36 protein-coding genes (2 of these 36 running past the window's edge) are annotated in these 57,671 nt (G+C 74.8%); 16 read left to right on the forward strand and 20 right to left on the reverse strand.

Annotated elements, in window-relative coordinates; all coding sequences use genetic code 11:
• Positions 1–440: the 3' portion of a heme oxygenase (biliverdin-producing) gene (locus ACF09K_RS29985; protein ID WP_392248451.1), read on the forward strand. It extends 208 nt beyond the left edge of the window; 440 of the gene's 648 nt are visible here — the last part of the coding sequence; its start codon lies off the left edge, out of view; its stop codon occupies positions 438–440.
• A gap of 68 nt (positions 441–508) precedes the next feature.
• Here ACF09K_RS29985 and ACF09K_RS29990 read toward each other — a convergent pair whose 3' ends face one another.
• Together ACF09K_RS29990 and ACF09K_RS29995 are read right to left on the reverse strand one after the other, a co-directional pair.
• Positions 509–742, reverse strand: coding sequence for a hypothetical protein (locus tag ACF09K_RS29990; RefSeq protein ID WP_392248452.1), 234 nt, complete (start codon positions 740–742; stop codon positions 509–511).
• Positions 743–889: 147 nt separating this feature from the next.
• Entirely contained in the window at positions 890–1,546 is a 657-nt protein-coding gene (locus ACF09K_RS29995) for a PhzF family phenazine biosynthesis protein (RefSeq protein WP_392248453.1), read from the reverse strand.
• 300 nt (positions 1,547–1,846) lie between these two features.
• On the opposite strand from ACF09K_RS29995, the gene efeO reads away from it, so the two are divergent.
• From efeO to ACF09K_RS30015, 4 genes are read left to right on the forward strand one after another with little or no spacing between them, the layout of a single operon-like run.
• Positions 1,847–2,989, forward strand: a complete 1,143-nt coding sequence (gene efeO / locus ACF09K_RS30000; protein ID WP_392248454.1) for an iron uptake system protein EfeO — start codon at positions 1,847–1,849, stop codon at positions 2,987–2,989.
• 25 nt (positions 2,990–3,014) lie between these two features.
• Positions 3,015–4,277 (forward strand): iron uptake transporter deferrochelatase/peroxidase subunit, encoded by a 1,263-nt coding sequence (gene efeB / locus ACF09K_RS30005; protein WP_392248512.1) that lies wholly within the window; start codon positions 3,015–3,017, stop codon positions 4,275–4,277.
• 3 nt (positions 4,278–4,280) lie between these two features.
• Complete coding sequence (gene efeU, locus ACF09K_RS30010; protein ID WP_392248455.1) at positions 4,281–5,165, forward strand: iron uptake transporter permease EfeU; 885 nt, start codon at positions 4,281–4,283, stop codon at positions 5,163–5,165.
• On the forward strand, positions 5,113–6,123 hold the full coding sequence (locus ACF09K_RS30015; protein WP_392248456.1) for a hypothetical protein: 1,011 nt from the start codon (positions 5,113–5,115) through the stop codon (positions 6,121–6,123). The genes efeU and ACF09K_RS30015 overlap by 53 nt, the downstream gene beginning before the upstream one ends.
• 19 nt (positions 6,124–6,142) lie before the next feature.
• Here ACF09K_RS30015 and ACF09K_RS30020 read toward each other — a convergent pair whose 3' ends face one another.
• The 3 genes from ACF09K_RS30020 to ACF09K_RS30030 form a co-directional block, all read right to left on the reverse strand.
• Positions 6,143–6,874 carry a bifunctional DNA primase/polymerase gene (locus tag ACF09K_RS30020; RefSeq protein ID WP_392248457.1) on the reverse strand — a complete coding sequence of 244 codons (732 nt, stop codon included), beginning with the start codon at positions 6,872–6,874 and terminating at the stop codon, positions 6,143–6,145.
• 247 nt (positions 6,875–7,121) lie between these two features.
• Positions 7,122–7,745, reverse strand: coding sequence for a TetR/AcrR family transcriptional regulator (locus ACF09K_RS30025; protein ID WP_392248458.1), 624 nt, complete (start codon positions 7,743–7,745; stop codon positions 7,122–7,124).
• Positions 7,746–7,840: 95 nt separating this feature from the next.
• Positions 7,841–8,836 (reverse strand): Gfo/Idh/MocA family protein, encoded by a 996-nt coding sequence (locus ACF09K_RS30030; protein ID WP_392248459.1) that lies wholly within the window; start codon positions 8,834–8,836, stop codon positions 7,841–7,843.
• A gap of 80 nt (positions 8,837–8,916) precedes the next feature.
• Between ACF09K_RS30030 and ACF09K_RS30035 the strand changes: the two genes are divergently transcribed.
• From ACF09K_RS30035 to ACF09K_RS30045, 3 genes are all read left to right on the forward strand, one after another.
• Positions 8,917–10,389: a multidrug effflux MFS transporter gene (locus ACF09K_RS30035; protein ID WP_392248460.1), complete on the forward strand. Its 1,473-nt coding sequence runs from the start codon at positions 8,917–8,919 to the stop codon at positions 10,387–10,389.
• Complete coding sequence (locus ACF09K_RS30040) at positions 10,386–11,510, forward strand: serine hydrolase domain-containing protein (RefSeq protein WP_392248513.1); 1,125 nt, start codon at positions 10,386–10,388, stop codon at positions 11,508–11,510. The genes ACF09K_RS30035 and ACF09K_RS30040 overlap by 4 nt, the downstream gene beginning before the upstream one ends.
• Positions 11,511–12,077: 567 nt before the next feature.
• Positions 12,078–13,055, forward strand: a complete 978-nt coding sequence (locus ACF09K_RS30045; RefSeq protein ID WP_392248461.1) for a small ribosomal subunit Rsm22 family protein — start codon at positions 12,078–12,080, stop codon at positions 13,053–13,055.
• A 13-nt stretch (positions 13,056–13,068) separates the two neighbouring features.
• Here ACF09K_RS30045 and ACF09K_RS30050 read toward each other — a convergent pair whose 3' ends face one another.
• Entirely contained in the window at positions 13,069–14,709 is a 1,641-nt protein-coding gene (locus tag ACF09K_RS30050; protein WP_392248462.1) for an alkaline phosphatase D family protein, read from the reverse strand.
• An 899-nt stretch (positions 14,710–15,608) separates the two neighbouring features.
• Here ACF09K_RS30050 and ACF09K_RS30055 point away from each other — a divergent pair.
• The 7 genes from ACF09K_RS30055 to ACF09K_RS30085 all read left to right on the forward strand — a co-directional run bounded on the left by ACF09K_RS30055 (position 15,609) and on the right by ACF09K_RS30085 (position 23,336).
• Positions 15,609–16,154, forward strand: coding sequence for a DoxX family protein (locus ACF09K_RS30055; protein WP_392248463.1), 546 nt, complete (start codon positions 15,609–15,611; stop codon positions 16,152–16,154).
• 55 nt (positions 16,155–16,209) lie between these two features.
• The gene (locus ACF09K_RS30060) at positions 16,210–16,644 is read left to right on the forward strand and encodes a MazG-like family protein (RefSeq protein ID WP_392248464.1); all 435 of its coding nucleotides are present in this window, start codon (positions 16,210–16,212) and stop codon (positions 16,642–16,644) included.
• Between the two features lie 175 nt (positions 16,645–16,819).
• Entirely contained in the window at positions 16,820–17,698 is an 879-nt protein-coding gene (locus tag ACF09K_RS30065; RefSeq protein WP_392248465.1) for a hypothetical protein, read from the forward strand.
• Positions 17,698–19,950 carry a bifunctional serine/threonine-protein kinase/ABC transporter substrate-binding protein gene (locus ACF09K_RS30070; protein WP_392248466.1) on the forward strand — a complete coding sequence of 751 codons (2,253 nt, stop codon included), beginning with the start codon at positions 17,698–17,700 and terminating at the stop codon, positions 19,948–19,950. The genes ACF09K_RS30065 and ACF09K_RS30070 overlap by 1 nt, the downstream gene beginning before the upstream one ends.
• A gap of 41 nt (positions 19,951–19,991) precedes the next feature.
• Positions 19,992–22,232: a bifunctional serine/threonine-protein kinase/ABC transporter substrate-binding protein gene (locus ACF09K_RS30075; RefSeq protein WP_392248467.1), complete on the forward strand. Its 2,241-nt coding sequence runs from the start codon at positions 19,992–19,994 to the stop codon at positions 22,230–22,232.
• A gap of 187 nt (positions 22,233–22,419) precedes the next feature.
• Positions 22,420–22,770, forward strand: coding sequence for a type II toxin-antitoxin system Phd/YefM family antitoxin (locus tag ACF09K_RS30080; protein ID WP_392248468.1), 351 nt, complete (start codon positions 22,420–22,422; stop codon positions 22,768–22,770).
• Positions 22,767–23,336, forward strand: a complete 570-nt coding sequence (locus ACF09K_RS30085) for a Fic/DOC family protein (protein WP_392248469.1) — start codon at positions 22,767–22,769, stop codon at positions 23,334–23,336. Before ACF09K_RS30080 ends, ACF09K_RS30085 begins: the two co-directional genes overlap by 4 nt.
• A 460-nt stretch (positions 23,337–23,796) precedes the next feature.
• Here ACF09K_RS30085 and ACF09K_RS30090 read toward each other — a convergent pair whose 3' ends face one another.
• The 6 genes from ACF09K_RS30090 to ACF09K_RS30115 all read right to left on the reverse strand — a co-directional run bounded on the left by ACF09K_RS30090 (position 23,797) and on the right by ACF09K_RS30115 (position 31,495).
• On the reverse strand, positions 23,797–25,041 hold the full coding sequence (locus tag ACF09K_RS30090) for a cytochrome P450 (RefSeq protein WP_392248470.1): 1,245 nt from the start codon (positions 25,039–25,041) through the stop codon (positions 23,797–23,799).
• A 36-nt stretch (positions 25,042–25,077) separates the two neighbouring features.
• Complete coding sequence (locus ACF09K_RS30095) at positions 25,078–26,556, reverse strand: class I adenylate-forming enzyme family protein (protein WP_392248471.1); 1,479 nt, start codon at positions 26,554–26,556, stop codon at positions 25,078–25,080.
• A 176-nt stretch (positions 26,557–26,732) separates the two neighbouring features.
• Positions 26,733–27,098, reverse strand: a complete 366-nt coding sequence (locus ACF09K_RS30100; protein ID WP_392248472.1) for a VOC family protein — start codon at positions 27,096–27,098, stop codon at positions 26,733–26,735.
• A gap of 323 nt (positions 27,099–27,421) precedes the next feature.
• Entirely contained in the window at positions 27,422–28,609 is a 1,188-nt protein-coding gene (locus tag ACF09K_RS30105; RefSeq protein WP_392248473.1) for an NAD(P)/FAD-dependent oxidoreductase, read from the reverse strand.
• 360 nt (positions 28,610–28,969) lie between these two features.
• Positions 28,970–29,575, reverse strand: coding sequence for a TetR/AcrR family transcriptional regulator (locus ACF09K_RS30110; RefSeq protein ID WP_392248474.1), 606 nt, complete (start codon positions 29,573–29,575; stop codon positions 28,970–28,972).
• 453 nt (positions 29,576–30,028) lie between these two features.
• A complete protein-coding gene (locus ACF09K_RS30115) occupies positions 30,029–31,495 on the reverse strand; it encodes a class I adenylate-forming enzyme family protein (protein ID WP_392248475.1) in 1,467 nt (488 codons plus the stop codon).
• 158 nt (positions 31,496–31,653) lie between these two features.
• On the opposite strand from ACF09K_RS30115, the gene ACF09K_RS30120 reads away from it, so the two are divergent.
• Complete coding sequence (locus ACF09K_RS30120) at positions 31,654–32,052, forward strand: DUF3224 domain-containing protein (protein WP_392248476.1); 399 nt, start codon at positions 31,654–31,656, stop codon at positions 32,050–32,052.
• Between the two features lie 50 nt (positions 32,053–32,102).
• On the opposite strand, the gene ACF09K_RS30125 is transcribed toward ACF09K_RS30120, so the two are convergent.
• The 8 genes in view from ACF09K_RS30125 to ACF09K_RS30160 are tightly spaced (at most 12 nt apart) and all read right to left on the reverse strand, a layout consistent with a single transcriptional unit that may run on beyond the window.
• Positions 32,103–32,822, reverse strand: a complete 720-nt coding sequence (locus tag ACF09K_RS30125; RefSeq protein WP_392248477.1) for a PIG-L deacetylase family protein — start codon at positions 32,820–32,822, stop codon at positions 32,103–32,105.
• Positions 32,819–33,595, reverse strand: coding sequence for a thioesterase II family protein (locus tag ACF09K_RS30130; protein WP_392248478.1), 777 nt, complete (start codon positions 33,593–33,595; stop codon positions 32,819–32,821). The genes ACF09K_RS30125 and ACF09K_RS30130 overlap by 4 nt, the downstream gene beginning before the upstream one ends.
• Position 33,596: 1 nt before the next feature.
• Positions 33,597–34,868 (reverse strand): beta-ketoacyl synthase N-terminal-like domain-containing protein, encoded by a 1,272-nt coding sequence (locus ACF09K_RS30135; protein ID WP_392248479.1) that lies wholly within the window; start codon positions 34,866–34,868, stop codon positions 33,597–33,599.
• Entirely contained in the window at positions 34,865–35,107 is a 243-nt protein-coding gene (locus ACF09K_RS30140; protein ID WP_392248480.1) for a phosphopantetheine-binding protein, read from the reverse strand. The genes ACF09K_RS30135 and ACF09K_RS30140 overlap by 4 nt, the downstream gene beginning before the upstream one ends.
• Before the next feature lie 12 nt (positions 35,108–35,119).
• Positions 35,120–36,358: a hydroxymethylglutaryl-CoA synthase family protein gene (locus ACF09K_RS30145; RefSeq protein WP_392248481.1), complete on the reverse strand. Its 1,239-nt coding sequence runs from the start codon at positions 36,356–36,358 to the stop codon at positions 35,120–35,122.
• Positions 36,355–36,618 (reverse strand): acyl carrier protein, encoded by a 264-nt coding sequence (locus ACF09K_RS30150; RefSeq protein WP_391976592.1) that lies wholly within the window; start codon positions 36,616–36,618, stop codon positions 36,355–36,357. The genes ACF09K_RS30145 and ACF09K_RS30150 overlap by 4 nt, the downstream gene beginning before the upstream one ends.
• Complete coding sequence (locus ACF09K_RS30155) at positions 36,602–37,591, reverse strand: LnmK family bifunctional acyltransferase/decarboxylase (RefSeq protein ID WP_392248482.1); 990 nt, start codon at positions 37,589–37,591, stop codon at positions 36,602–36,604. The genes ACF09K_RS30150 and ACF09K_RS30155 overlap by 17 nt, the downstream gene beginning before the upstream one ends.
• A protein-coding gene (locus tag ACF09K_RS30160) for an SDR family NAD(P)-dependent oxidoreductase (protein WP_392248483.1) crosses the window boundary here: on the reverse strand, positions 37,591–57,671 show its 3' portion. The gene runs 2,017 nt beyond the window's last position; the window shows 20,081 of its 22,098 coding nt (coding positions 2,018–22,098); its start codon lies off the right edge, out of view; its stop codon occupies positions 37,591–37,593. The genes ACF09K_RS30155 and ACF09K_RS30160 overlap by 1 nt, the downstream gene beginning before the upstream one ends.

The raw sequence follows: 57,671 nt of genomic DNA on the forward strand, positions 1-57,671 counted from the left end.
GGCCGGAGCTGTTCCGGCGGAGCGCGCTGGAGCGGGACCTGGCCCACCTGCGGGGCGCCGGATGGCGGGCGGGGCTGTCCGCGCTGCCGGCGACGCTGGCGTACGCGGAGCGGGTGCGCGCGTGCGCGCGGTCCTGGCCGGGCGGGTACGTCGCCCACCACTACACGCGCTACCTCGGCGACCTCTCCGGCGGGCAGATCATCCGCGACCGGGCCGAGAAGGCGTGGGGCTTCACGAGGAAGGGCGACGGCGTCCGCTTCTACGTCTTCGAGGAGGTCGGCAACCCGGCCGCCTTCAAGCGGGAGTACCGGGAGCTGCTGGACGCGGTGCGCGCGGACGACCTGGAGAAGCAGCGGATCGTGGCGGAGTGCAGGAAGGCGTTCGCCCTGAACACGGGCGTGTTCCGGGCGCTGGGCGAGGAGTTCCCGCTGTCGGCGTGAGCCGTCCGGTTCCGCGCACGGGACGGGCCCGCCCCCTCGGTCGCGAGGGGGCGGGCCCGGAACCCGTGTCAGTCGTCGCGGTCGTCGGAGTTGTCGTGGCCGACGGCGTACTCCGAGCACTGGGCGCCGCCCCAGAAGAGCTTGCTGGTCTCCGCCTCGATCCCGCCGAAGTACGGGCTGCAGACGGCGTGGTCGTCGCCGCCCTCGAAGTGCTTGCCCTCGTCGGCGGTGGCGGTCGCGGCGCCCGCGGCGCTCAGGGCGACACCCAGGACGACTGCGGCCAGGGCAGAACGAATGCGCATGGTGCTCCTCTCACGGTGACTGGACAGTCACCCTGAGTGGTCCCCGTTCACCGTCGCGCCACACGCGCAACCACCCGTACGGACGCGTACGACCGGGGGGCGTCCGCCGGTCCGGCGCCCCGGGCGGCGCTCCGGCCGGCCCTCCGGTCAGCGTTCCGGGCAGCGCTCCAGGAGGACCCGGCCGCCGATCTCCACCCAGCCGTGCGGCTGCGGCGCGGTCAGGATCTGCGATCCCGCCCCCTGCGTGATGTTCAGGGCCCGGCCGAGGAGGTCGGTGAGGAGCAGGGCCGCCGCGCCGGTCGCCTCGTCCTCGTCGATGCCGTCGTCGCGGCCCGGGAAGGCGCGGGCCCGCACGCGTCCCGCGGACTCGTCCTCCCAGGCCCAGGCGTAGACCCACTCGCCGGGCGGCGGCACGGGCAGGTCGTCGACCTCCGCGGCACCGGCGTACTGCCGGAGCGTGCGCGGCGGGACCCATTCGGCCCGGGCCTCGATCCAGCTGAACTCCCCGTCCAGGCGGGCGCCCACCGTCCCGGCGGGGGTGACGAGTTCGGGCACGTCGAGCAGCCAGGCCGTGCCCACGCAGGGGTGCCCGGCGAACGGCAGCCGCAGGGTCGGCGTGTAGATGTCGATGACGCCGCGCTCGGGGTCGTCCACGAACACGGTCTCGCTGAAGCCGAGTTTCGCCGCGAGGGCCTGCCGGTCCTCGCGGTCGGGCAGCACCGACCCCTCGCGGACGACGCCCAGTTCGTTGCCGTATCCGCCGTTCGGTGCGCAGAACACGCGGAGCACGTCGTAATCAGTCACCGGGGAATTGAAGCACCGCCCCGGCCACGGCGTCGGCCCCGGCCGGGTGGTGGACGCACCCGAGGGTCCGGCCGCCCGGGCGCGGCCTTCGAGCACGCTCCGGATTCCCCGTGGACGAACTTGACCAGCTCTTGGTGTGCATTTTGAGCCGCTGTGATCGGATCGTGCTCTTACAGCGTCCATGAGAGGTGAATCACGGTCCGGGCGGGTACGACGCAGGTAAGCCTTCGATAAGTTAGGTAAGCCTCACTGAAACCTGTGACCCTGTCACGTAATTTTTCAGCCACGCTGGGAGCCCTCATGCGCGCCGCCAGACTCTCCGTCGCCACAGCCGCCGCTGCCGTCGCGGCCCTGACCGCCGTCACGGGCTGCACCGAGAAGAGCGACGCCGCCGCCGGCGACCGGGTGATCCGCGTGACCGCGACCGACGACGCGTGCAAGACCTCCACCACGGAGATCTCCGCCGGACACGTCGAACTCGCCATCGAGAACAAGGGCTCCAAGATCACCGAGGTCTACCTGCTGTTCCCGGACGACCGGGTGGTGACCGAGCGCGAGAACATCGGCCCCGGCACCAAGCAGCGGGTCACCGCGGAGGTGAAGGCCGGCGACTACCTGATCGCCTGCAAGCCGGGCATGAAGGGCGACGGCATCCGCCAGAACCTCAAGGTCACCGGTGGCGGCAAGGCCGCCGCGCGCGACCCGCGCCTGGACAGTGCCGTCGCCGCCTACCGGGCCTACACCCAGCAGCAGGCCGACGAGACGCTGCCCAAGGTCCAGGTCTTCGTGAAGGCGGTCCAGGCGGGCGACCTGGAGGCCGCGAAGAAGGCGTACGCGCTCTCCCGCATCGGCTGGGAGCGCACGGAGCCGGTCGCGGAGTCCTTCGGCGACATCGACCCGAAGGTCGACGTCCGCGAGGACGGCCTGGAGGACGGGCAGGACTTCACCGGCTGGCACCGCCTGGAGAAGGCCCTGTGGCAGGACAAGAAGATCACCGCCGAGGAGAAGACCCTCGCCGGCCGGCTCGTCACCGACCTGACCGACTGGCAGAAGCGGGTCGGCACGGCCGAGATCACCCCGACCTCCATGGCCAACGGCGCCAAGGAACTCCTCGACGAGGTCGCCACCGGCAAGGTCACCGGCGAGGAGGAGCGCTACTCGCACACCGACCTGGTCGACTTCAAGGCCAACGTCGAGGGCGCCGAGAAGGCGTTCGAGCTGCTCGAGCCGGTCGCGAGGAAGAACGACGCGGCGCTGGTCGCCGAACTGGACAAGCAGTTCACGGCGCTGAACACGCTGCTCGACAAGTACCGCCCGAACACGTCGTCCTACGCGTTCACCTCGTACGACAAGGTCGGCGCCGCCGACCGCAAGGAGCTGTCCGACGCGGTGAACGCGCTCGCGGAGCCGCTCTCCCAGCTCGCCGCCGCAGTGGCCAAGTAGCCGGAGGCTCACCGAGATGACCGACATGACAGACATGACGGACACAGGCCGCACCTCGTCCGCACCCTCCCGGCGGACCCTGATCGGCTGGGGCGGAGCGGGCCTCGCGCTCGGCGCCGCCGCGGCCGGCGGCGCGGCCGCGATGACCCGCACCGGGAACGACGTGGACCCGGCCGGCGCCGCGGCGGGCGGCGCGGTCGCCTTCCACGGCACCCACCAGGCGGGCATCGCCACGCCCGTGCAGGACCGGCTGCACTTCGCCGCGTTCGACGTGACGACCACCGACCGGGCCGCGTTCGTCCAGCTGCTGAAGGACTGGACGCGGGCCGCCCGGCAGATGACCGAGGGCAGGGCGGTCGGGGAGGGCGCCTACGGCGGGCTCCCCGAGGCGCCGCCGGACGACACCGGTGAGGCGCTGGGCCTCAAGCCGTCCCGGCTGACGCTGACGATCGGCTTCGGACCGTCCCTGTTCGCCAAGTTCGGACTCGCCGGGCAGCGGCCCGAGGCGCTGGTGGACCTGCCGAAGTTCGCGGGGGACAACCTGGACGCGAACCGCAGCGGCGGCGACCTGTGCGTGCAGGCCTGCGCGGACGACCCGCAGGTCGCGGTGCACGCCGTCCGCAACCTGGCCCGCATCGCCATGGGCAAGGCCGTCATCCGCTGGTCGCAGCTCGGCTTCGGCAAGACCTCCTCCACGACGCCGGACGCGCAGACGCCGCGCAACCTGATGGGCTTCAAGGACGGCACCCGCAACATCGCGGGCACCGAGGAGGACCGCCTGGAGAAGTTCGTCTGGGTCGGTGAGAAGGACGGTCCCGCCTGGATGAGGGGCGGCTCCTACCTCGTCGCCCGCCGCATCCGCATGCACATCGAGACCTGGGACCGCACCTCGCTCCAGGAGCAGGAGGACGTCTTCGGCCGCGACAAGGGCGAGGGCGCCCCGGTCGGCAAGGCCAAGGAGCGCGACGAGCCGTTCCTGAAGGCCATGAAGCCCGACGCGCACGTGCGCCTCGCCCACCCCGACTCCAACCACGGGGCGACGCTGCTGCGCCGCGGCTACTCCTTCACCGACGGCACCGACGGCCTGGGCCGGCTGGACGCGGGTCTGTTCTTCCTCGCCTACCAGCGCGACGTGCGCAAGGGGTTCATCCCCGTCCAGCGCAACCTCGCCACGGACGCGCTCAACGAGTACATCCAGCACGTGGGTTCGGCCGTCTTCGCGATCCCGCCCGGCGTCCGGGACGCGGACGACTGGTGGGGCCGCACCCTGTTCGCCAAGGAGGCCTAGCCCGTGTTCTCGAACTACCTGATCGGACTGCGCGAGGGCCTGGAGGCCAGTCTCGTCGTCTGCATCCTCATCGCCTACCTGGTGAAGACCGGGCGGCGCGACGCCCTCAAGCCGGTCTGGACGGGCATCGCCGTCGCGGTGCTCCTCGCGCTGGGCTTCGGCTCCGCCCTCGAGTTCGGCTCCCAGGAGCTGACGTTCGAGGCGCAGGAGGCCCTGGGCGGCTCGCTGTCGATCCTGGCCGTCGTCCTGGTGACGTGGATGGTGTTCTGGATGCGGCGCACCGCGCGGCACCTGAAGTCGGAACTGCACGGCAAGCTGGACGCGGCCCTCGCCATGGGCACCGGCGCGCTGGTGGCGACCGCGTTCCTCGCGGTGGGCCGCGAGGGCCTGGAGACGGCCCTGTTCGTGTGGGCGTCCGTGCACGCCGCCGGCGACGGCACCCCGCGCCCGCTGATCGGCGTGGCGCTCGGCCTGGCCACGGCGGTCCTGCTGGGCTGGCTGTTCTACCGCGGTGCCCTGCGCATCAACCTGGCGAAGTTCTTCACCTGGACGGGTGGCATGCTGGTCGTCGTCGCGGCCGGTGTGCTGGCGTACGGCGTCCACGACCTCCAGGAGGCCGACTGGGTGCCGGGCCTGACGGACAAGGCCTTCGACATCAGCGGCACGATCCCGCCGGACAGCTGGTACGGCACGCTGCTGAAGGGCGTGTTCAACTTCCAGCCCGACCCGACGGTCCTCCAGGTCACGGTGTGGCTGCTGTACCTGGTCCCGACACTCGCGTTCTTCCTCGCCCCGGTAGGGTTCGCCTCCGGGAAGGGGAGGGTGAACGCACCTGATGAGCAGGGAACGCAGCCTGACGACCGGCCGTCCGCGGCGCCGCGGGCGTGACCGGGACGCACTGATCGCCGTCTCGCTCACCGCCGTGACCCTGGCGGCGAGCGGATGCGTCGTGGTGCACGGGGAGCGCACGGTGCTCCCCGCGGCCACGAAGGCGGAAGCCGCCGAGGCGGTCGAGCGGTTCACGACCGCCTACAACAAGGCCGACGCGGCGTACGACCCCTCCCTCGACGCCGAACACACCACCGGGGCGCTCGGCGCGATCGACGCGGCGCGGCTGAGGGCGGGGCGCGTCAACCACCCGGACGGCAACCCGCGGCACAAGCCGCTGACGCTGACCGACGTGCACTACACCATCCCCGAGAAGCCCGGCTGGCCCCGCTGGTTCGTCGCCGACGCGCAGGCCAACAAGGGCGGCGACGCGCGCTGGGTGCTGGTCTTCACCCGCGGCGGCAGGGCGGAGCCGTGGCAGGCGGCGTACCTCACGCTGGTGGCGCCGGACGCGCTGCCGGAGTTCCCCGAGAACGAGGACGGCTGGGCCGAGGCCGTGCCGGTGGACGGTGCCGGGCTGACCCGCTCGCCCGCCGGACTGAGCGGTGACTACGCGACGTACCTCAAGGACGGCGGGGACGCGTTCGCGGACGGCGCGTACACCAGTGAGCTGCGCTCCACGCGCGCGAAGAACTCCAGCAGGCCGGGTCTGGCCACGCAGTACATCGACGAGCCGCTGACGACCGGCGACTTCGCGCCGCTGGCGCTGCGCACGGCGGACGGCGGGGCGGTGGTGTTCTTCTCCACGCGCCACTTCGTGAAGCAGACCGCGGCGGCGGGGGCGTCGGTGCCGGCGCCCAACAAGGACGTCCGGGCGCTGACCACCGGGGAGATCAAGCAGTCGCTGACGATGGAGTTCGTGGCCAACGAGATGGCCGTGGTGCCGGGCGCCTCCGGCGGGGGGAAGGTGTCGGTGGTGAGCCGCGTCGAGGGGCTCACCGCGGCCAAGGGGGAGTGAGCGGCGGCGGGGCCCCGGCTCAGTGGCGGGTGGGCCAGTTCGCCGTCGCCCCGTCCTCGCCCACGAACCTGGCGCAGGCGTCCGTCAGGGCCTCCAGCAGGGTCAGCGGGTCCGGCAGCGGGTGTTCGGGGCCGCGGAGCCAGTGCACGGACTGGCCGTCGTCGCCGGGCAGGCGGGACGGGGGGACGAGGACGTAGGAGCCCCGGCAGTGCCAGCGCAGGCCGGGGTGTTCGTCCATCGTCTCGGGGTGGCAGTCCAGCTCGCAGGGCCACCACTCGTCCTCGTCCTCGGGGGTGCCGCGGGTGAGGGTGAAGAACAGCATGCGGCCGTCGTCGCTCTCGGCGACCGGGCCGACCTCGACGCCGGCGCCGAGCAGCCGCTCCAGGGCCTCGCGGCCGGCCTCCAGGGGGACGTCGAGGACGTCGTGGGTCGTGCCGGTCGCGGTGACGAAGTTGGCCTCGGGCTGGTGCCGGGCCCAGCGCTCGACCTGGGCGCGGTCGGTGGTGGACTGGGTGTGCCAGGCGAAGGAGACGGGGTGCCGGCCGGGCGTCGGGCAGCCGACGCGGTCGCAGGAGCAGCGGTAGCCGGAGACGGGGTGGGCGGCGGGCGCGAGGGGCAGTCCCGCCGCGGCGGCGGCGAGCAGCAGGTCCTCACGGCCGCCGTCGTCGGCGGTCTCCTTGGGGCGGCGTCCCCGCAGCCACTGGGAGATCCTGCCCTGCCTGCCGGTCCGGCCGCCGAACTCCGCGCTCATCTATCCCCTCGCCTCGCTGTGGTGCGGACAGCATGCCCTATGGTCCCACCATCCGGCGCATCGGGGGTCCGGACCCCCAAAAGGGGCAGGTGGGACGAGCGCTACCGAAGCGGCCCCGGGCACGGGCGGGACCGGCCGGGGCACGCACGAGGTCCGCCGGACGCCGGGCCGGGCACGCACGAGGCCGGCGGGGCGCCGGGGCGGGCACGCACGAGGCCGGCGGGGCGCCGGGCCGGGCACGGCGGGATCAGCGGGGTGCCAGGCCGTACAGCGCGTAGTCGACGAGGGTGTCGGTGTACTCGTAGGAGATCGGGCCCGTGTACTGGAGCCAGCGCTGGGCCAGCGGGGAGACGAAGAGCTCCAGGGCGATGCGCGGGTCGACCTCGGGGCGGACCTGGCCGGCGCGCTGGGCGGCGCGCAGCCGGTCGACGTACAGCCGGAGGTTGGGTTCCAGGAGCTGGGTCATGAACCGGCGGCCGACCTCCTCGTCGACCACGCCCTCGGCGGCCAGGGCCCGGGACGGCGCGTCGAAGCGGGGGTCCGTCAGCTGGTCGACGGTGGCCCGCAGCACGGCCTTCAGGTCCGCGGCGAGGTCGCCGGTGTCCGGGATGGCGTACGGCTCCCCGCCCGCCTCCCGGGCGGCCCGGGAGCTGAGGTCGAGGAAGGCCTCCAGCAGGACGTCGGCCTTGGAGTCCCACCAGCGGTAGATGGTCTGCTTGCCGACGCCGGCCCGGGCGGCGATGCCCTCGACGGTGGTCCTGCGGTAGCCGGCCTCCGCCACCAGGGCGAGCGCGGCGTCGTAGATCGCGCGCCGGGACCGCTCGCTGCGGCGGGCGGTGTCGGGGGCCGGTTTTCCGGGCTGGGTGACCATGGGACGACCGTACCAAGAGCATGAGACGGGCCGTCTCGCCCGCCGGTCCCACCGGCCGCGCCCGCGGGGAGGGGTGCCCCCGCGGGCGGGGGCCTCTACTCGCCCGGGTAGCGCACGCCGATCCGCTCGCGGACGGTGTCCAGCGTCCGCATCACGGCGAGGGTGCCGTCGAGCGGGACGAGCGGGGACTCGGTCTCCCCGGCCCGCAGCGCCCGCATCACCTCGCGCGCCTCGTGCCGCATGGTGGCACGGGGTCCGTCGGCCGGGTCGGCGGTGAACTCCTCCGGGTCGCGGCCGGTCCGGTGCAGGACGAAGCGGTCGGGGTGGAAGAAGCCCGCGGGGATGTCGATGCGGCCGCGCGAGCCGGTGACCGAGGCGGTGGTGCCGGTGCCGCCGGCCAGGGAGCAGTGCAGGGCGGCCAGCGCGCCGGAGTCCCAGGACAGGGCGGCCACCGTCTGGAGGTCGACGCCCTCGGCGGAGATCACGGCCCGGGCGGAGACGCCCGTGGGCTCGCCCAGCAGCAGGTGGGCGAAGGAGACCGGGTAGACGCCCAGGTCGAGCAGGGCGCCGCCGCCCTGGGCGGGGTCGCGCAGCCGGTGCGAGGGCGGGAAGGGCCCTTCGAGGCCGAAGTCGGCCTGCACGGTCCGCACCTCGCCGATCGCGCCGTCGTCGACGAGGTCCTTCAGGCGGCGGACCATGGGATTGCAGTACATCCACATGGCCTCCATCAGGAAGCGTCCGTTGTCGCGGGCCAGGTCGACGAGTTCGGCGGCCTCGCGCAGGTTCAGCGTGAACGCCTTCTCGCACAGCACGTTGCGGCCGGCCTCCAGGCAGAGCCCGGCGGCGGCGCGGTGCGCGGAGTGCGGGGTGGCCACGTAGACGACATCGATGTCCGCGTCCTTGGCCAGCCTCTCCCAGTCGCCGTACGCCCGGGGTATCCCGAAGCGTTCGGCGAACGCCCGCGCCGAGTCCTCGCTGCGGGACGCGACCGCCACCACCTCCGCGTCCGGCAGGTCGATCAGGTCCGCGGTGAACGCGGCGGCTATCCCGCCGGTCGCCAGAATCCCCCACCGCACCGTGTCCGTCGTCATTCGCCCACCCTCGTGCCGTCCGAGCAGTCCGTACGAGCTGAGAGCATAGGTGGCGCAGACGTCACAGAGGGAGGGGCCACATGCCCGAGGGTGGGGCGATACCGGGCGTGCCGGGCGTGCCGGACGTACCGGGGGCGGCCGGGGCCGGGCCGGGGGCGCCGCCGCGGGCGGGGCGCCGGGCGGGGCTGCTGGTCACCCTGGTGCTGGGCGGGCTGACCGCCACTCCCCCGCTGGCCATGGACATGTACCTGCCGTCGCTGCCGGAGGTCACCGACGCGCTGCGCGCGCCCGCCGCGACCGTGCAGCTCACGCTGACCGCGTGCCTGGCCGGGATGGCCCTGGGACAGCTGGTGGTCGGCCCGATGAGCGACCGCTGGGGCCGCCGCCGCCCGCTGCTGGCGGGGCTCGCCGTGTACGTCGTGGCGACGGCGCTGTGCGCGCTGGCGCCGACCGTGGAGCTGCTGGTCGCCTGCCGGCTGGCGCAGGGCCTGTCGGGCGCGGCCGGGATCGTGATCGCGCGGGCCATGGTGCGCGACCTGTACGACGGCGTGGCCATGGCCCGCTTCTTCTCCACCCTGATGCTGATCTCGGGCGTCGCCCCGGTGGTGGCGCCGCTGATCGGCGGGCAGATCCTGCGCGTGACGGACTGGCGCGGGGTGTTCGTGGTCCTGACCGCCGTGGGCCTCCTGCTGGCCGTCCTCGTCGCGGCGAGGCTGCCCGAGACGCTCCCGGCCGCCGAGCGCCACTCCGGCGGCGTCGGGGAGGCCCTGCGCTCGATGCGCGGGCTGCTCGCCGACCCGCCCTTCGCCGGCTACCTGCTGACCGGCGGCTTCGCGTTCGCCGCGCTGTTCGCGTACATCTCGGCGTCGCCGTTCGTGATCCAGGAGATCTACGGCGCGTCGCCGCAGACGTTCAGCCTGCTGTTCGGCGTGAACTCGGTCGGGCTGGTCGTCGTCGGGCAGGTCAACGGCCGGGTGCTGGTCGGACGGGTCCGGCTGGAGCGGGTGCTGGCCGCCGGTCTCGGGGTCGTCGTCCTGGCCGCGGCCGCGCTGCTGCTGATGGCGGCGGGCGTGTTCGGGGCGGTGGGGCTGGTGCCGGTGGCGGCCGCCCTGTTCGTCCTGATGTCCGCGATGGGCGTCGTCCTGCCCAACGCGCAGACCCTCGCGCTGCTGCGGGTCCGCCACTCCGCCGGGTCCGCCTCCGCGCTCCTCGGGACCACCTCCTTCGCGATCGGCGCGGTCGCCTCCCCGCTCGTCGGTGTCGCCGGCGAGGGGACGGCCGTCCCGATGGCGGTGGTCCAGCTGGCGGCCGCGGTGCTGGCGGTGGCCTGCTTCGTGGGAATGTGCCGCCCCCGGAGGGGCACGCGGGGCACGGAGGACACGCAAGGCACGCAAGGCACGCAGGGCACGGAGGGCACGGAGGGCACGCAGGGCACGGAGGGCACGCAGGGCACGCAGGACATGAGGGACCCGGGGGACCCGGGGGCGGCGGACGGAGGTCGCGGCACGGGGCTCTCCGTCCGTGCGAGGTCGGAAGTGGGAGAGGACAGCTGAGCGCACCGAGACTGCGGGTCGACACGCCGGAACGGGCCGGGCTCGACCCCGAGGAGCTGCGCCGTCTCGTGCGCGGGGTCCACGCGCTGACCACCGGGGAACGGCCCTGGGCGGCCGGCGCCGTCGTGGTCGCGGGGCGCGGGCCCGTCATCGCCGTGCAGGAGGCGGCGGGCTGGGCGGTCCGCTACGCCCGCTACGACCCCGGGTCCGACGCCGGTGTGGAACTGCCGCCCGCGTCCCGCGTCCCGATGGCCGTCGACACGCCCTTCGACCTCGCCTCCCTCACCAAGCTGTTCACGGCCGTGGCCGCGGTGCAGCAGATCGAGCGCGGCACGCTGGGCATCGACGCGCGCGTGGGGGCGTACCTGCCCGACTTCCGGGCGGCCGCCGCCCACGACATCACCGTGCGCCGGCTCCTCACCCACACCTCGGGGCTGCGGCCCGAGCTGCCCCTGTACGACTGCGCCGACGACGCCGGGCGGCTGGAGCTGCTGCGGGCGGAGGCGCCGGTGGGCGAGCCCGGCACGTACGTCTACTCGGACCTGAACATGCTGCTCCTCCAGCAGCTCCTCGAACGGCTCACCGGCCGCCCGCTCGACGTCCTGGTCCGCGACGGGATCACCCGTCCGCTGGGCATGGCGTCCACCCGCTTCGGGCCGTGCCCCGGCGCGGCCGCCACGGAGGACCAGCGGCGGCCGTGGGGGAAGGCCGACCGGGGGCCGCTGCGGGGCGAGGTGCACGACGAGAACGCGTGGGCGCTGGGCGGGGTGGCGGGTCACGCGGGGCTGTTCTCCACCGGGCGTGATCTGGCGGTGTTCTGCCGGGCGTTGCTGGCGGGGGGCGCGTACGGGCCCGCGCGGATCCTCGGGCCCGACTTCGTGGAGCTGCTGCTGACGCCGCCCGGCCTGGGCTTCGCGGTGGACCAGGCGTGGTTCATGGGGGAGCTGGCGGGGCGGGGCGCGGCGGGGCACACGGGGTTCACCGGGACGTCGCTGGTGCTCGACCCGGCGACGGACACGTTCCTGGTGCTGCTGGCCAACACGGTGCACCCGCGGCGCCGGGAGGCCGACAGCGCGCCCCGCGCCGCGGCGGCCACGTGCCTGCGGCGGGCGGTCCGGTGAGGCGGCTCCGGTCTTGTGCCCCCTGCCGTCGGCTCCGGGGGCCCCGCGCCCGGACTCCTCCGGCGGGGCCGGGACATCCGACCGGCGTTCTTGTCCCACCGAGCGGGGTGGTGGCTGGACACGGACCGGAGGTCCGGGGGCGGAGCCCCCAGGGGGCCCGGGTGGAGCCCTCCCGGGCGGGGTCCGGGGTGGAGCCTCTGGACGGAGCCCGGGGTGGGGCCCGGGGTGGCGCCCCGAGTGAGGCCCGAGGTCGGGTCCCGGGTGGAGCCCCAGGTGAGGTCCGGGATGGAGCCCCGGCTGGGATCAGGATGGGGTCCGGGGTGGAGCCCCGGGTCAGGTCCGGGGTGGAGCCTCTGGACGGAGCCCGGGGTGGCGCCCCGAGTGAGGCCCGAGGTCGGGTCCCGGGTGGAGCCCCAGGTGAGGTCCGGGACGGAGCCCCGGGCCAGGTCCGGGATGGAGCCCCGGCTGGGATCAGGATGGGGTCCGGGGTGGGGCCCCGGGCCAGGTCCGGGGTGGGCGTCCGGGCGGTGGGCGTCCGGACGGGCGGGCCGCGCTTAGAATTCGTGGGTGAACGACCCCGTATCTCCGGCGGACGCCCTCCGCGAGCTGCTCGACGGGCTTCCGGCCCGGCAGGCCGGCCAGGCCGTGGAGCGGCTCATCGCGAACTACCGCGGGGCGACCCCGACCGACGCCCCCATCCTCCGCGACCGCGCGGACGTCGCCGCGTACGCCGCGTACCGCATGCCGGCCACGTTCGAGGCGGTCCGCTCCGCGCTCGGGGCGTTCGCGGACGCCGTGCCGGACTGGACGCCCGGCGGCCACGTCGACGTGGGCGGCGGGACGGGCGCGGCGACCTGGGCGGTCGCCGCGACCTGGCCGGGCCGGCGTCCGGTGACGGTGCTGGACTGGGCGGAGCCCGCCCTGGCCGTCGGCCGCGAACTCGCGGCGTCGAACCCGGCCCTGGAGCAGGTGCGCTGGCAGCGGGCCCGGATCGGCTCGGGGCTGACCCTGGAGGCGACCGACCTGGTCACCGTCTCGTACGTGCTCAACGAACTGCCCGCCGCCGACCGGGCCGCCCTGATGGACGCCGCCGCGGCGGCCGCGCGGGCGGTGGTGATCGTCGAGCCGGGCACGCCGGACGGCTACGCGAGGATCATCGAGGCCCGGGACCGGCTGGTCGCGGCCGGCTTCCGGATCGCCGCGCCCTGCCCGCACAGCGCCGCCTGCCCGATCGTGCCCGGCGAGGACTGGTGCCACTTCTCGGCGCGGGTGAGCCGTTCGTCGCTGCACCGTCAGGTCAAGGGCGGCTCGCTGCCGTACGAGGACGAGAAGTTCGCCTACGTGGCGGCCGCGCGCCTCCCCGTCGCCCCGGCCCCGTCCCGCGTGGTGCGGCGGCCGCAGATCCGCAAGGGCCAGGTGCTCCTCGACCTGTGCGAGGCCGAGGAGCGGCTGACGCGGACGACGGTGACGAAGCGGCACGGCGACCTGTACCGGGCGGCGCGGGACGCCGACTGGGGCGACGCCTGGCCGCCGCCGGCCTCCTGACCCGCGTCCCGGCTCAGGCGGGCTTGAGCCCCTGGTCGCCGACCTCGGTGACGAAGGAGGCGGCGGTGGTGAGGGGGGCGCCGGGCCGGGTGACGTAGGGGACGGTCTTGAAGTCGGCGCGGGCGGCGTCGCGGCCGAGGGCGACGGTCACGTAGCCGCGCCGGCCGTCGTAGAACCGCAGGTGCGGGTTGGCGGTGGTGTAGGTGGTCCAGTTGGCGGGCCGCTCGGAGCCGTCCCGGCCGCTGGTGACCGACGTGGCGACGATCTCCGTGCCGAGGGTGCGGGAGCCCTGGTCGTCGAAGTCGTCCTTGATGTCGAAGGCGTACCCGACGTGCACGTCGCCGGTGAGGACCATGAGGTTGTCGACGCCGGCGGCCTTCGCGCCGTCCAGGACGCGGCGGCGGGAGGCGCGGTAGCCGTCCCAGGCGTCCATGGAGAGCTTGGCGACCGGGTTCAGGTCGAGCTTGCGCTGGGAGAAGGTGACCTGCTGGGGGACCACGTTCCAGCGGGCCCGGGAGGCCTGCCAGCCGTCGAGCAGCCACCGTTCCTGGGTGGCGCCGGTCATCGTGCGGGCGGGGTCGTCGACGGCGGGGCCGGGGAGTCGGGCGCCGTCGCCGTAGGCCTGGTCCGAGCGGTACTGGCGGGTGTCGAGGACGTCGAACTGCGCGAGGTCGCCCCAGTGCAGGCGGCGGTAGAGCCGCATGTCGGGGCCGTCGGGGCGCTGGGGACGGCGCAGCGGCTGGTTCTCCCAGTAGGCGCGGTAGGCGGAGGCGCGGCGCAGCAGGAACTCCTCCGGCGGGACGGTGTTCTCGGGGGTGTCGCCGGCGTAGTTGTTCTCGGTCTCGTGGTCGTCCCAGGTGACGACGAAGGGGTGGGCGGCGTGCGCGGCGATGAGGTCGGGGTCGGACTTGTAAAGGGCGTACCGCAGGCGGTAGTCCTCCAGGGTCACCGTCTCGTGGTCGAAGACGGCGGGGAGGGTCCGGTCGGTGTAATTGCGGTGGTTGCCCACCGAGTTGACGGCGTACTCGTAGAGGTAGTCCCCGAGGTGGAAGACGACGTCGACGTCGTCCTGGGCGAGGTGGCCGTAGGCGGTGTAGTAGCCGTCGGCGTACGCCTGGCAGGAGACGGCGGCGAGCTTCAGCTCCGACACCCGGGCGCGGGAGACGGGGGCGGTGCGGGTACGGCCGGCCGGGCTGGTCCAGTCGCCGACGCGGAAGCGGTAGTGGAAGACGCGGTCCGGGGCGAGGTGGGGGACCTCGACGTGGACGGTGTGGTGGAACTCGGGGTGGGCGGTGACGGTGCCGCGTCTGACGACGCGCCGGAAGTCCTCGTCGTGGGCCAGTTCCCAGCGGACGGGGACGCGCCGGGCGGGCAATCCGCCGTCGGGCTGGTAGGGGGCGGGGGCGAGGCGCGTCCACAGGAGTACGGAGTCGGGCAGGGGGTCGCCGGAGGCGACGCCGAGGGTGAAGGGGTCGTCGGTGATCCGGGCGGGTTCGAGTTCGGCGGCGGCCGCGGTGCCCGCGGTCGGCAGGTTCACGGCGAAGGCGAGCGCGGCGGCCGCGCCGGTCACGGTGAGGAAGCGGCGGCGGCCGAGCCGGCGGGCGGCCTCGCGGAACTCCGGGGCGTGCTGGGACGGGTGTGCTGCGGGTGTCATCCGGTCCTCCCCTGACGGTGTGTCCAGGAGGCATTGGACGGGCCGGGGACGACCGGGGAGCGACAGCGAACAGGCAGGTGCACGACAGTCACATGACGGGACACCGACTCCCGCTCCGCGCACCGCGGGACGGCGGATCCCGTGCGGCCGCCGGCGGCCGCGGCACCCGGAACATGGGTGAATCCTCAACCTGCACAAGGGGACTTGAGCGTTCCGCACCATAAGAGCCGGTCGGAGAAGTATGCTCGTCGCACTCTCCACAGGAGCTTCACACTTGGGGAGCCGGACTTCCGCCGACCACACCGAGGGGGGACGGCAGCCGTTCCGCGGCACCGGATGGGGGTGGACCTCGCGTGACACGCGAGGTGCGCACCGGACCGCGGAGCGGCTGCCACATCACGGCGGTCCGCGTCATGGCGGTACAGGTCTCGGCGGCCTGCATCGCGGCGGCCCGCGTCAGGCCGGCCCCCCGTCGCGACGGCCCGCCAGGACGAAGATCCGGTCTCGGAAGCCTTTTCCCCGCTTGGTTCGGCGAGCGCCTCGGCCACGCCCCCGCCGAACTCCCCGGCGGCCGGCGGCAGCGCGTGGCGATCGCCCGGCGGGCCCCGCGGCCGGCGACGATCGACGCGGGGAGGACCACGCCGACGGAACGGGCGGCGACCGCCCGGTGGAGGTCACCCGACGAGGGCCACCCGGTGAGGACCGCCGTACCCGACCGCCCCGCCCCGCCCCGCGCCGCCACCCGAACGGCCGTCGGGGCGGGGCGGTCGGGTGTGCGGGGTGCGACGGTGGACACGCGGAAGGGGTTGTTCCCGTCGCCCGTCCACCGCCTGTCCGCCTCCCCGTCCGCCCTTCTGCCCGTCCGCCCCCTTTGTCCGCTCGTCTCTCCGGGAGTCATCGTGACCTGCTACGACCGACGTGATCTGGGCCTGCTGCTGCTCCGGCTGGGAACCGGCGGGGTGCTGATGGCGCACGGTGCGCAGAAGCTGTTCGGCTGGTTCGGCGGCCACGGCCTGGAGGGGACCGGCCAGTTCATGGAGTCCGTCGGGTACGCCCCGGGCAAGGCGAGCGCCACGGCGGCGGGCCTGGCGGAGACCGGCGGCGGCGCGCTCCTCGCGCTGGGCCTGGCCACCCCGGCGGCGGGGGCCGCGGCGGCGGGCGCGATGGCCGGCGCCTCCGCGGTCCACATGCCCAACGGCTTCTTCGCGCAGAGCGGCGGCTACGAGTACGCGGCCTCCCTCGGCCTGACCGCCGCCGGCCTCGCCGTCACGGGTCCCGGCCGCCTCTCCCTGGACCACGCCCTCGGCCACACGGTCAACCGGGGCTGGATGGTCCCGGCGGCCCTGGGCGTGACGGCGGCGGCCACCGCGGTCGTCGTGGGCCTGCGCACCAGGCGGCTGCGGCAGCGCGAGGAGGGCGAGCAGGAGACCCTGTTCGAGGAGTGAGCACCCGGGTCGGCGCCGTCGTTCGGGAGGAGACCGCGCCGGGCAGGCTGCCCGTATGAACGACAGCCCCCCGGACGTCCCGCAGACCCTGGACGTCCCGCAGATCCCGGACGTCCCGCAGACGCGGCAGCCTCCGTGCGACCCGGCCCGGACCGGCCTCTGGGACACCGTCGACGCCCTGTGGTCCTGGCTCGAGGCCGCTGAGCCGGTCACCGGCCGGGAGGCCGTGCTGCTGCGCGTGCTGAAACTGTCGGAGGAGGTCGGCGAGGTCGCGGAGGCGGTGATCGGCGCGACCGGCCAGAACCCGCGCAAGGGCGTCAGCCACACGTGGGAGGACGTACGGGACGAACTGTGCGACGTGGCCCTCACGGCGCTGGTGGCGCTGCGGACGCTGACCCCGGAGGTGGAGGCGGTGTTCACGGAGCACCTGGCACGGGTGGCGGACCGCTCGTCGGGAGGTGCCGGCGAGGGCGGGACGGACACGCGCTGACTCCACGCCCCGCCGTTCCCGGCCGCTCTCCGCCGTTCCCGGCCGTTCCCCACCGCTCCCGGCCGTTCCCCTCTGTTCCCGATCGCTCCCCGCTGTTGTCAGAACCGCCCGCCCCGGCCGTACGTCCCTCTGTACGATCACCGCACGCGAGGCGGGGGCCGGCGGAGGGGGCGGGATGGACAGCAACTGCGTGGGGCGCAGGGCGGATCGGCCGTGGCGGGTCGGGGCGGCGGTGGCCGGGGCGGCCCTCGTGCTCGGCGGCTGCGGTTCCGGGGCCGACGACGGGGCGGCCGAGCCGAGCCCTCCGGCGTCCTCGGCGGCCTCGGCGTCCTCACGGTCCGCGGCCGCTTCCGGCGCCGCCTCGGCCGTCGCGTCCCCGTCCTCCTCGGGCACGGGCGGTGGCACGACGGCGCTGACGCCGTTCGAGGCGGACCCCGCGCGGGTGCCCCGGACGGGACCGCAGGCCGAGGCGCTGGCGGAGACGGTCGCGCTGGAGCCGCAGGCGTGGGGCGCGGGTTTCCGGTCCCAGCGGCCGGCGGCGAGCGCCCCGGGCACCGTCGCCGTGCTCGACGAACGGTGCCGGTGGGAGCGGCGGGCGCTCCCCGGGAGCGTCCTGGCCTCGCTGTCCCGCTACAGCAGGCTTCCCGGCACCGCGGGCAAGGGCGAGATCAGGGTGACCGCGGCGGTCACCGTGCACGCCACGGCCCGCGACGCCGACGAGCAGCTGGCCGTCACGCTGGAGGAGCCGTTGCGCTGCCGGGAGCAGGAGGTCCGGGCCGGGGAGCGGATCTCCGGACTCATGTCGACCGCCACTCCGTACGGCCAGGGGAAGAACACCTACGCCGACGACCAGGTGGTGGAGATCGGTTCGTACGTCACCGGGGGCGGGGAGCAGTCGTACTTCTGGTACGTCACCCGGCTCGGCACGGTGACCCTGGCGGTGTCGGTGAAGGGCGCCGCGGGCTACTCGAACGCCGAGCTGAACCAGTACGCGTCGAACGCCACCGCCACGATGCTCGACCGCGTGGAGTTCGCACTCGGGGGGAAGAGCTGATGGAGCCGCTGCGTTCGTCCGATCCCGCGCGCGTCGCGGACCACCGCCTGCTCGGGCGGCTCGGCGCCGGGGGCATGGGCGTGGTCTACCTGGCGCGCACGCCCGGCGGCGCGCTGGTGGCGCTGAAGGTCCTGCTCGCGGAGTACGCCGAGGAGCCGGGCTTCAAGGAGCGGTTCCGCCGCGAGGTCGAGGTGGCCCGGCGGGTCGGCAGTCCCTGGGTGGTGCCGCTGGTGGACGCCGACCCGGACGCCGGGGCGCCGTGGCTGGCGACGGCCTTCGTGCCCGGCCCGTCGCTGGGCGAGGCGGTGGCCGCGTACGGTCCCCTGCCGGAGCGCGGGCTGCGGCTGCTCGGCGCCCGGCTGGCCGAGGCGCTGGGCGAGGTGCACCGGGCCGGGCTGGTCCACCGGGATCTGAAGCCGGGCAACGTGCTGATCGCCCATGACGGGCCGCGGCTCATCGACTTCGGGATCGCCCGGGCCCCGGAGGACCGGACGCTGACGGCGACCGGGCTGGTGGTCGGCACGCCGGGCTACCTGTCGCCCGAGCAGGCCGGGGGCGGCGGGGACGGCATCGGCCCGGCGAGCGACGTGTTCTCCCTGGGGTGCGTCCTGGCGTTCGCGGCGACCGGCCGGGCCCCGTTCGGCAGCGGGACGGTCGACGCCCTCCTGTACCGGGCCGTGCACGATCCGGCGGACCTCGACGGGGTGCCCGCGGGTCTGCTCGGGGTGCTGGGCCGCTGCCTGGAGAAGGATCCGGACCGGCGGCCGGACGCCGGGGACCTGGTGCGGGAACTGGCGGCCGACGAGGCGGCCCGGGGCGGGGAGGCGGCCCGGGACGGGGAGGCGGCCGACTGGCTGCCCGAGCCGGTCGCCCGGCTGATCGCCGAGCGTTCGGCCGCCGCGCTCGCGCTGCCGGACATCGAGCACACGCTGGCGCCGGCCGACGCTCCGGCCGCCCCGGGGCCGGCGGAGCCCGACCCGCGCGGGACGTCCGGCTCGCCGGCGGCGCAGGACGCCCGTCCGGCCGGCGACCCGGCCGGCCGGCGTCGTTTCCTGCTGCTCGCCGGTGGGGCCGCGGTGCTGGCGGCGGGCGGGGGCGGGGCCTGGTGGGCGGTCGCCCGGGACGGCCGTCCCGGAGGCGGGAACCCCGGCGCCGCGTCCTCGCGCCGCCCGGTGCACACCGTCGTGCTGCACGGTGACCTCAGCGGGCCGCAGCGGGAGACGGGCAGGGCGCAGGAGCGCGGACTGCGGCTGGCCGCCGCGGAGTTCGACGCGCACGGCGACGCCCCGTTCACCGTGAAGGTCAGGGCCGTCGACGACGGGGGTGATCCGGCGGCCTCGGCCCGGCTCGCCGCGGAGCTCGCGGACGATCCGGCGGTCCTCGCCGTGGTCGGCCCCACCACCGACGCCACGGCGCAGGCGGCGCTCGCGAAGTACGACGCCGCACTGCTGCCGGTCGTCGCCGTGTCCCCCGGCAGTGCCGGCCTCGCCGTCCAGGGGTACCGCTCGTTCCTGCTGGGCCGGCTGCCCGACTCGGTGCTCGCCGTGTACGCGAGCAACTACCTCCTCGGGAGGGCCGGTTCGCGCAAGGTCGGCCTCGTCGTCGACCGTCCGGCCGGCAACTACGGCACGGACCTGGCCACTTCCCTCAGCACCCAGCTCGGCGACGCGCGGCGGCCGCCGGTCCCGGAGGTGGTCAGCGCGATGCGCCGCGACTTCGGCAGCGCGGTGGACGGGGTGCTCTCCGCCGGCGCCGACTCCGTGTTCTTCGCCGGCCTGCCCGACCGGGGGGCGGCGATCGCCGCGACGCTGCGGGACCGCGGCTTCCGGGGCGCGCGGGTGTCCGGCCCGGCGCTGCTCGACGGACGGTTCCCGGCGCGGGCCCAGGAGGCGGCCGAGGGCTGGGTGATGGTGGCTCCGGTCGTCGACGCGACCCGCAGGCCCGGGGCGGAGAAGTTCGCCGCGGCCTATCGCGAGCGCTTCGAGGAGGCGCCGCCCCGGTACGCGGCGGAGGCCTACGACGTGACCGGGATGCTGCTGAAGGCCCTGTCCGGACTGCCGGCGAAGAAGCGCACCCGGGCGGACCTGCTCGCGGCCGTGCGGGCGGGGACGTACGAGGGCGTCACGAGATCGTTCGCCTTCCAGCAGACCGGCCTGACCAGCATGCTGGCGTTCGACGGCAACGGCGGCCACCTCTGGCGGGTCGCACAGGGCGACTTCGTGTACGACGGCCCCGCGCCGCCCACCGTCTGAGGGAACCCGCCCGAGGAAACCCGTCCGAGGGGACCTGCCTGATGGAGCCGCTGCGGACCACCGACCCGTCCCGGATCGGCCGCTACCGCCTGCTGCGGCGGCTGGGCGCCGGCGGCATGGGCGTGGTCTTCCTGGCCCGCGCGCCGGGCGGGGCGATCGCCGCGGTGAAGACGGTCCGTTCCTCGTACGCCGACGGGACGGGCTTCCGGGACCGTTTCCACCGGGAGGTCGAGGCCGCCCGGCAGGTGCGCAGCCGCTGGGTGGTCCCGTTGCTGGACGCGGACGCCGACGCGGAGACACCGTGGCTGGCGACGTCGTACGTACCGGGGCCCTCGCTCGCCGAGACGGTGGACGCCTTCGGGCCGCTGCCGCCCGCCTCCGTGCGGGTGCTGGGCGTGCGGCTCGCCGAGGCGCTCGAGGCGGTGCACGCGGCGGGTCTCGTGCACCGCGACGTGAAGCCGGGCAACGTCCTGCTGGCGCCGGACGGGCCCCGGCTCATCGACTTCGGGATCGCCCGCGCGCCGGAGGACACCGCGCTCACCTCCAGCGGCGTGATCGTCGGCTCGCCCGGTTTCCTGTCGCCGGAGCAGGCGCGGGCGCGGGGCGGCGAGATCGGCCCGCCCAGCGACGTGTTCTCGCTGGGGTGCGTGCTGGCGTTCGCCGCGACCGGGGTGCGGCCGTTCGGCGACGGCGCGGCGGCCGGCATGCTGCTGCGCACGGTCTACGACGAACCGGATCCGGCGGCGGTCCCGGACGCCCTGGCACCCGTGCTGAGAGCCTGCCTGCGCAAGGATCCGGCCGACCGCCCCGGCCTGGCGCGACTGCGCGAGGCGCTCGGGGAGGGCGGGGAGGGCGGGGAGGGAACGGGAGCCGGTGCCGCCGGGCGGTCGGACTGGCTGCCCGCGCCGGTCACCCGGCTGATCAACGACCGTTCCGCCGCCGTGCTCGCCCTCGGCGCGATCGAGCCGACGCACGTGCCCGCCGCGGCGCCGGCCGACGGGGTGTCACCGCAGGCCGTGACGCTGACGGCCGTCGCGGCCCCCCGGCCCGCCGCCCGCGCCGCCCTCGGCCGCCGCCGCCTCCTGCTCCTCGGCTCGGCCGCGGGCGTGCTGGCGGCGGGCGGTGGCGGGGCCTGGTGGTGGAGTGCCCGGCCGGCATCGGGGAGGGCCGCGGGATCCGGGACCGGCCGGCCGCGCCCCGAGCTGGTCGTGGCGTTCCACGGCGATCTGACCGGCGCCCGCAAGGACACCGGGAACACCCAGCTCAAGGGGGCCCGGCTGGCCGTCGAGCGGATCAACGCCGGGAGCGACCACCCCTTCCGGCTGGAGCTGCGGCCGTACGACGACGGCGGCGACCCGAAGCGGGCCGGTGAGCTGGCCGGCCGGCTGGCGAAGGACGCCGGCGTCCTCGCCGTGCTGGGCCCCACCACCGACGCCTGCTTCCTCGCGTCCGAGGCCACGTACACCGGGGTGGCGATGCCCGTCGTGTCGGTGTCGGTGGGCGCCGACACGCGGCGCGCGGCGACCGACACGAACGTGTTCCACTCCCACGCGGCGCTGAGCGTCACGAGCGATCTCCTCGCCGCCCCCTGCGTCCGCTACCTCGGCGACCACGCCGACGCCCGCAGGGTGTTCCTCGTGGACGACCGGGCGCAGGGCGACTTCGCCTGGACCGTCTGCGACCGGACCGCGCGGGCGCTGCGGCGGGACGGCCGGGACGCGACGGTGACCTCTGTCGCCGCCGGAAGGATCGACCACGCCGCTCTCGCCGCCGCGGTGATGTCCGCCCGCGCGGACGCGGTCGTCTTCACCGGCGACGCCGACCGGGCCGCCGGACTCGCGTCGGCACTGGGCTCCGCCCGGTTCACCGGCACCCGGATGGCGACGGAACGCGCCCTGGCCCCGCGGTTCCTCACCGCGGCCGGCGCCGCCGCGGACGGCTGGGTCTTCGCCGCGTCCTTCACCGACCCCACGGCCCGCCCGGCCGCCCGCGCCTTCACGAAGGCCTACCGCGCCCGGTACGGCACCGATCCCGGCTGGTACGCGGCGGAGGCCCACGACGCCGTCATGTTCCTGGCGCGGGCCTGCGCCAAGGACGGCTCGGCACTGACGGAACGGGGCGCGATCGCCCGCCGGATGCCCGAGACCACCTACGAGGGCATCACCAGGACCGTCCGGTACGAGCAGGGCTACGGCTACAACCACGACGCGATGTTCCTGTTCCGGGCGGCGGACGGGGCGTTCCGGTACCTGGGGCAGTACCAGGAGGCGGCGGTCTCCTGAGGGGCGCCGCTCCCCCGCCCGGCGGGGCGGCCGGTGGCCGTCGCCCCGCGTTCACCCCGCGTCGGCGACGACCGCCCTGCGGGACGGGAGTGGGGAATACCTCCAGGGCCGCCCGAGGCGGGACACTCACCGGAATCCGTACTAGAATCTGTACAGGATCAAGCCTCTGTACGAGTACGGTGACAGCATGAAGATTCCCGAGGTCGTGACCGTCAGCGACGCGCGCGCGAGACTGTCGCGGATCCTGACCGACCTGTCGGAGTCCGGCGCGGATGCCGACCCGGTCCTGATCGGTGCCCACCGCAAGCCCCAGGGCGTCCTCCTGTCCGTCGAGGCCTTCGAGGCGTTGAGCGGCCGAGCGGCACGACGGGCGGCCGTCGCCTCGGCCACCGGCTCCATCGAGGCCGAAGGGCTCCACGCCTCCCCTGCCTCCGACCGCGACACCGAGGCGTACGTGAAGGGCGACCTCGACGTGGACGCCCTGGTCGCCCGCGCGATCGCCCGCCACCGGCAGACTTCGGAGCGGCAGGCAGGGTGAACGATCCGTACGCCATGCCCAACGGCGTGCTGCGCAACAAGCTCGGCATCACCGACCATCAGCTGCTCGCGGCAGCGGAGGCGGACATCACCCGGGCCCGCCTCGTCCTGCTCGCCGAACGCCCCCTGCCCGGCGCGTACGACCTCGGCCATCTCCAAGCGTTCCATGCCGCGATCTTCGGTGACATCTATCCGTGGGCCGGCGAGTTACGCACCGTGAACATCGCCAAGCGCACGCCGTTCTGCCCGGCGAGAAACCTGGTGTCCTACGCCGGAGAGGTCTTCGGCCGTCTCGCCTCCTCCGGTCGTCTGCGGGATCTCCCCCGTCAGGAGTTCGTCATCCGACTGGCCGAGCTGTACGGCGACCTGAACGTCCTCCACCCGTTCCGCGAGGGCAACGGCCGTGCCCAACGGGCGCTCCTCGCCCAGCTCAGCGCCGACGCGGGATACGCCCTGAACTGGTCGGGCATGGACCCTCAACGCAACGAGGACGCCTCGGTGAAGAGTTTCCTCGGTGACAACGATCTGTTGGAGCAGTTGCTCGACGAGCTGGTCACCACAAGCTGACACCCGTCGCTCCGGTCCACCGATACCGATCTCCGGCCCCGTCCTCCCCGGCTGTTCTCGCGGCCGCTCACGTAGCCGCGCGGTCCCGGAAGCGGTCCGGAACGGGGTGCGGCCAAGCGCCAGGTCCGAGGAAGACACTGCCGCGCGCCGACGAGTCGCCGGGCCGGACGGTCGCCGTTCACCCGTACCTGGACCGCGAGGACGACCCGACCGAGCCGCACGTCACCTTCCTCACCGAGAGACCGGCCGCCGCGCAGGCGGCCGGTCCGCGGACGCCCGCCGCAGAGACTGCCGAGTTCGTCCTGGTCGGCGACGACATCCACCCGCACGTGCCGGGCGGCCACGGGCGGAGCGAGCCGAACGACGCGTTCGTCGGGCGCCGACCGGGCATCGCCGTCACCACCCGCGACGGGAAGTCCGCCGACGCCCCGCACGTGAGGGTGCCCCGACGGGCGCGGGGTCAGCCCAGCAGGTTGACCGGGACGCTGTCGAAGCCCCGGTTGCCGAGGCCCGGGTGGCGCACCGCCGGGGCGGCGGGTTCCAGCTTCGGGAAGCGGGCCAGCAGCCGGCCGAACACCACCTCGGCCTGCAGGCGGGACAGGTGCGCGCCCAGGCAGTGGTGGATGCCGGCCGCGAAGGAGAGGTGGCCGTTCTCCTTGCGGGCGACGTCGAAGGCGTCCGGGTCGTCGAAACGCTCCGGGTCGTGGTTGGCGGCGCCGAGCATCATCATCACGCCCTGGCCGGGCTCGAGTTCGGTGCCGGCGAAGCTGTGCGGCTCCAGCACGGTGAACACGTCGAACTGGGACGGCGAGTCGTAGCGCAGCATCTCCTCGACCGCCGAGGGCAGCAGTCCGGGGTCCTCGGTGAGGCGCCGCCGCTGCTCGGGGAAGCGGACCAGCGCGTCCAGGCCGTTGCCGATCAGGTTGGCGGTGGGCGTGTTGCCCGCGCCGAACAGCAGCAGCGCGGTGGCGATCATCTCGGTCTCGTCGAGCGCGTCGGCCGAGGTGCTCGCGAGCCGGCTGAGCAGGTCGTCCTGCGGGCGCTGCCGCTTCTCGGCGATCAGGCCGCCGAGGTAGGAGGCGAGGTGTGCCTGGGCGGCGACGCCGCGGTTGATCTCGGCGGGGCCGGAGGCCGGTTCCATCAGCAGGCCCAGCTCGTGGATGACCGGCACCAGTTCGGCCCGGTCGGCCTCCGGGATGCCGAGCAGGTCGCCGATGGTGCTGACCGGCAGCGGCATCGCCAGTTCGGTCATCAGGTCGGCGCCGGGCCGCGCCGCCAGCCCGTCGAGCAGGCCGTCGACGCGCCGGGTGACGCCGTCGCGCAGCGCCTCGACGTGCCGGCCGGTGAAGGCGGAGCTGACGATCCGCCGCAGCCGGGTGTGGTCCGGCGGGTTGGTGAGGATCATGCTGCGCTGCATCAGCTCCATGACGCCGCGCAGGTCGTCCTTGGAGACGTCCTTGAGCTGGAGCTTCAGCCACTCGTCGCCCTTGCCGAGCGAGCGGTTGCGCAGCGCCGCGTTGCAGTCGGCGTGTCGGCTGAGCACCAGGGTGCCGTCGCCGGTGAGCAGCGCGGGCGCCGTGTCGCGGAGCCGGTGGTAGAGGGGGTAGGGGTCCTCCACCGGCTGCATCATGATCGTGTAGAAGAGCTGTTCGGCGTCGGCGTCGGCGCGGGCGACGACGGGCTCCGCGGGGGGCCTGGCGGGCATGGGTTCTCCCTTCACTGTCCGGAGGGTGGCGGATGGTCAGCCACCGGTGAGCCGTGCGCGCAGCTGGTGCTTGAGCACCTTCCCCATCACGCCGCGGGGCAGGGCGTCGACGAGCTGGAAGCGGGTCGGGATCTGGTGCGGCTCGAGCCGCTCGGCGAGCGCCGCCCGGACGGCGGGCAGGTCGTCGTCGTCGGTGAGCACCAGGACGGCGGCCAGTTCGACCCGGTCGGTGCCGGCCGCCGGCACGCCCAGCACGGCGGCCTGTTCGACGCCGGGGCACTCGTACAGCGCCGCCTCGGTGTGGATGGTGGAGACCAGCTTGCCGTCGACGGTGACGGCGTCGGCCGCCCGGTCGAACAGGTGGAGCTCGCCCTCGGCGTCCAGGTAGCCGAGGTCGCGGGTGCGGGTCCAGTCGTCGGTGAGCTGCTCGTCGCGCTCGGCGCCCTCCAGGAAGAGGCGCTTGGGCGCGCCGCAGCGCAGCCAGATCTCGCCGATCTCACCGGTGGCGACGGGGTTGCCGTCGGCGTCGGCGACGAGCAGTTCGGAGCCCTCGCCGGGGCGGCCGACGCAGAACGGCCGGGACACGTCGAAAGTGGCGGCGATCACCGCGGGCACCGCCTCGCGGGCCGCGTACACCGAGGTGACCTTGGCGTTGGGCATCATGCGCATCAGCGCGGAGGCGGTGGCCGGCGGAAGCGGGGCGGAGGCGGTGGCCAGTGTCTCGACGCAGGACAGGTCGTGGGTCTCGTGGATCCTCCCGGCGACCATCTGGATGCCGATCCACGGGGTGAACATCACCGAGACGATCTGGTACTGCTCGATGAGTTCGCCCATGCGGTCGACGTCGTCGACCGGGCAGAGCACCAGGGTCGCCGGGTTGGTCAGCGCGATGGCCATGGTGGTGGCGCTGGAGGTGGTGCCGAGCGGGATCGGGGCGAGCAGCGGCTTCGGCTTGCCGAGCTGCTTGAAGCCCTCGGGGCCCCGTCCGAAGGTCAGGTTGCCGTGCGGGGTGGCGATCGCCTTGGCCGTTCCGGTGGTGCCGGAGGTGTAGAGGATGTCGGCCAGGTCGTCGGGCCTCAGCTCGACCTTGACGGGGGTGGAGTCGCCGCTGTCGACCTCGTCGACGGTGGCGGCCCAGCCCTCGAAGCCCTCGGGCACCACGACGTCACGGCCGCGGACCAGGCCGGTGACCTGGCACTGGGCGATCCGGCGGTTGAACTCGGCGGCGGAGATGTCCCTGTGCATGTGCACCGCGGTGGCACCGGCGTTGACGATGCCGAGGTAGGCGATCGCGTAGTCGATCCAGTCGAGGCCGCCGAACAGCAGGGCGATCCGCTCGCCGCGGCCGGTGCCCCGGTCGAGCAGGCCGCGCGCGACGGCGTTGGCCCTCTTGTACCACTCGCCGTAGCTGAGTGTCCGTTCCCCGTTGATGTTCACGACGATCTGGTCGGGATGGATCTCGGCGCGCAGCCGGAGCAGGTCGGGAACGACCAGCGCGGGTGTGGCGACGGACATGTGCGTACCCCCAAGGCCCTGGGATTGTCGGCGGGCCGACGCTACCCAGCGGGCCCGGCCGCCCGACGTACAGGATTGAGCAGTCGGGGGAATCGGCGGATCCGGCGGTGCGGTGGTCCGGGGGAAGCCGGAACGGGCCCGCCGCGGTTGCGGCGGGCCCGTTCCGGCGGGGCGGGTCAGCCCTGGCTGATGCAGAACGGGTGGCCGGCCGGGTCCAGGAAGACGCGCCAGCGCTCGGCGCCGGGCTGGGTCTCCGCCTTGGACGCGCCGAGCTCCAGCACCCACTTCTCGGCGGCGTCCAGGTCCTCGGCGGAGAAGTCGAGGTGGAACTGCTGCGGGACGCTCTGGCCGGGCCACTGCGGAGCCTGGTAGTCGGCGACCTTCTGGAAGCCCATGGCCGGGCCGCCGTTGCCGTCGAGGCCCGCGAAGTCGTCGGACCTGTACGAGACCTTCAGACCGCTGAGCTCCGAGTAGAACTCGGCCAGCTCGGTGGGGTTGGGGCAGTCGAGGGTGACACCGTAGTACTTGGTAAGCACGGGCACGCCGAAACTCCTTCGGTGCGGGTACATGGATTCGGAGGTGGCCGGAAAGCAGCGCACGACATCCGTCGGCTCGGGGCGAGGACCGGCAAGCCGATGGTGACTGTATTTCAGAACTGCCGTGGCCGCACGCGAAAAGGCAATGTGCGAGGCCACGCATTCCCGAGCCGAAGGCTACTCGGTGCGGTGACTCGGGACTTGGAGTTCCGCACATTCGACTCGGCCGAGATGTTCGGGACTTGGCCCGCCGAAAACCACGCGCGCGTTCCCGGCATCCGACTCGGGCAAGGCGGACGGCGAGCGGTCCGGGGCCGTTCGAAACGCCCCTAGCCCTGGAGCAGGGCCAGCAGTTCGGGGGTGTACAGCTCGGAGACCGGGCGGACCCCGGCCACCGTGTCGAAGTACCGCTGGGTGAGGTCCTCGCTGGTGCTGACCGCCCGCAGCAGCGCCAGGCGCTTCTCGCGGGCGTCGGCCTGGGCGACCAGCAGAGTGCCCTGGTACGGGGGCGTCAACTGCTGGACCACTTCGGTGCCGTAGGCCTCCAGGGCGGCGGTCAGCCGGGCCTCGTCGTGCAGGCCCTCGGCGACCGCGTCGACCAGCAGCTCGGCCTGCAGGAAGGCGTCGCCGATGCCGCGCGCGGTGATCGAGTCCTTGTGGTGGGCGGCGTCGCCGACCAGCGCCCAGCCGGGGCCCGACATCTCCCGGAAGTAGTTGCGCTGGTCGCCGGTGCCGCGCAGCCGTTCGGTCTGCTCGGCCCGCTCCATCTGCGCGAACAGGGACGGGGCGTTGACCTTGACGCCCTCCCGGTAGGCGGCGAAGGCGTCGGTGCGGACCTCCTCGAAGCGGTCCTGCGGGAAGTACGCGGAGATCAGCACCGCGTCGTTGGTGGGGACGGCGGAGACCCAGCCGCTTTCGCCCTCGTACAGCTCGAAGTCGGTCTTCGGGCCGTCCCAGAAGGTGTAGTAGGCGCAGGTCAGCCGCGGGTGTTCGACGGTGGTGCGGGCGCCGGCCAGCTCGGCGACGGTGGAGCGCATGCCGTCCGCGCCGACCACCAGCCGGGCGCGTTCGACGGTGGGCCGGCCACCGGGGGTGGTGCAGCGCACGCCGACCACCCGGCCGTCCTCGACCAGCAGCTCGTTGACGCCGCAGCGGTCGCGGAACTCGACGCCGGCGGCCACCGCGCCCTCGGCCAGGATCTCGTCCAGCAAGTGGCGGCGGGGGGCGTAGGAGGCGTGCACCGTGCCGTCGGGTCCGGCGCAGCCGGCCAGGCGGACGTCGTCGATCTCGTAGACGGTCCGGTCCAGCGGTGGGCAGCCGGTGGCCTTGACGGCGTCCAGCAGGCCCCAGCGCTCCAGGCGGGACACGCCGGGCTGCTGGATGTACAGCGTGGAGAGGGTGTCGGTGCGCACCGCCGCCCGGTCGAGCAGCAGGACCCGGTAGCCCTGCCGGGCGAAGAGCATGGCCGTCGGCCCGCCCGCGCATCGCGCGCCCACCACGATCACGTCCCACTCCACGACGAGCCACCTCCCGCAGCGGTCCGGGCCCGCGCCGTCTGCGCTGCGCCCACTGCGGGCCCGACCGTACGCGGCCCGGGAGTTCGGGGCCGCCCACTTTTGAGCGTGCCCCGCGGCGACCGGCGGCTAGGGCATGTCTGACAATTCGCGTCGGATCAGCGCGCGGCGTCTGGTGCTGGGGGCACCTCCCACACCGTTCGGGCAGTGGGGGAGCATCGCAAGGCGGAGGATCGCCCGTGTACTGGATGTACTCGGACGGTCCGACAACGCGGCGGTGGGGGTCCCTCCCGCGCGAGCGAAGCCGAGCGTGGGGGAGCCGTGCCAGGCGTCGCGCGCCCGACGGGAATGGTCAGACACACCCTAGGGGCGGATCAGCGGCAGGATCAGGTCGTCGACCACGGAGACCACCAGTTCGTCGGGGACCGGCGAGGGGTCGCCCAGGAAGCGCTGGACCAGCATGGCCGGGCCGATGCCGATGATCAGCGGGCTGATCGAGCCCCGGCGGACCTCGCCGCGTTCGGCGGCCCGTTCCAGGATCCGCCGGAACACGTCCTGGCGGGGGGCGACCACCCGGTCGTTGACGATGCCCATGAACGGCCGGTCCCGGTCCATCTCGGCGAGCAGGCTCTGCACGGCGCGGCCGACCGGGGAGTTGAGCACCATGGCCTTCTCGCGCATGTGCTCGATCAGGTCCTCGCGGACGTCGGCCCCCTCGGGGAGTTCGTCGGGTGACGGCAGCCGGTCGTCGAGGGCGTCGACCACCAGCGCGGCCTTGTTGGACCAGCGCCGGTAGATCGCGGCCTTGCCGGTGTGCGCGGTGGCGGCGACCGATTCCATGGTCAGGCCCGCGTAGCCGACGTGGGCCAGCTGTTCGATCACGGCGTCGAAGATGGCCTGCTCAAGGGCCTTTCCCCGGCGCCGGATCGGCGTACCGGCGGCCGTGAGTGACCGGGCGTCAGCTGTCATGGCATCCCCCATCCGAGCGACAAGTGAACTGTTGCGTTCCCAATTTGTTGCACGGTAGGGTCTCACTATAGGAAACTGCGCAGTACCTTATCGAAGATCGAAAGTGCGATGCCCGAGCTGAACGCCTCCCTCCTGACGGCCTCGGCGCCACGGTGCGGCCGCCGCGGCGGCACGGCTCCCGCCGTGATCGGCGTCGCGCGTCTCATGGTGGTGCCCGCCGCGACCGTCGCGCGCGTCGCCCTGCCGCGGGTCCGGAGCGCCGCCGGGATCTCCAGCGGGAACCCGTCCCGGGTGGTCGACACCCGCCCGCATCGCGGGTGTGCCGATCCGCGTCCCCGCGACGCCGGCCGCGCCCGGGGCGGACCCCGAGGGGTCCGGCCCCGCGGGCCCGGCCGGGGGCGCCCCTCCGTCCCGGTGAGCGGAACCGGAGCGGGACCCGGGGTGTCCGGCCCGCTACCGGTCGGCGAGTTCCTGGCGCAGGATCCGCTTGAGCACCTTGCCGGTGATGCCGCGCGGCAGCGACTCCCGGACCTCGACCAGGACGGGCAGCTGGTGCGGTTCGAGCAGTCCGGCGAGGAAGGCGGGCAGTTCGCCGGCGGCGGCCGGGTCCTCCAGTACCACCACCGCGGCCGGGCCCGAGCCCGCGGCGACCACCGCGGCCTCGCGGACCGCCGGGTGCTCGTACAGCGCCGCCTCGACGGCCACCGAGGAGACCCGCGCCCCCGCGCCGTTGTCGAGCACGTCGCTGCCGCGGTCGAACAGGTGCAGCCGGCCCTCCTCGTCGAGGTGGCCGAGGTCGCCGGTGCGGATCCAGCCGTCGATCCGCACCTCGGCGTCACGCCGGGCGTCCAGGTAGCGGCGGCCGGGCGCGGCGGAGCGCAACTGGATCTCGCCGACCTCGCCGGGCGGGAGTTCGGCGCCCAGGGCGTCGGCGATCCGGACCTCGCTGCCGCGGGCGGCCCGGCCGAGGGTGTGGGGGCGGGCCGGGTCGAAGGTGTTGACGACGACCGCGGGGACGGCCTCGGACTGCGAGTAGGCGGTGTTCAGCTCGGCGGCGGGGAACAGCTTCAGCAGTCTGCGGCTGAGCGCGGGGGCGAGCGGGGCGGAGGCGATCGCCACCCGCTCGACACAGCTGAGGTCGTGGCGTTCGCCGAGCCGGGCGGCCAGCATCCGCATCGCGATCCACGGGGTGATCATCACCGAGCCGATCCGGTGCCGGCTGATCAGTTCGGCCATCCGCTCCACGTCGTCGACGGCGGCCAGCACCAGCGCGGACGGCGAGGTGACCGCGATGATGGCCACCGTGGTGGCGCTGGAGGTGGTGCCCAGCGGCATCGGGGCGAGCAGCGGGGTCGGGTTCTCGAACTGCAGCAGGCCCTCCGGGCCGCGCCCGAAGGTGAGGTTGCCGTGCGGGTTGGTGAAGGCCTTGGCGGGCCCGGTGGTGCCCGAGGTGTAGAGCACGTCGGCGATGTCCTCGGGGGCGAGCGGCACGTCGACCGGCGTCTCGTCGCCGCTGTCCAGTCGGGCGACCTCGGCACTCCAGCCGGTGAAGCTCGCGGGCGGGCTCAGCGTGCTGCCGTGGATCACCCCGGCGACCCGGCACTCCGCGAGCCGGCGTTCGATCTCCGGTTCGCCGAGCCGGTCGCCGAGGTGGACGGCGGTGGCGCCGACGCCGAGCACGGCGAGGTAGGCGACCGCGTAGTCGGTCCAGTCCATGCCGCCGTACAGCAGGCCGATCCGGCGGCCCTTGGTGACGCCGGCGGCGAGCAGGCCGTGGGCGGTGCGGTCGACCCGGCGCTGCCAGTCGCCGTAGTTCAGCGCGTCGGTTCCGTCGATGTTGAGGGCGATACGGTCCGGATACCGTTCGGCCCGCCGGCGCAGCAGATCGGTGACTCGGACCACGGTGCTCGCTCGTTCCACGTCGGCTCCTCGACCGCAGGGCTGGAAATCCCACGCTACGAAGCCGCTGTCCCCTTATCTGCTCAGAATTGCGCGACTGCCGGAGTGCCTTGCGGTATACCGTCGAGAGGTTGGTGAACCCGTACGCGTTTTTTCGGACCGACCGGAGAGAGCTGATCATGACTCGGATTGCCAATTCCGCGTGGGAGACATCCTCCTGGGAAGAATCCAACTATTTCGAGCCCGCGGACGGTCCGCCGCTTATCCGCGCCGATGTGAAGCGCGTCTTCCACGGTGATGTGGAGGGCACCGGAGAAGCGGTCCTGCTGTGCTGCCGGCCGGACGAGAAATCGGCCGGATACGTCTCCACCGAGCACATCGTCGCCACCCTGGCGGGACTCTCCGGCACCTTCGTGGTCCAGCACGGCGCGTCGATGGGCGCCGACGAGCCGCAGAGCATCGGCTTCGTGGTCCCGAACTCCGGCACCGGCGGCCTGACCGGCCTCAGCGGCACCTGCGCCTTCGGCCACGACGAGGAGGGCAAGGCGTACTTCCGCCTGGAGTACCGGCTGCCGTGAGACGACGCCGTCCCCGCACCGGCGACGGCCGGTGCGGGGACGTTCCGCGTTCAGCGCGCGATGATCTCCAGGGCCACCGCGGGGCGGCCGCCGAAGCGCTCGCCGACCAGCTCGGCGAAGGCCGTCATCGGCTCGCGGACGCTGGTGACGGGCGGGGTGAGACCGCCGAGGTAGGCGCGGTGCGCCTCCAGCGAGGCGATGCCCGTCTCCAGGTGGTCGGTGACGTCGACGGCGTGGGTGGGCTGCGGGGAGTTGGCCATCGCCACGTACGTGACACCGCCCCAGGGCTCCAGGCCGAGGTCCTCGAAGATCCACCGGTTGCCGGCGTCGCCGACGGCGTCCAGCAGGGCGTGCGCGGTGTGCCGGTGATCAGGGGTGTTCCACTTGCCGGTCGAGGTGGTCTCCCGGCCGTTGAAGCCGAGCACGAAATCGGGCCGGTGGCGGCGGATCGCGGCGGCGATGTCCCGGCGCAGGCCGAGCCCGTACGCGATCTCGCCGTCACGGTGGTCCAGGAACTCGACCTCGGAGACGCCGACGATCTTGGCGCTCGCCCGCTGCTCGGCCTCGCGGACCACCGCCGACTCGGCCGGGGCGAGGCCGTCGATGCCGGCCTCACCCCTCGTCACCAGCAGGTAGGAGACGCTCTTCCCGGCGGCCGTCCAGGCGGCGACGGCGCTGGAGGTGCCGAACTCGATGTCGTCCGGGTGGGCGACCACCGCGAGGGCGCGGTTCCAGTCGTCGGGCAGGCTCTGCAGGTCCTCGACGGTCATCGGGACACTCCTTCGGTCGGCAGCTGAGGGTTCGTCGATCGACGGTTCGTCGACGCGGACGGCCGGAGGCCGAGGTCCGCCCGGATCTCGTCCAGCAGGCCGGCCGCGTGATCCTTGAGGTAGAAGTGGTCGCCGTCGAACGCGCGGAACCGGAACGCTCCCGCGGTGACCTGCGCCCATGCCTTCAGTTCGGCCGTGTCGGCCTCCGGGTCGTCGCGCCCGGCGAACGCCGAGATCGGGCAGTCCAGCCGGGGCCCGGGCAGTGGCGTGTAGGTGTCGTTCAGCTCGAAGTCGGCACGCAGGGTCGGCAGGAACAGCCGTACCAGGTCGGGCTGTTCCAGCACGTCGGACGGGGTGCCGTTGAGCCGGGACACCTCGGCGAGGAAGGCCGCGTCGTCGAGCCGGGCGTAGGAGGCGCGGCGGGCGGGCAGGTGCGGGGCGCGGCGGGCCGAGACGAACAGCCGCACCGGGGCGGGCAGGCCGAGCGCCACGAACCGCCGGGCCAGCTCGTAGCAGACGGCGGCACCCATGCTGTGCCCGAACAGGGCGTAGGGGCGGTCGAGTCGGGGGGCGAGCAGTTCGGCCAGCGGGCCGATCGCCTGTTCCATCGTCACGTACGGCAGCTCGCGGATCCGGCTCTCCCGGCCGGGCAGCACCACCGGGCGGACCTCGACGCCGGGGGCGAGCGCGGCGCGCCAGGGGTGGAAGAACGCGCCGCCGCCGCCGGCGTGCGGCAGGCAGAACAGCCGGAGCTCCGCCTCGGTCCCGCTCACGTCATACCCCCTCGGTGGCGAAGACCACGGCGGAGTGGAAGCCGCCGAAGCCGAAGCTGTTGGACAGCGCGAATTCGGCGGCCAGCGGTACGGCGGCGGTGCCGGTGAACCGCAGCCGGGGCTCCACCGGGTCGGTGAGCCACGGGTTGGGGTGCGCGAAGCCGCCGCCCAGCTGGGCGAGCGTGGCGACCGCCTCGACCACCCCGGCCGCGCTCAGGCAGTGCCCGGTCAGGGCCTTGGTGGCGTTCACCAGCGCGGGGGCGTCCGGGCCGAGCACCCGCAGCAGGGCTGCGGCCTCGGTGCGGTCGCCGAGCGGCGAGGCGGTGCCGTGCGTGTTGACGTAGCCGAGCCGCCCGGGGGCGACTCCGGCCCGCTCCAGGGCGGTGCGCATCACCGCGGCCTCCACCTGCTCGCTCGGGTCGGCGAGGCTGGTACCGCTCAGCCGCAGCGCGTGCCCGGCCAGCCGGGCCAGCACCCGCGCGCCCCGGCGGCGGGCGCCCGCGGCGGTCTCCAGCACCACGGCGGCGCCGCCGACACCGTCGGTGAAGCCGCGGTGCGCCCGGTCGAACGGGCGGCAGGGCGGTTCACGGTCGGTGTCGGCGCCGGTGGCGGCGGGCGTCATCGCGCCCAGCGCGCGGTAGGCCTGGCGTTCCACCGGGGCGAGTTCGGTGGGCGCGCCGAGCACCAGGCAGGCGTCCGCCGCTCCCGCGTCGAGCAGCCGGGCGGCGGTGATCAGCGCGACGTTGCCGCTGGCGGACGCGCCGCCCACGGTGCAGCCCTCGCCCCGGATGCCGAGGACCTCGCTGACCACGCCGACCTGATCGGTGTCCTGCATGTGCAGCGCGTACCGGCCGGGGACGGCGGCGGGACGGTCCCGGTGGCGGTCGGCGGCGCGGTGCGCACCCGCGCCGTTGAGGTTGTTGCCGGCCACGACCAGGCCCAGCCGCTCGGGCGGCGGGGCGTCCTCGGCGAGCCCGGCGTGCGCCCAGGCCTCGGCGGCGGTCAGCACGGAGACCTGCACGCCGAGCGGCGACCTGGCCGCCGTCCGGGCCGCCTTGGCCGGCACCCATGCGCCGCGGGCCCGGCGCTCCGCCAGCAGGGCCGGGTAGTCGAGGGGCGGCAGCGGCGCGCCGGGCGAGTCGGCGTCCCGGTCGGCGGCGGGCAGCAGGGCGCTGCGGCCGGCCCGCAGCGCGTCGGTGAAGGCCGCCAGGCCCGCGCCGGCCGCGCAGTGCACGCCGAGGCCGGTGACCACGACGCCGCCGCCGGGGGTCACGCGGAGTGCCGGGCGAGCAGGGCGACCAGCGAGCGGATGTCCCGGGTCTGCTGGAACTCCATCACGGGCACGCTGATGCCCATGTCCTCCATGGTGAGGGTCACCACCTCGGCCCGGTCGACGCTGTTGCAGCCCAGCTCGGCGAGGCTGTCGTCGGGGGTGACGGTGGAGGTGTCCAGGTCGTACACCACGACGCCCAGATTCCGCCGGACCGCCTCGAAGATGTCGCTGTCGTCCATCTCGCTGTTCTCCTAGACCCACTCGTAGGTGCGGTGGTAGCCCTCGGTGCCGCGGTACGCCAGCACCGGCTCCCGGCCGGGGCGGGCGTCGAGGAAGCGCCGGTAGCGCTCGACCTCGATCTTGCGGTTCTCGACCGGGACCAGGCAGCGGCTGTTCTCGGCGAGCAGCTCGGTGTACTCGGCGAAGCCCAGTTCGACCCGGGCGTCCAGCCGGCCCGCGATGTCCAGCTCGGCGAGCGCGGCGCGGGAGCCCTCGTCGATGAGGCCGCTGAAGAACTCGGAGGCGCAGCCCGAGCCGTACGAGAACAGGCCGACCCGGGCGGTGCCCCGGTACGGGGCGTTGTCGATGAGGCTGGCCAGGGCCAGGTAGACGGAGCCGGAGCAGAGGTTGCCGACCTGGCTGGGGTAGACCAGCGAGGGCGACACCCGGGCGGCGAAGTCCGCCTCGACGGCGTCGGGGGTGGCCCGGGCCTGTTCCCGCATGAGTTTGCGGTGTGCGGCCCTGACCAGCCCGGCGAACGGGGTGTGCAGGGCGAGTTGGTCGAAGGTGGTCCGCAGGTCGACCTCGGCGACCTTGCCGCAGTAGTCGGCGAAGCTGCGGGACAGGCAGTCCAGGTAGGCGAACAGCGAGCCGTCGACGTCGGCGATGTCGTGGTCCGGCATCGGCCGCGCGGAGTCCATGGTCTCGTAGGCGTGCGCGCCGAACGCGCCGAGGTCGAGGGCGAGGACCCGGGGATCGTCGCCGAGCAGCATGGCGGAGGCGCCGGTGCCGGTGGCGGGTTCGGCGTAGCCGGCCCGGGCGTCCACCATGGACACGTCGGTGGCGATCACCAGCGCCTTGGCGCCCGGGGAGACGCCGGAGGCCAGGTAGCCGGCGGCGATCTGCAGGGCGCCGGTGGCGGCGTAGCAGGCCTGCTTGACCTCCATCACCCGGCACGTGCGGCTCAGGCCCAGGAACTCGTGGACGTACGAGGCGATCGACTTGCTGTAGTCGACGCCGGACTCGCTGGAGGTGAGGATCAGCTCGATCCGCTCCTTGTCCTGCGGGGCGAGCCTGTCGACGATCGGGGCGGCCGCGTTGACGGCGTTGGTGATCGGGTCCTCGCAGGGCAGGGCGATCGAGCGGGCCCGCATCATCAGGTGGCCGATCCGCTCCCGGTCCAGGCCGCGGCCCTCGAACAGCTCGGCGGTGGACAGTCGGGCGAAGCCGGCGTGGACGTTCAGCGCCTCGATGCCGATCCGGACGGTCATCGCTGCTTCACCTCCACCAGGAAGTCGATCAGGGCGTCGATGTCGGGCACGGTGCTGAAGCCGGCCATCGGCTCGCGCACCCCGAGCGCGTCGATCAGCGCCATGATGATCTCCACCCGGTCCACCGAGTCCGCGCCGAGGTCCTTGAGGTGCTTGTCGCCGGTGATCTGCTCGGCGGGCACCTGGGGCAGGATGGCGGCGACGGTCTCGTGCACCAGGCGGGCCACTGCGGCGCGGTCGGTGTCACTGCGCTGCGGCATTCGAGCCCTCCAGTCGTACGTGCAGGGTGCAGACCGCCAGGCGGCGGCCGCTCGCGGCGTCCTCGACCACCGCGTTCCAGCGTTCCTCGGCCGGGTCGTCGCGGCGCCGCCAGGAGCGCAGCCGGATCCGCAGCACCGAGTCGGCGTCGGCGTTGCCGAGGTAGCAGAGCTGGTGGTCCAGCACCGTTCGGTCGAGGAATCTACGGTCGGCGCGTCCCTGGTTCCGCCACATTTTGAGCAGGGCGCCGTCGATGATGGAGAAGTACGAGGCGAAGTACAGGAGTCCGACGCCGTTGATGTCACGGGTGATGTCGATCGGGTACTCGACCTCGTCCGCGGCCACCACCTCCTCCCACTCCGGGTCCCGCGGGTCGTGGAAGGTCTGCCGGGCCCGGGCCGCCCCGTACGCGGCCCGCGGCGAGTGGGCGGCGGGCAGCTGCGGCAGGTGGGCGTGCCGGAAGTCGGCCGGCGCGGAGCTGATCAGCCCCTCGTTGCTGTCGGCGTGACTACGGGTGACCCAGCGGTTGAAGTTCTGCACGTACAGGCAGTCGGGCTGCCGGGCCGCGAAGAACTCGTCCGGGTCCAGGCCCTGTTCGGGCTTCAGCTCGGCGCCCGGCGGCACCCGGCGGATCCGGTGCAGGGTCAGCACCGACTCGCTGCCGAAGCCGAACACCCGCGAGGTGGTCTCGATCCGGTCGCCGAAGGTCAGCGCGCCCGGGTGGAGCTGCCCGCCGGAGCGGACCCTGAAGTAGTAGAAGGAGAGGTAGGTGGGCCGGCCCCGGTCGTCGACCGCGTCGAACGCGTCGGTGCCGCAGACCTCGCTGACGGTCTCCCAGGTCCAGTCGCCCACCTGGCCGACGAACAGCGAGTTGTGCCCGCACATCCCGGGCTTGACGGTGACCAGCCGGCCGACCGAGCCGTCGGGGGCGCGCCACACCTCCGGCCGCAGCAGCGGGTTCTCGGTCCTGGGCATCACTGCGGCCCTCCATCGTGGTCGGTGTCGTGCCGGGTGTCGTGCCGGGTGTCGTGCTCGGCGAGGAACGCGGTGAGAACGGAGTTGAAGACGTCCGGCCGGGTGAGCGCCGGGAAGTGGCCGGCCCCGTCGATCTCCGCGTACCGGGAGTCGGGGATCGCGCCGTGCAGCAGGTGCGCCGTCTTCTGCGGGATCACCGAGTCGTAGCGGCCCTGGACGACCAGGGTCGGCACCGCGATCCGGGGCAGCCGGGACAGCAGGTCCGGTTCGGTGGCGAACACGTCCAGGTAGCGCAGACCGGTCTGCGGGTCCATGCTCTCGGAACGCAGCAGCACCGTCTCCAGCTGTCGGCGCCGCTGCTCGTCGGGGGCCTGCGCGCCGCCGGCGGCGATCTTGTCGAAGTCCTCCTGCAGCACCACGTCCAGGCGGTTGACCTCACCGACCCGGTTGGCGCACTTGTAGGAGCTGCAGATCAGGGTCAGCGAGGCCACCTCGTCCGGGTGCTCCAGCGCGTAGGTCTGCGCGGTCAGACCGCCGAACGAGGCGCCGGCGAGGTGCACCGGCCCGGTCGCGCCGAGTTCGCGCAGTGCCGCCCGGTGCACCTCGGCGAGGCCGTGCAGGGTCAGGTCGGCGGAGGCGTCGGTGCGGCCGACGCCCGGGGCGTGCAGCACCACCACCCGGTAGCGGTCGGAGAGTCCGGCGAACTGGTGGCGGAACACGCCCGCCCCGATGTTGAACGGGTGGATGAACAGCAGCGTCGGCCCGGTGCCCGCCAGGAAGGCCTCCACCTCGCCGCCCTGCGGGACACGGACGATCCGGTGCTCCACCGGCGCGCCGAAGTCGGTCAGCACGCCCAGGTTGTCGTCCTTCGCGCGGACGCCCTCGCGCAGCGCCGTCCTGATGTCCTCCGGCACCACCGCCGCGGGGTGGAACACCGCCTGCGCGGGGGCCGCGGCCGGGTCGACCGGGATCAGCTCGACCGGCTCCGGTCCTGACCGGTACAGCCGGGCCAGCCGCTTGCCGATCTCCCGGATGTCCGAGGTCCCGGTGCCGACCGGGACCGCCAGCCGGATCAGCGGCGCCGCGCCGGCGCCGGTGGCCAGGTGCGGGCCGCCGCGGACGCCGGTGTGCTCGAAGATCCAGTCCAGGCAGGACGGCACCGGGTGCTCGAAGTCCGCGAACTGCTTCATCGCGGCGGTGTCCAGCAGCACGCAGTGCCCGGCCGCCGGACCGATCACGGGCAGGCCCGCCCGCGACAGCAGGTTCCACAGCATCTTCACCGCGGCCCGGCGCCGGCCCACCTGCTCGGCGACGCCGCCGGAGTCCGCGAGGGCCGCCGCGATCTGCCGCCGGCCCGCCAGGTTGACCTGGTGGCCGCGGGTCGACACCTGCTCCCGCAGCCGCTCGACCAGGCCCGGGCGGGAGGTGGCGACCAGACCGCCGAAGTCGATGCCGAAGTCCTTCGACAGGCCCATCGTCACCGCGTCCGCGACGGCCAGCAGGTCCGCGGTCACCTTCCAGATGCCCCGGCCCTGCTGGCCCTCCTCGTGCTCCACCACGAACGCCGCGTTCTCCAGCGCCCGGGTGGCGTCGAGCACCAGCGGGATCCCGGCGGCCACCGCGATCCGGCGCACCTCGCGCAGGTTCGCCAGCGAGACCGGGTAGCCGCCCTGGGCGTTGTCGCTGAGTTCCAGGCAGATCATGGACACCCCGTCCGGGCGCTCCGCCAGGATCCGCCGCAGGGCCGCCGGGTCGACGTCCCGGAACGGTCCGGTCCTGGTGACGGGCCGGCAGCCGGGCAGCTCGACCGGCTCGAAGCCGTTGTCGGCGAGGCTCATCAGCAGGGTCGGGAACAGCCCGTTGTGCACGACCGCCTGCCGGATCCCCGGCCACGAGCGGCACAGCAACGCCTCCGCGGTCCGCCCCGACGGGGTCGGCACCACGCACGCGAAGTCCAGCCACGGCACCCGGGGCAGGCCCTCCGCCCCGAGCTCCACGCCCGCCGCGGCCTCGGTCAGCCGGGCCGTCCGCTCGGTCACCGCCGGGGTGGCGAGCTCGGCCCACGAGTCGGTGATCAGGTCGAACCGCACCGCGGAGGTGGGCAGGGCGATCGGGTTGCGGCCGTATCCCGGGTCGCTGCCGGCCGGCTGCGGGGCGGCGGCCCGGGCGGGCACCCCCCGCTCCGGAGCGGGAGCCGCGGCCGGCCCGGGCGCGGCGGGCCGGACCGGGGCCTTCGGCTCGGGCTCAGGCTCGGGCTTCGACTCGGACTCGGGCTCGGGCTCGGGCTTCGACTCGGGCTCGGAGACGGTGTCGGAGTGGGAGCCGGACGTGGCCGGGGCGTCGTCGAGGGCCTCCGGCGCGGTGGTGTCCAGGTCCGGGTCGGCGATCATCAGGATCACGTCGGCGACCGCGCTGCGCCGCTCGTCGTCCGGCTGGCACAGGTAGATCGTCGAGTTGGCCGGGCGGAACTTGTTCTTGAACCGGAAGTTGCCCTCGTCGAAGATGCCGACCGACCGCAGCTCGGCCAGGCCGTCCTCCACCTCGGGCGAGGAGTTCGGGGACTCGCCCGCCCTGACGCCGAAGCTCGCGCCGAAGCTGAAGATCTCGACGCCCTCGGCCGCCAGCCTCTCGATGATCCGGACGATCGCGAACTCCAGGCCGCCGAGCGGCGCCTCCTTCGGGTAGAACTCCAGGTCCAGCAGCCAGCCGGACTCCGACGGGATCTTCGTCACGATGATCGCGCTGGCCAGCACGCCGTCCACCCGGGTGAGGAACATCCGGTGCCGCTCGGCGAGCTGCCCCCGGCCGATCTCCTCGCTGACCACCGCCACGTACGGGTTGACCATCTGCTTGGTCTCGCCCCAGCGGCTCATCATCGCCACGATCTCCTGGTCGACCGCGGGGTCGCTGCCCACCCGGTACTCCTCGGTGGCGCACTCCCCCGCCGCGGCGAACCGGTTCACCATGTAGCGCAGCCGGCGCATCCGGCTGCCCTCCGTGGTGAAGGTGCTCAGGTCGTCCAGCCGCTGCACCGCGCCGAACGGTGTGGCGCTGAACGGCCGGCCGGCCACCGACTCGATGTGCTCCACCGACAGGAAGTTGGGCTGCAGGCCGTGCCGGTCCGCGTAGGCGACGTACTGCTCGATCAGCTTCGGGAAGTACTCGCGCGAGCCGACGTAGCTCCACGCGAAGAGCACCCCGCCCTTCCGGGAGAAGTTGAAGTACCCCTCCCGTTCGGCCCCCAGGAACATCAGCGGCGCGATGTCACGGCCCGCCAGGCCGCCCTCCTTCGCCCACCGCGCGTCGACCTCCGCGACCACCGCCGCCAGCTCCGGAAGCCGCGGCAACCGCCGCTTGCGCAGCACCGTCCAGCCGCCGGACGGCTGCTCCGGCGGCACCGCGGCCTCCGTCGGGGCGGCGGCCTGCTCCGGCCCGGCCACCGCCGCCGACAGCGCCTCGCGCAGGCCGTCGGCCGTCGCCGGGCCGTACTCGGCGAGCAGGTGCCCGGTCAGGGCGGGCACCGTCGGGTGGTCGAACATGAGGGTCTTGCGCTGGGCGCCGAAACGCTTTTCCAGCGCGCTCACGGTGCGCAGCATGTCGAAGGACGTCAGGCCGTCGTCGGCGAACGTGACGCCCGGGGTCAGGGTGCGGTTCGAGATCGTCGAGATCAGGTCGGCGAGCAGCTCCTGCGGGTCCGGCGCGGACTCGGCGGGCGGCGCGACGACGGGGACGTGGAGGGGTTCAGGGACGGGCTCGGGCGCGGGTGCGGGCGCCGCTGCGGACGCGGGTGCGGGCGTGGGCGCGGGCGCCGCTGCGGACGCGGGTGCGGGCGTGGGCGCGGGCGCCGCTGCGGACGCGGGTGCGGGCGTGGGCGCGGGCGCCGCTGCGGGTGCGGGCGTGGGCGCGGCTGCCGGTGCTGCTGCGGGTAGGGGCGCGGGCGCCGGCACCGGTTGCCGTTCGGGTGCGGGCTGCTCCTCCATGGCGGCCACCACGGCGGCGGTCAGCTGCTCGACGTTGTCGTGGTCGTAGAGCTCGGACGCCTTGAGGTCCAGGCCGTAGCGCTCGTTGAGGCCGCGGACCAGTTCCATCCGGAAGATCGAGTCGAGGCCGAGGTCGACGAACGAACTGGTCGTCAGGATCGTCGCCGGGTCCAGGCCCAGGATCTCCGCCAGCCGCGAGTGGACCAGGCCGGCGACCTCCTCCCGGACCGCCGCCGACACCTGGACGGCCACAGGGTCCTGGGCCGGGGTGGGGGCGGCGGGAGCCGGGGCGGCGGCAGGGGTCGGGGCGGTGACGGAGGCCTTGTCCGGGGCGGGAGCCGCTGTCGAGGCCGCGGTCAGCTTGATCAGGCCGCCCTCGGTGCGGGCCGGGGTGACGCCGGGTGCCGGGAGCGGCAGGGCGGTGCGGGCCGGAACCTCGACGGTCGCCGGGGCCACCCGGGTCGCAGCGGTCACCGGGGCCACCGGAGTTCCGGCGGTCGCCGGGGACGCCGGGGGTTCGACGGTCGCCGGGGCCGCCGGAGCAGGGGTGGCGGTGCGGGGGGTGAACCAGTGGCGTACGGGGTCGAGGGGGAAGCCGGGGAGCGGGAGGCGTCGCGGGCGGGCGGCGGGCCAGTGGGACGCCCAGGCGGTCCGGCCGGTGTCGAGCCACTCGCGGGCGGCGGGGTCGGGGGGACAGTCGATCAGCTCGCCCCGTGCGACGGCGCCGAGTCGGGCCAGCAGCCGGTCGCGGTCGGCGGCCGCGAGGACCACGCGTTCGGCGTGGGCGTCGCGTCCGGTCTGCAGGGTCCAGGCGACCCGGGCGGGCTCGGCGTCGGGATCGGCCTCCAGGTGCCGGGCGAGTGCCGCGGCGTAGTCGCGCAGGGCGGCGGCGGTCGGCGCGGAGAGCGGGAACAGCGTGGCGACGGGCGGGAGTCCGGTGGGCGCCGGGGTCTCGTCGCGGTACTCCTCCAGCACCACGTGGGCGTTGGAGCCGCCGAAGCCGAAGGAACTGACGCCCGCCCGGCGGACGGTCCGGCCGGTGCCGTCGTCGACACCGTCCCAGTGCGCGGTGCGGTCGTTGACGTAGAAGGGGGTGCCGTCCAGGCGCAGGTACGGGTTGAGTTCGGTGAGGTGCAGGGTGGCGGGCAGTCGACGGTGCTTCAGGCTGAGCAGGGTCTTGAGCACTCCGGCGATGCCCGACGCGGCTTCCAGGTGGCCGATGTTGGTCTTCACCGCGCCGAGCGCGATGTGCGGGCGGTCGGCCGGCGGCAGGCCCGCTTCGGCGAACAGCTGGGCGAAGGCGCGCTTCAGGCCCTCGGTCTCCACCGGGTCGCCGAGCGAGGTGCCGGTGCCGTGCGTCTCGATGTGGCTGACGGTGTCCGGTGACAGTGCGGCCCGGTGGTACGCCTGGACCAGGACCTGGGCCTGGGCCTCGGGGTTGGGGGCGGTGAGCGAGGTGGAGCGGCCGCCGTGGTTGACGGCGGTGGCGCGGATCACGCCGTGGATGTGGTCGCCGTCGGCCTGTGCCCGGTCGAGCCGCTTGAGCACCACCGCGCCCGCGCCCTCGCCCCGTACGTAGCCGTCGGCGGCGGCGTCGAAGGTCTTGCACCGGCCGTCGGGGCTGAGCATCCCGGACTTGGTGAACGCGGTGAACAGGCCGGGGCTGAGCGTCGCGTTGACGCCGCCGGCGATCGCGAGGTCGCAGTCGCCGTCCAGGATCGCCCGGGTGGCCCGGTGGATCGCCACCAGCGCGCTCGAGCACGCGGTGTCCACCGCCTCGCTGGGACCGCGCAGGTCGAGCAGCCGGGAGATCCGGTTGGCGAGGACCGCGTGCGACAGGCCGGTGGCGGTGTGCGCCTGGACCGCGACGCCGTGGGTGCGCATCAGGTCGTCGTAGTCGGTCGTGGAGACCCCGGCGAACAGGCCGGTGGCGCTGCCCGCGAGTTCGGACGGCGGGTAGCCCGCGTTCTCCACGGCGCGCCACACCACCTCGAGGAACAGCCGCTGCTGCGGGTCCATCAGGCCCGCCTCGGTGGCGGAGATCCCGAAGAAGGCGGCGTCGAAGTCGGCGATGTCCTCCAGGAACCCGCCGCGCAGCTCGCGGGTCTCCGGGTCCTGCCGCAGGTCGGTGCGGTCGGCGGGGACCGGGCCGACGAGGTGGTCCCCGGCGGCGAGGTGCCGCCAGAACTCGTCGAGGTCGGCCGAGCCGGGCAGCCGGCCGGCGATGCCGACGACCGCGATGGGCGCCGGACCGTACGGCTGCTCCGGCTCCGTCTCCGGCCCGGCGACGGCGACGGCGGCGTCGGCGGAGGCGGAGGCGACGGGCTGGGGCGTCGCCACTGCCGCAGGGGTGACCGGCTCCGGACCGACGACGGCGGCGGAGGCGACGGCGGCGGAGGCGGAGGCGACGGGCTGGGGCGTCGCCACCCCCGCGGGCGCGACCGGCTCCGGACCGACGGCACCAACCGGTGCGACCGGCGTCGGTCCGACGGCACCGGCCGGCGCGACCGGCTCCGTCGCCGGCTCGGTCACGGGAGCCGGCCTCCGGCCGGCCGTTCGGGATATCGCGTCCGCGTGGTGGGTCACCAGGTGGCGGGCGAAGTCGTCCAGGGTCGGGCACTCGAACAGGACGGTGGGCAGCAGGTCGAGGCCGTAGGTCTCGTTGACGTCGACCGAGAGCTGGGTGAGCGTGATCGAGTCGAAGCCGGAGTCCAGGAGCTCCGCGTCCATGTCGACCTCGTGGGCGTCGACCAGCAGGAAACCGGCGGCGATCCGGCGCAGTTCGGCCCGCACCGCGAGGTCCGGGTCGACCGCCGCGCGGACGGGCGCCGGGGCCGGAGCGGACACCCGCACGGGGGCGGGAGTGGGGGCCGGGTCCGGTGCGGGGGCGGCCTCGGGCGCCGCCGGGGCCGTGCCTTCGACGGCGACCAGCACCGGCTCCTCGCCGGCCAGGGCCTGGCAGAACACCCGCAGGCCGGTCTCGGTGGTCATCGGGAGCATGTCCCAGCGCTGGGCGTACAGCCGGAGGGTGGCGTCGTCGACGCGCATGCCGCCCTCCTCCCACAGCGGCCAGGCGATGGCGACGGTGCGTCCGTCGCGCAGGCCCCGCGCGCGCAGGCGTTCGCGGTTCTCGGCGAAGCCGTTCAGGTAGGCGTTGGCGTAGGCGTAGTCGACCTGGCCGAGGTTGCCGACCTCACCGGCCAGCGAGGAGAAGACGGCGAAGAAGTCGAGCGGCCGCTCGCCGATCGCGTCGTCGAGGTGGGCGACGGCGAGCTTCGGGGCCAGTACGGCCTCGACCTCGGCACGGTCCTTGCCGACGGCGCGGCCGTCGCGCACGACCCCGGCGGCGTGGATGACGCCGTGCAGCGCGCCGTAGAGGTCGATGGTCTCCTCGACCACCAGGCGGACCTGTTCGGGGTCGGTGACGTCGGCCCGCTCCCAGTGCACGGTGACGCCGCTGCCGGCGAGTCGGTCGAGGCGGTCGCGGGCGTCGCGGCCGGGTCCGTTGCGGGTGACCAGGACCAGGTTGAGCGGGCGGCCGTGGACGGCCATGAACTCGGCGACCCGGACGCCGAGGGCTCCGGCGCCGCCGGTGATCAGGTAGGTGCCGCCGGCGCGGAGCGCGAGGTCGGCGGGCTCGCCGCCGGTGGCCGGGGTGAACTCGGCGAGCCGGCGCAGCAGCCGGGCGCCGTCCCGGTAGCCGGACTGGGCCACCGGGTCGTCCCCGGCGGGGGCGGTGAGTTCGGCGAGGACCCGCCCGGCGGTGTCCCCGTCCGGGCCGACCGCGAGACAGCTGCCGGTGAAGCGGCTGTGCTCCATGGCGAGGCCGCGCAGTGCGGCGGCGACGGCGGTGTGCTCGGGCCGGGCGTCCTGCGGCGCTCCGGGGTGCGCGTAGACGGCGCGCAGCGGGGTGCCCGCGGGGGCGGTGGCCAGCAGGGCGGTGCAGGACCACAGCAGGGGGAGGAAACCGGTGTCCGGACCTGCCCCGGCGCCGGCGGCGACCACGACCGCGTCCGGCAGCGCGCCGGCCGCGGCGAGGCGGGCGGCGAGCCGCCGCAGGTCCTCGCGGTCGCCGGTGGCCACCGTGTACCGGTCCTCGCCGGTGGCGGCGAGGACGGCCCCTGGACGGGCCAGGACGGAGCGGGTGCCGAGCCCGTCGAGTCGGCGGGCGAGTTCGGTGCCGAGTTCGTCGTCCAGCGCGATGACCAGCACCGTCGACGGGAGCGGGGCGGCGGGGGCGGGCGGGGCGGGTTCCCAGACCGGGCGCAGGTAGCGGCAGACCGTCGCGGGCCCGGCCGGCGCGGCGGGCGCCGCGGGCGCGGGGAGCGGCGCGGCGGTGTGGTCGGGCAGCCAGTGGCGGCTGCGCTCGAACGGGTAGGGCGGCAGCTGGACCCGGCGCGGGTGCGGCGCGGTCCAGCAGTCCCGCCAGTCGACGGGTACTCCGGCCGTCCAGAGCCGGGCCAGCTTGGGGAGCCGCCGCTTGGCCAGGAAGGTGGCGACCAGGGCGGCCCCGTCCTCGTCGTCGAGCAGCGACCAGCCGCCGGAGTCGCCGCCGGCGCTGCCCACGACGACCCCGGCGTTTTCCACGCCACGGACGAAGTCGTCGAGCCGAACCGCGAGTTGGGAGGTGTCGGTGGCCAGCACCGCGAGCCGCTCGGCCATCTCGCGCCGCCCGACCTGGCTGGTGCGGGCCAGTGCGGCGAGCGGGAGTTCCGCGCCCTCGGGGGTGGCGAGCAGTTCGGCGACCCGCTCGGCGTAACGGACCAACTGGCCCCGGGTGCGCGCGCTCAGCAGGAACAGCTGCTCGCCGTCGGGCGGCCGGGGCGTCGCGGGGGCGGTGCGGGGGCGGTGCTCCTCCAGCACCACGTGGGCGTTCGCGCCGCCCGCGCCGAAGGCGCTGACGCCGGCCCGGCGCGGGGAGCCGTCGGCGGGCGCGGGCCAGTCGACGGTCTCGCGCGGCGGGTAGAACGGCGAACCGGAGAAGGCGATCCTCGGGTTGACGTTCTCCAGGTTGACGCACCGGGTGATCCTGCCGTGCCGGAGCTGGAGCACGGCCCGGGTGAGTCCGGCGATGCCGGCCGCGCCCTCCAGGTGGCCGATGGCGGCCTTGACGGAGGAGATGGCGCAGCGGAACTCGTCCGGGGACGCGCCCAGTTCCTCGAAGGCCCGGGTGAGACTGGCGATCTCGATCGGGTCGCCGAGGGCGGTGCCGGTGCCGTGCGCCTCCAGGCTGCCGATGGTGCGCGGGTCGACGCCGGAGCGGCGCACCGCCTCGGCGATCAGCGCGGTCTGCGCCTGCGGGTTGGGGACCGTGTAACCGCCGGTCTTGCCACCGGCGTTGACGGTGCTGCCCTTGATCACGGCGAGGATCTCGTCGCCGTCGCGCTCGGCGTCGGCGAGCGGCTTGAGCAGCACCGCGCCGACGCCCTCTCCGGGCACGAAGCCGTCGGCGCGCTCGTCGAAGACCTTGCAGGCGCCGTCCCCGGCCAGCATGTTGAGCGCGGACAGCGACACGTGGTGCGCGGGGTGCAGGATCAGGTTGACGCCGCCCGCGACGGCCATGCGGCACTCGCCGCGGCGCAGGCTCTCGACGGCGAGGTGGACGGCCGTCAGCGAGGAGGAGCAGGCGGAGTCGACGGCGAAGCTGGGGCCCTGGAAGTCGAAGTGGTAGGAGACCCTGTTGGCCACCGACCAGTACGCGGAGTGGGCGCCGGAGAGCTTGCCGTGCGCCCAGCCGGTGGCGGCGAGCCGTCCGTACGAGCCGTACATGACGCCGGCGAACACCCCGGTCATCGTCTCGTGGGTGGAGCTGCCGAGGTAACCGGCCCGGTCTAGCAGGTCCCAGCACGTCTCCAGGAACAGGCGCTCCTGCGGGTCGATGTCGGCGGCGTCGCGCGGCAGGATGCCGAAGAAGGCGGGGTCGAACTTGTCGATGTCGTCGAGGAATCCGCCCCACCGGCTGTAGCTGCGGTCGCTGCGGCCGCGCTTCGCGTCGAAGGTGGGCCGCCAGTCCCAGCGGTCGGCGGGCACCTCGGTGACGGCGTCGCGGCCGTCCTCCAGGTTGCGCCAGAAGGTCTCGACGTCCGGCGCGCCCGGGTAGCGCCCGCTGACCGCGATCACGGCGATGCCGGCGGGCTCGCCGTGCGCCACCGGGCCGGGCCGGGCCGGCTCCGCGACCGGCACGGGCGGCGTCACCTGCACGTCCGGGGCGAGCGGGGCGGGCTGCACGTCCGGAGCGGCCTGCACGACCGGGGCGACCGGGGCGACCGGGGCGGGCTGTGCCGGCGGGGCGGCCTCGACGGACGGCTCGACGGGTGGCGTGGCGGGTGGCGTGGCGGGCTGGAGCAGCGCGGTCAGCCGGTCGGCGCGGTCGGTGCGCAGGTGGTTGGCGAGCTGGTCGATGGTCAGGTGCTCGAACAGCAGGGTGGCGGGCAGCGCGCCGAGGTCCTGCTCCATCCGGTAGACGATGTTCTGGCCGACCAGCGAGTCGATCCCGTACGTCTCGAAGGTCGCGTGGTCGTCGAGTTCGGCGGCACGGAACTTCAGCACCTCGGCGAAGACCTGCCGTACGTAGCCGCGGACCTGGGCCGCGGTCGGTGCCGGTGTCTGCTCGGCTGTCACGTTCAACTCCCGTTCGCTCGTCACCAGGCACTGCTCGAGTTCGTCCTCGGGGGTGCCGGGGATGCCGCGCACCCCCGTCACCCGGAATCCCGCCTCGGTGAGGCAGGCCCGCCACTGGGCGGGGCCGAGCAGCGCCGAGTCCGGGAGGCGGCGCTGCGGGTCCTCGAACCGCCACCAGCCCTCGGTGAGGCCGAAGGTGAGGGTGACGAACTCGGAGGAGCCGGTCACCTCGTTCACGGCGAGCACGCCGCCGGGCCGCAGCAGGGCACGGACGTTGGCCAGGGTGCGGCCGATGTCCCGGGTGGCGTGCAGCACGTTGGTGGCCAGTACGACGTCGGCGCAGCCCGGCTCGAAGCCCTGGGCGGCGGGGTCCCGCTCGATGTCCAGCAGCTCGTAGCGCATGCCGGGCGCGCGGTGGGCGGCCTCGCCGTGGCGCAGGAAGGCCGGCGAGACGTCGGTGTAGCGGTACGCGGTCGGCACGCCGGCCGCGGCGCAGGCGGCCAGCACGTGGCGGGTGGCGGAGCCGGTCCCGGCGCCGATCTCGACGATCCGCAGCGGCCGCTCGCCGCCGGTGAGCCGCCGCGCGGAGCCGACCACCTCGGCGGCCATCAGCCGGTGGAAGTGCTCGGCGCCCGGCCCGTCGGCGTAGACCGGTTCGACGAGGGCGGCCGAGCCCTTGGGGAACAGCACCTCGGTGGCGGCGGTACGGCCGGACAGGATGCCGGGGAGGCCGGCCACGCAGACCCGGAGCAGCTTCAGGTGCGGCGCCATCGCGGGGTGGGCGGCGGCGAACTCGGCGACCGGCAGCCGCGCCGGGTCGAGCAGGGCACGCCGGAAGGTCAGCGTCCCGTCGCTGTCCAGGGTGGCGGCGCCGGCCCGTTCCAGCACCCGCAGCACCGCGCCCAGCACGGAGCGGTCGCGGCCGCCGGCGCCGAGCCGGCCGGCGAACTCGTCGAACGCCAAAGGTTTTTCCAGCGGGGGCAGTTCGGGCAGTGCGGCGAACTCGGCGCGGAGCAGGTCGGCGGCCACCACGTCGAGTGCGGCGAAGCCGGCCCGGGCCCGGGCCAGCGGGTCGCCGGCCTCGGCGCGGACGCCGAGCCGGGCCAGTCCGCGCGCGTCGGCCTTGACCACCACGGCCTGCGGCAGGCCGGCGGCCAGCACCCGGTCGAGCGCGGCGAGTCCTTCGGCGGGTTCGATCGAGCCGACGCCGAAGCCGGCCAGCCGTTCGCCGTAGCGCTCGTCGGCGACCACCCCGACACTGCCCCAGAAACCCCAGTTGAGCACCTGCACGGGGTAGCGGACCCGGGAGTCCAGCCACTGCGCGTAGGCGTCCTGGAAGGTGCTGGCGGCGGCGTACGCGGCCTGGCCCGCCGAGTCGGTGAAGGAGACCGCGGAGGAGAACACCGCCAGCAGGTCGAGCGGGTCCTCGCGCAGTGCCTCGGCGAGTGCGGCGGTGCCGGCCACCTTGGGCGCGAGCACCTCGCCGAAGGTCCCCGGGTCGGCGTGCAGCAGCGTCCGGTCCCGCAGGTCGAGGGCGGCGTGCACGGCGCCGTTCAGGGTGCCGAAGCGGGCCCGGGCGGCGGCCACCGCCCGGTCGAGCTGTGCCGGATCGGCGGCGTCGGCCCGCAGGTAGACGGCCTCGCCGCCGAGTTCGGCGATCTCCGCGAGCGCCGCGTCGATCGCCGGGTCCTGGGCGCGGCGGCCGATCAGCGCCAGCCGGGCCCGGTGGGTGCGGGCCAGGTGGCGGCCGAGGGTGCGGCCGAGGCCGCCCGCCCCGCCGAGGATCACGTACGCGCCGCCCTCGCGCCACGGCGGTTCGCCGCCGGCCGGCCGGGCGGCCACCAGGGCGCGCCGCAGGCGCCGCCCGTCGCGCAGCGCGATCAGCCGGTCGGCGGCGGGTTCGCGGGCGAGGAGTGCGGCCGACCGCTCGGGGGCGGCCGGTGCCGTCCCGGCGTCCACGCAGCCGACCGTCCAGCGCGGGTACTCGGCGGCCGCGGTGGCGCACAGGCCGAGCAGCCCGGCGGCGTGCGGCCGCAGCGGCTCGCCGCCGGTCACCGCGACCGCTCCGAACAGGACGGCGCGCACGCCGAGTCCGGTGTGCGCCGCGCCGAGGGCCAGCAGCCGCTGGACCAGCCGGAGCATCGCCGGCACGCTCCGGTCCCGCTCGGGCCGGTGGGCGGGCGCGGGGTCGGTGAGGAAGTAGACGAGGTCGGGGACCTCGGTCACCGCGTCGCTGTCGTCATAGCCCACCGTCCGTACGGTGCAATGCGCATGACGACGCGTCAGTGCGTCGGCGAGCGCACCGGCGGCCTCGGGGCGGCAGATCAGCACGGTGCCGCCGTCCGCGGCCTCCTCCGGGGCGGGGCCCGCGTCCTCCCAGACCGGCCGGAAGATCCCCGGGCCCCCGGCCTCGGGCACCACGGCGGCAGCGGCTGCCTCGCGGGGCACCGCGCGCAGCGAGACGCCGTCGAACCGGACGCACAGCACGCCGGATCCGTCGGTCAGCGACACGGTGAACCGGTCCTCGCCGGTGCGGCGGGCGTGCGAGTACCGGGCGAGTTCGGGCGAGCGCAGCACCGTCACCCGGTCCACGGCGAACGGCAGCAGCGCCTGCGGGCCGTCCGCGTCGAGCAGCGGGGCGAGCACCTGCAGCCCGGCGTCCAGCACGGCCGTCAGTCCCTGCCACCCGGCGGGCCCGTCGGCGGGACGCAGCGTGCCCAGCGTCTCGCCGCCGCCGACCCGCACCTGCTCGAGGCGGCGGAACGACGGCCCGTACGCCAGGCCCGCGGCCCGGAACGCCCCGTACAGCTCGTCGGCGTCCCGGACGCCCCGGCAGCGGTCGGCGGTCGACCCGATGTCGAGCGGCGGCTCGGCGGCGAACGCGGCCGCCTCCTCGGCGGTCAGCGCCGCGAACCCGCCGCGCACGTACGGGCCGCCGTCCCCGTCCTCCGTCTCCAGCCGGAGCGAGCGGCCCGCGGGCGTCTCCTCCCCCGCCAGCCGCAGCCGGCGCGGCTCCGACAGCTCGCACGGCCGCAGCCAGCGCACCGCGGACAGCCGGTACGGCAGCCCGGCGAGGCCGGCGGCCAGTGCGAGCGCCGCCGTGCCGGGCAGCAGGGGACGGCCCGCCACCCGGTGGTCGGTGGCGACGGGGTCCTCGGGGCGCACCACCGCCACGCCGCCGGGCGCACCGCCCGGGCCCGCGGACGGATCCGGCTCCTGGGCCGCCTGCCGCGTCGGAGCCGGGAGCCGGTGGTCGTCCGCCGCGCCGGGCACCACGTGATCGGCGGCGGACGGACCGGTGATCCAGTAGTGCTCCTGCGCGAAGGGGTACGTCGGCACCGTCACCCGCCGCCCGCCGGCCGTGAGCGCCGCCCAGTCGGGAGTGCCGCCCCGGACGTACGCGGCGGCCGCCCGCACCAGCGGGTCGTCCGAACCGGCGGCCTCGTCCAGGCCCGCGGAGTCCGCGAGGTAGCAGCCGGGGCCCTCCTGGCCGTCCGCCAGCTTCCTCAGTTGTTCGAGGAGTTCCTCGCGGTCTCCGGTGAGCAGCGCGGCGCGGACCGGCAGGTGGGTGCGTCCTCGTGCGCGGGTGTAGGCGATGTCGGCGGGTTCCAGCGCGGGGTCGCGCTCCAGCGCCTCCGCGAGGTCCGCGGCGACCCGGGTGAGCGTCTCGGGCGTCCGGGCCGACAGCGGGACCAGGCGGCGGGCCGCCTCCGGCCGGCGCTCCGGCGCGGGGCGGGCGGGCGGTTCGGCCAGCACCACGTGGCAGTTGGTGCCGCTGAAGCCGAAGCTGCTGACCGTGCCGACCCGGACGCCGTTCGCGCCCGGCTCCCACGGCGTCAGTTCGCGGACCACCCGCAGGCGGCCGCCCGACAGGTCGAGCTCGGGGTTGGCCTCGGCGAAGCCGGGCAGCGGGGGCAGGGCGCGGTGGCGCAGCGCGAGCACGACCTTGAGCAGTCCGGCGATGCCGGCGGCCGTGGTGGTGTGGCCGATGTTGGCCTTCACCGAGCCGAGGGCGGTGAAGCCCGGCCCGTCGGCGGCCCCCAGCACCTGGTTGAGGGCCTTGACCTCGATCGGGTCGCCTAGGTGGGTGGCGGTGCCGTGCGCCTCCACGTACCCGATGTCGCCGGCCTCCACGCCGGCCCTGCGGTGCACCGCGCGCAGCAGTTCGGCCTGCGAGGTGGCGCTCGGCGCGGTGATGCCGTTGGTGCGGCCGTCACCGTTGACGCCGCTGGCCCTGATCACCGCGTGGATGCGGTCGCCGTCGGCGAGCGCCGCCCCCAGGCTCTTCAGCACCACCGCGCCGACGCCCTCGCCGAGCACGATGCCGTCCGCCTCGGCGTCGAACGGGACGGACCGGCCGGTCGGCGAGAGCATCCCGACCCGGCTGCTCCACACCTGCATCTGCGGTGTCGTCATGACCGCCACGCCACCCGCGATCGCCAGGTCGCAGTCGCCGCCGCGGATCGCCTCGCAGGCCAGGTGGACGGCCGTCAGCGAGGAGGAGCACGCGGTGTCGACCGTCATCGTCGGGCCGCTCAGGTCGAGCAGGTACGCCACCCGGGCCGCCAGGATCGCCATGTTGTTGCCGAGGAACGCCTGCCCGGTGTCCGCCTGGCCGGCCGCCCGCAGCAGGTGGTAGTAGTCACCGCCGCTGGCCCCCACGTACACGCCGCACCGGCGCCGCTCCCCCGGGGCCGCGTGACCCGCGTCCTCCAGCGCCGTCCACGCCTGCTGCAGGAACTGGCGCTGCTGCGGGTCCATCGCCTCCGCCTCCATCGGAGACAGCTGGAAGAACCGCGGGTCGAAGCCGCCGAGGTCCGGCAGCAGCGCCGCCCACCTGCTGTACGAGCGGTCCGGGACGCGGCGGTCCGGGTCGAACCAGCGGTCGCCCCAACGGGACTCCGGCACCTCGGAGATGCTGGTCCGTCCGGCGGCCAGGTTCGCCCAGAACGCGTCCAGGTCCTCGGCGTCCGGGAAGCGGCCGGCCATACCGATGATCGCGATGCCGTCGGTGTCGTACGCCGGCCGCCGCGCCGGCTCCGCGGCCTCGCCCCGGGGCGCGAGCGGCGCGAGCTGAACGGACTGGGCGGGCTGCACGGGCTGGGGCGGTGCGGGCTGGACGGGAGTACCGCGCAGCGGCCGGAGGCTCACCTGTCCGGGGGCGGCAGGGGTGGCAGGGACGGCGGGGACGGCGGTAGCGACGGGCGCGGCTGGGGCAACGGGTGCGGCAGGGGCCGGCGGTGCGAGCTGCACGGGCGGTGCGGCGGGCGGTTGGGTCGCCGGCGGCGGCTCCGGCGCGGCAGGCACCGGCGCGGGGGCGGGCGCGGGCGCGGCAGACACCGGCGTGGGCACCGACGTGGGCGCTGGAGCGGGCGCGGGGGCAGGAGCGGGGGCGAGCGCCGAGCGGTGCAGCGCGCGGGCCTGCTCGGCGGTCTCCAGGACGTGCCCCGTCAGCCGGGCCACCGTGGGGTGGTCGTAGACGGCGACCGAGTCGACGTCCAGGCCGAAGCGCTGGTTGAGGCTCCGCACGATCTCCACCGCGCCGATCGAGTCCACGCCCAGCTCGCTGAAGCTGAGCCGGCGGTCGATCTCCTCCTCGGTGGCGTACACGATCGCGCAGAGCGCGTCGACCACCAGCCGCTCCACCTCCGACGGGTCGGGGAGCGCGGCCTCGGGGGCGTCGACGGGCCGCGGCACCGCCACCGGCACCTCGACGGGCGCGGCAGGCGTGACGGCCGGCGCCGCACCGGGCACGGCGGCCGGCGGTGCGAGCGGTACCTCGACCGGCGCGGCGGCGGTGGCCGGCGCGCCGTAGTCGCGGACCTTGCGGAAGTGCTCCTGGACCAGGTCCAACGACCCTCCGCCGAGCACCCGTTCGTGCATCCGGACCTCGCGCTCGACGACCTCCGGCAGCTGGGCGAGCAGCCGGCCGGCGAGTTCCGCCTTGACCTCGGCGACCGCCTCGGCGGGCTTGGCGGCGATCGAACGGGCCAGGTCGAGCGCGGTCGGCAGCACGTCCGCCGCCGGGACGACGGTCACCGGGGCGCCGCGGCGGGCGAGTTCCTCGCCGCGGTAGCTGCGGCCGGTGAGGAACATCTCGGTGGCCAGGGTGCGGCCGAATCGCTGCTCCAGCACCAGCGTGGCGCCCATGCCGGGCGTGAAGCCGTACTTGAGGAAGTTGGCCCCGTACGAGCCGTCGTCGGCGAGCACCACCAGGTCGGCGTAGAGGCCGAAGGCGAGGCCGCCGCCGGAGGCCTGGCCGCGCATCGCGGAGACCACGGGGCGGCGGCAGCGCAGCAGGCCCTCGTAGACGAACGGGGTGTCGGTGAACCGGGTGTGCTTCTCGGCCAGCTCCTCCAAGGCCTGCGGGGTCGCGCCGAGGTTGAAGACGGTCTCGGTGCCGGTGAGCACCACGGCGCGGACGTCCTCGCGGGTGTCGATCTCCGCGAAGGCGGCCTCCAGACCGTGCGTGAGTCCGGCCGTGAACATGTTGCGGTGCGCGTGGTCGTGCATGGTGACCAGCGCGATCCCGTGCTCCAGGAACCGGAGTCCGACCTCGTCACCGTGGTACGGCTCGACCGGCCGGGGGGCGGCCGGCGCGGCGGCCGGCGCGGCGGCCGCCACCGGTGCGGCGACGACGGGTTCGCCGTTGCGGCGCTGCCAGCCGCCCACCCAGTGCCGTTCCTCGCGCAGCGGCGGGACCGGCAGCGACACCCGGCGCGGGGCCGGGCCGGCCGGAACGCAGTCCGCCCACGGCACGTCGGCCCCGGCGCTCCATGCCGCCGCCACCTCCTCCAGCCGGCCGGCACGGACCAGTCCGGCGAGTTCCGGGCGCGGCTCGGCGGGACCGGTCCTCTCGCGCCCCCAGTACTGGCCCGCTTCGGGGGCGGCACCGCTCAGGTAGCGGTCGAGGGCGGCGCGCAGCTGCGCGTGACCGTCGGCGAGGACGGCGAGGCGGCTGCCCAGCTGGTCGCGGCCGACCCGCAGGGTGTGGGCGAGGGCGGCGAACGGGACGGCGGGCCGCGGCCCGGTGCCGAACCGGTCGGCGAGCTGCCCGGCGAGCTGGTCGATCGACCGGTCGCCCTCGGCGGGCAGCGGCCCGCCGAGGCCGGGCCGGTGCTCGTCCAGGACCTTGCGGACCAGGGCCAGGCCGGTGCGGTCGACACCGAGGTCGACCAGCGGCTCGGCCGGGTCGACGGCGTCGGCCGGGACGCCCAGCACCTGGGCGACGGCGCCGGTCAGCACCCGGCGCAGTTCCGCGGCCCCGGCGGGCGACGGCTCCGCCGGCCCGTGCAGCACGGCCCGGATCCGCTCGGCGTACACCCGCAGGGCGTCCGCGTCGCGCGCCGACAGCACGATCAGCTCCCGTCCGCCGCGGGCGGGCCGCTCCGCGGGGGCGCGGTACTCCTCCAGCACGAGGTGCGCGTTGGAGCCGCCCGCGCCGAAGGCGCTGACGCCGGCCCGGCGCGGCGAGCCGTCGGCGGGGGCGGGCCAGTCGGTGAGCTCGCGCTGGAGGCGGAACGGGGTGGCGGCGAGGTCGATGGCCGGGTTGACCACCTCCGCGTGCAGCGAAGGGGCGAGTTTCCGGTGCCTCAGCTGGAGGAGGGTCTTGGTGACGCCGGCGATCCCGGCGGCGCCCTCCAAGTGGCCGATGTTGGACTTCACCGACCCGATCGCGCAGCCGCCCGACCCGGTGCCGGCCGCGGCGAAGGCCTTGCGCAGGCCGTCGATCTCGATCGGGTCGCCGAGCGCGGTGCCGGTGCCGTGCGCCTCCAGGTAGCCGATCCCGGACGGCGGCAGGCCGGCGGCGTCCAGGGCGGCGCGGATCAGCGCGGCTTGGGAGGTGGGGCTGGGGACGGTGAAGCCGCTGGTCCGGCCGGTGTGGTTGAGCCGGGTGGCCCGGATCACCCCGTGGATGTGGTCGCCGTCGGCCTCGGCCTTCGCGAGGGGCTTGAGCAGGACCGCGCCGACGCCCTCACCGGGGACGTAGCCGGTGCCGCCCGCCCCGAAGCTGCGGCAGCGGCCGTCGTCGGAGAGGAAGCGGCCCTGGGCGAGCTGCAGGTACTTCTGCGGGTGGGCCGCGACGTTCACGCCGCCGGCCAGCGCCATCTCGCACTCGCCGCGGCGCAGGCTCTCCACCGCGAGGTGAACGGCCGTCAGCGACGAGGAGCAGGCGGTGTCGACGGCCATGCTGGGGCCGGCCAGGTTCAGCGTGTACGAGACCCGGTTGGCGACGGCGGCGTGCATCGCGGTCGGCTGGACGCCGTCCTCGGCACCCTGCACCAGCTGGTAGTGGTTCCACATCACGCCGGCGAACACGCCGACGGACGAGGCGGTGGTCCGGGACGCCGGGTAACCGGCCTCCTGGAGGGTCTGCCAGCAGGTGGTGAGGAACAGGCGTTCCTGCGGGTCCATCCGCTCGGCGTCGCGGCGGGAGATGCCGAAGAACGCCGGGTCGAAGCGGTCCATGCCGTCCAGGAACCCGCCCCAGCGGCCGTAGGTGCGGCCGGGCCGGCCGGGCTCCGGGTCGTGGATCGCCGCATGGTCCCAGCGCTCCCGCGGCACCTCGGTGATGCAGTCGCGGCCTTCGGCGAGCACCCGCCAGAACGCGTCGACGTCGGCGGCCTGCGGGTACTGTCCGGCCAGACCGATCACCGCGATGGCGTCCGGTCCGTACCCGCCCGGCGTGCTGGCGTCCGGTCGGGGCCCGTCCGGCGTGATGGCGTCCGGTCCGGGCCCGTCCGGCGTGATGGCGTCCGGTCCGGGCCCGTCCGGCGCGGCGGAGGCCAGTACGGCGGAGGCGAGTACGGCGGCGTCCGGAGTGATGGCGTCCGGTGCGGCGGGGTCGCCGTCGGCGAGCGGCAGGCGGTCGTCGGACCGGGCGGGGTCGGCGTGGGTGACGACCAGCCGGCTGTCGTCGGCGGCCAGCGCCCGCTCGAACAGCTCGATGCCGGTGCCGGTCGGCAGCGGGCTGGCGCCGTGGGTGCGGGCGGCCCGCCCGGTGACCTCGGCGTCGACCCGCATGCCGCCCTCGGCCCACAGCGGCCAGTCGACGGAGAGGCTCCGGCCGGGCCGGGCGGCCAGGTAGTGGTCGAGGTAGGCGTTGGCGTAGGCGTAGTCGCTCTGGCCCGGGTTGCCGATGGCGGCGGACAGCGAGGAGTAGGCGGCCAGGAAGTCCAGTCCGTCGGCGCGGGTCGCCTCGTCGAGGTGGCGGATGCCGGAGACCTTCGGGGCCAGCACCTCGCGGATCTGCTCGGGCCGCTTCGTCAGGAAGATGCCGTCCCGGACCACCCCGGCGCAGTGCACGACGCCGTCGATCCGGCCGTACAACTCGCGTGCGGTCGCTACCAGTTCGCGCACCTGGGCGGGATCGGTGACATCGGCGGTCCGGTAGTGCGCGTCCGCGCCGTACCGCTGCCACTCCCGCATCCGCCCGAGCAGCGCCTCGCCGGGCGCGGAGCGGCCGGACAGCAGGATGC

Source organism: Streptomyces sp. NPDC014882, from assembly GCF_043081325.1.
GTDB lineage: Bacteria > Actinomycetota > Actinomycetes > Streptomycetales > Streptomycetaceae > Streptomyces.

Coding starts and splice junctions, on each gene's coding strand:
- ACF09K_RS29990 (WP_392248452.1), bottom strand. CDS start 742: ATGCGCATTCGTTCTGCCCTGGCCGCAGTCGTCCTGGGTGTCGCCCTG.
- efeO (WP_392248454.1), top strand. CDS start 1,847: ATGCGCGCCGCCAGACTCTCCGTCGCCACAGCCGCCGCTGCCGTCGCG.
- efeB (WP_392248512.1), top strand. CDS start 3,015: ATGACAGACATGACGGACACAGGCCGCACCTCGTCCGCACCCTCCCGG.
- ACF09K_RS30015 (WP_392248456.1), top strand. CDS start 5,113: ATGAGCAGGGAACGCAGCCTGACGACCGGCCGTCCGCGGCGCCGCGGG.
- ACF09K_RS30020 (WP_392248457.1), bottom strand. CDS start 6,874: ATGAGCGCGGAGTTCGGCGGCCGGACCGGCAGGCAGGGCAGGATCTCC.
- ACF09K_RS30025 (WP_392248458.1), bottom strand. CDS start 7,745: ATGGTCACCCAGCCCGGAAAACCGGCCCCCGACACCGCCCGCCGCAGC.
- ACF09K_RS30030 (WP_392248459.1), bottom strand. CDS start 8,836: ATGACGACGGACACGGTGCGGTGGGGGATTCTGGCGACCGGCGGGATA.
- ACF09K_RS30035 (WP_392248460.1), top strand. CDS start 8,917: ATGCCCGAGGGTGGGGCGATACCGGGCGTGCCGGGCGTGCCGGACGTA.
- ACF09K_RS30050 (WP_392248462.1), bottom strand. CDS start 14,709: ATGACACCCGCAGCACACCCGTCCCAGCACGCCCCGGAGTTCCGCGAG.
- ACF09K_RS30060 (WP_392248464.1), top strand. CDS start 16,210: ATGAACGACAGCCCCCCGGACGTCCCGCAGACCCTGGACGTCCCGCAG.
- ACF09K_RS30065 (WP_392248465.1), top strand. CDS start 16,820: ATGGACAGCAACTGCGTGGGGCGCAGGGCGGATCGGCCGTGGCGGGTC.
- ACF09K_RS30070 (WP_392248466.1), top strand. CDS start 17,698: ATGGAGCCGCTGCGTTCGTCCGATCCCGCGCGCGTCGCGGACCACCGC.
- ACF09K_RS30075 (WP_392248467.1), top strand. CDS start 19,992: ATGGAGCCGCTGCGGACCACCGACCCGTCCCGGATCGGCCGCTACCGC.
- ACF09K_RS30080 (WP_392248468.1), top strand. CDS start 22,420: ATGAAGATTCCCGAGGTCGTGACCGTCAGCGACGCGCGCGCGAGACTG.
- ACF09K_RS30090 (WP_392248470.1), bottom strand. CDS start 25,041: ATGCCCGCCAGGCCCCCCGCGGAGCCCGTCGTCGCCCGCGCCGACGCC.
- ACF09K_RS30095 (WP_392248471.1), bottom strand. CDS start 26,556: ATGTCCGTCGCCACACCCGCGCTGGTCGTTCCCGACCTGCTCCGGCTG.
- ACF09K_RS30110 (WP_392248474.1), bottom strand. CDS start 29,575: ATGACAGCTGACGCCCGGTCACTCACGGCCGCCGGTACGCCGATCCGG.
- ACF09K_RS30120 (WP_392248476.1), top strand. CDS start 31,654: ATGACTCGGATTGCCAATTCCGCGTGGGAGACATCCTCCTGGGAAGAA.
- ACF09K_RS30125 (WP_392248477.1), bottom strand. CDS start 32,822: ATGACCGTCGAGGACCTGCAGAGCCTGCCCGACGACTGGAACCGCGCC.
- ACF09K_RS30140 (WP_392248480.1), bottom strand. CDS start 35,107: ATGGACGACAGCGACATCTTCGAGGCGGTCCGGCGGAATCTGGGCGTC.
- ACF09K_RS30145 (WP_392248481.1), bottom strand. CDS start 36,358: ATGACCGTCCGGATCGGCATCGAGGCGCTGAACGTCCACGCCGGCTTC.
- ACF09K_RS30150 (WP_391976592.1), bottom strand. CDS start 36,618: ATGCCGCAGCGCAGTGACACCGACCGCGCCGCAGTGGCCCGCCTGGTG.
- ACF09K_RS30155 (WP_392248482.1), bottom strand. CDS start 37,591: ATGCCCAGGACCGAGAACCCGCTGCTGCGGCCGGAGGTGTGGCGCGCC.